Origin of the sequence: Sodalis sp. RH19, assembly GCF_047324215.1 — a bacterium.
In the GTDB taxonomy this organism is placed as follows: Bacteria; Pseudomonadota; Gammaproteobacteria; order Enterobacterales; family Enterobacteriaceae; genus Acerihabitans.
Genome location: NZ_CP178734.1, coordinates 3,915,245 through 3,972,427, shown reverse-complemented (window position 1 = coordinate 3,972,427; position 57,183 = coordinate 3,915,245). Strand labels below are relative to the sequence as shown.

General features: G+C 59.4%; 51 protein-coding genes (2 of these 51 only partly in view). 33 read left to right on the top strand and 18 right to left on the bottom strand.

Features of this window, described 5'->3' with window-relative positions:
- The 5 genes in view from ACL2XF_RS17985 to ACL2XF_RS17965 are tightly spaced (at most 49 nt apart) and all read left to right on the top strand, a layout consistent with a single transcriptional unit that may run on beyond the window.
- Positions 1 to 963, top strand: the 3' portion of a protein-coding gene (locus tag ACL2XF_RS17985; RefSeq protein ID WP_413727276.1) for a hydantoinase B/oxoprolinase family protein. 687 nt of this gene lie to the left of the window's left edge; 963 of the gene's 1,650 nt are visible here — the last part of the coding sequence; the start codon falls outside the window, past its left edge; the stop codon is at positions 961 to 963.
- A complete protein-coding gene (locus tag ACL2XF_RS17980) occupies positions 960 to 3,002 on the top strand; it encodes a hydantoinase/oxoprolinase family protein (protein WP_413727275.1) in 2,043 nt (680 codons plus the stop codon). Before ACL2XF_RS17985 ends, ACL2XF_RS17980 begins: the two co-directional genes overlap by 4 nt.
- Positions 3,003 to 3,027: 25 nt before the next feature.
- Complete coding sequence (locus tag ACL2XF_RS17975) at positions 3,028 to 3,807, top strand: substrate-binding periplasmic protein (protein ID WP_410012393.1); 780 nt, start codon at positions 3,028 to 3,030, stop codon at positions 3,805 to 3,807.
- Positions 3,808 to 3,849: 42 nt separating this feature from the next.
- Entirely contained in the window at positions 3,850 to 4,644 is a 795-nt protein-coding gene (locus ACL2XF_RS17970; RefSeq protein ID WP_413728831.1) for an amino acid ABC transporter ATP-binding protein, read from the top strand.
- A gap of 49 nt (positions 4,645 to 4,693) precedes the next feature.
- Entirely contained in the window at positions 4,694 to 5,383 is a 690-nt protein-coding gene (locus tag ACL2XF_RS17965) for an amino acid ABC transporter permease (RefSeq protein ID WP_410012392.1), read from the top strand.
- A gap of 4 nt (positions 5,384 to 5,387) precedes the next feature.
- Here the strand turns inward: ACL2XF_RS17965 and ACL2XF_RS17960 are convergent, their stop codons facing one another.
- On the bottom strand, positions 5,388 to 6,068 hold the full coding sequence (locus tag ACL2XF_RS17960; RefSeq protein WP_413727274.1) for a TetR/AcrR family transcriptional regulator: 681 nt from the start codon (positions 6,066 to 6,068) through the stop codon (positions 5,388 to 5,390).
- A gap of 297 nt (positions 6,069 to 6,365) precedes the next feature.
- On the opposite strand from ACL2XF_RS17960, the gene bhsA (ACL2XF_RS17955) reads away from it, so the two are divergent.
- On the top strand, positions 6,366 to 6,623 hold the full coding sequence (bhsA, locus tag ACL2XF_RS17955) for a multiple stress resistance protein BhsA (RefSeq protein WP_413721983.1): 258 nt from the start codon (positions 6,366 to 6,368) through the stop codon (positions 6,621 to 6,623).
- 119 nt (positions 6,624 to 6,742) lie between these two features.
- The gene (gene bhsA / locus ACL2XF_RS17950; RefSeq protein WP_410012389.1) at positions 6,743 to 7,000 is read left to right on the top strand and encodes a multiple stress resistance protein BhsA; all 258 of its coding nucleotides are present in this window, start codon (positions 6,743 to 6,745) and stop codon (positions 6,998 to 7,000) included.
- A gap of 151 nt (positions 7,001 to 7,151) precedes the next feature.
- Here bhsA (ACL2XF_RS17950) and ACL2XF_RS17945 read toward each other — a convergent pair whose 3' ends face one another.
- The 4 genes from ACL2XF_RS17945 to ACL2XF_RS17930 all read right to left on the bottom strand — a co-directional run bounded on the left by ACL2XF_RS17945 (position 7,152) and on the right by ACL2XF_RS17930 (position 10,900).
- Positions 7,152 to 7,679 carry a DUF1993 family protein gene (locus tag ACL2XF_RS17945; RefSeq protein ID WP_410012388.1) on the bottom strand — a complete coding sequence of 176 codons (528 nt, stop codon included), beginning with the start codon at positions 7,677 to 7,679 and terminating at the stop codon, positions 7,152 to 7,154.
- Between the two features lie 171 nt (positions 7,680 to 7,850).
- On the bottom strand, positions 7,851 to 9,038 hold the full coding sequence (locus ACL2XF_RS17940; RefSeq protein WP_410012387.1) for a DUF1615 domain-containing protein: 1,188 nt from the start codon (positions 9,036 to 9,038) through the stop codon (positions 7,851 to 7,853).
- A 10-nt stretch (positions 9,039 to 9,048) separates the two neighbouring features.
- Positions 9,049 to 10,320 (bottom strand): putative hydroxymethylpyrimidine transporter CytX, encoded by a 1,272-nt coding sequence (cytX, locus tag ACL2XF_RS17935; protein WP_410012386.1) that lies wholly within the window; start codon positions 10,318 to 10,320, stop codon positions 9,049 to 9,051.
- Between the two features lie 76 nt (positions 10,321 to 10,396).
- Entirely contained in the window at positions 10,397 to 10,900 is a 504-nt protein-coding gene (locus tag ACL2XF_RS17930) for a YgjP-like metallopeptidase domain-containing protein (RefSeq protein WP_410012385.1), read from the bottom strand.
- 275 nt (positions 10,901 to 11,175) lie between these two features.
- Between ACL2XF_RS17930 and dhaK the strand changes: the two genes are divergently transcribed.
- The 3 genes from dhaK to dhaM are packed head-to-tail and all read left to right on the top strand — an operon-like array spanning position 11,176 to position 14,434.
- Positions 11,176 to 12,246: a dihydroxyacetone kinase subunit DhaK gene (gene dhaK, locus ACL2XF_RS17925; RefSeq protein ID WP_410012384.1), complete on the top strand. Its 1,071-nt coding sequence runs from the start codon at positions 11,176 to 11,178 to the stop codon at positions 12,244 to 12,246.
- 15 nt (positions 12,247 to 12,261) lie between these two features.
- Entirely contained in the window at positions 12,262 to 12,894 is a 633-nt protein-coding gene (gene dhaL / locus ACL2XF_RS17920) for a dihydroxyacetone kinase subunit DhaL (RefSeq protein WP_410012383.1), read from the top strand.
- Positions 12,895 to 12,922: 28 nt separating this feature from the next.
- Complete coding sequence (gene dhaM, locus ACL2XF_RS17915) at positions 12,923 to 14,434, top strand: dihydroxyacetone kinase phosphoryl donor subunit DhaM (RefSeq protein ID WP_413727272.1); 1,512 nt, start codon at positions 12,923 to 12,925, stop codon at positions 14,432 to 14,434.
- A 66-nt stretch (positions 14,435 to 14,500) separates the two neighbouring features.
- Here dhaM and dhaR read toward each other — a convergent pair whose 3' ends face one another.
- The 3 genes from dhaR to ACL2XF_RS17900 form a co-directional block, all read right to left on the bottom strand.
- Positions 14,501 to 16,420: a dihydroxyacetone kinase operon transcriptional regulator DhaR gene (dhaR, locus tag ACL2XF_RS17910; RefSeq protein ID WP_413728830.1), complete on the bottom strand. Its 1,920-nt coding sequence runs from the start codon at positions 16,418 to 16,420 to the stop codon at positions 14,501 to 14,503.
- Positions 16,421 to 16,606: 186 nt separating this feature from the next.
- Complete coding sequence (gene surE / locus ACL2XF_RS17905) at positions 16,607 to 17,383, bottom strand: 5'/3'-nucleotidase SurE (RefSeq protein ID WP_410012381.1); 777 nt, start codon at positions 17,381 to 17,383, stop codon at positions 16,607 to 16,609.
- A 335-nt stretch (positions 17,384 to 17,718) separates the two neighbouring features.
- Complete coding sequence (locus ACL2XF_RS17900; protein WP_413727271.1) at positions 17,719 to 18,579, bottom strand: SDR family NAD(P)-dependent oxidoreductase; 861 nt, start codon at positions 18,577 to 18,579, stop codon at positions 17,719 to 17,721.
- A 416-nt stretch (positions 18,580 to 18,995) separates the two neighbouring features.
- Between ACL2XF_RS17900 and ACL2XF_RS17895 the strand changes: the two genes are divergently transcribed.
- The 4 genes from ACL2XF_RS17895 (at position 18,996) to ACL2XF_RS17880 (ending at position 23,000) form a co-directional block, all read left to right on the top strand.
- Positions 18,996 to 19,973, top strand: coding sequence for a TRAP transporter substrate-binding protein (locus ACL2XF_RS17895; RefSeq protein ID WP_413721988.1), 978 nt, complete (start codon positions 18,996 to 18,998; stop codon positions 19,971 to 19,973).
- 63 nt (positions 19,974 to 20,036) lie between these two features.
- Entirely contained in the window at positions 20,037 to 20,546 is a 510-nt protein-coding gene (locus ACL2XF_RS17890; protein ID WP_410012378.1) for a TRAP transporter small permease, read from the top strand.
- A 17-nt stretch (positions 20,547 to 20,563) separates the two neighbouring features.
- Positions 20,564 to 21,862, top strand: a complete 1,299-nt coding sequence (locus tag ACL2XF_RS17885; RefSeq protein ID WP_410012377.1) for a TRAP transporter large permease — start codon at positions 20,564 to 20,566, stop codon at positions 21,860 to 21,862.
- 115 nt (positions 21,863 to 21,977) lie between these two features.
- Complete coding sequence (locus ACL2XF_RS17880; RefSeq protein WP_410012376.1) at positions 21,978 to 23,000, top strand: isopenicillin N synthase family dioxygenase; 1,023 nt, start codon at positions 21,978 to 21,980, stop codon at positions 22,998 to 23,000.
- On the opposite strand, the gene ACL2XF_RS17875 is transcribed toward ACL2XF_RS17880, so the two are convergent.
- Together ACL2XF_RS17875 and ACL2XF_RS17870 are read right to left on the bottom strand one after the other, a co-directional pair.
- Complete coding sequence (locus ACL2XF_RS17875) at positions 22,995 to 24,146, bottom strand: trans-sulfuration enzyme family protein (protein WP_410012375.1); 1,152 nt, start codon at positions 24,144 to 24,146, stop codon at positions 22,995 to 22,997. The genes ACL2XF_RS17880 and ACL2XF_RS17875 overlap by 6 nt on opposite strands.
- 55 nt (positions 24,147 to 24,201) lie before the next feature.
- Positions 24,202 to 25,575, bottom strand: a complete 1,374-nt coding sequence (locus ACL2XF_RS17870; RefSeq protein WP_413727270.1) for a pyridoxal-phosphate dependent enzyme — start codon at positions 25,573 to 25,575, stop codon at positions 24,202 to 24,204.
- A gap of 352 nt (positions 25,576 to 25,927) precedes the next feature.
- On the opposite strand from ACL2XF_RS17870, the gene ACL2XF_RS17865 reads away from it, so the two are divergent.
- The 4 genes from ACL2XF_RS17865 (at position 25,928) to ACL2XF_RS17850 (ending at position 31,139) form a co-directional block, all read left to right on the top strand.
- A complete protein-coding gene (locus tag ACL2XF_RS17865; RefSeq protein WP_410012373.1) occupies positions 25,928 to 26,137 on the top strand; it encodes a hypothetical protein in 210 nt (69 codons plus the stop codon).
- 445 nt (positions 26,138 to 26,582) lie between these two features.
- On the top strand, positions 26,583 to 27,500 hold the full coding sequence (locus ACL2XF_RS17860; protein WP_413727269.1) for a dihydrodipicolinate synthase family protein: 918 nt from the start codon (positions 26,583 to 26,585) through the stop codon (positions 27,498 to 27,500).
- A gap of 80 nt (positions 27,501 to 27,580) precedes the next feature.
- Positions 27,581 to 29,560 (top strand): YjhG/YagF family D-xylonate dehydratase, encoded by a 1,980-nt coding sequence (locus ACL2XF_RS17855; RefSeq protein WP_413727268.1) that lies wholly within the window; start codon positions 27,581 to 27,583, stop codon positions 29,558 to 29,560.
- 232 nt (positions 29,561 to 29,792) lie between these two features.
- Positions 29,793 to 31,139, top strand: a complete 1,347-nt coding sequence (locus ACL2XF_RS17850) for a GntP family permease (RefSeq protein WP_413727267.1) — start codon at positions 29,793 to 29,795, stop codon at positions 31,137 to 31,139.
- A 59-nt stretch (positions 31,140 to 31,198) separates the two neighbouring features.
- Here the strand turns inward: ACL2XF_RS17850 and ACL2XF_RS17845 are convergent, their stop codons facing one another.
- Entirely contained in the window at positions 31,199 to 31,963 is a 765-nt protein-coding gene (locus ACL2XF_RS17845; protein WP_410012369.1) for an IclR family transcriptional regulator, read from the bottom strand.
- Positions 31,964 to 32,187: 224 nt separating this feature from the next.
- Between ACL2XF_RS17845 and ACL2XF_RS17840 the strand changes: the two genes are divergently transcribed.
- Positions 32,188 to 33,564 (top strand): hypothetical protein, encoded by a 1,377-nt coding sequence (locus tag ACL2XF_RS17840; protein ID WP_413727266.1) that lies wholly within the window; start codon positions 32,188 to 32,190, stop codon positions 33,562 to 33,564.
- Between the two features lies 1 nt (position 33,565).
- Here the strand turns inward: ACL2XF_RS17840 and ACL2XF_RS17835 are convergent, their stop codons facing one another.
- Entirely contained in the window at positions 33,566 to 34,522 is a 957-nt protein-coding gene (locus tag ACL2XF_RS17835) for a sugar-binding transcriptional regulator (protein ID WP_410012367.1), read from the bottom strand.
- A gap of 186 nt (positions 34,523 to 34,708) precedes the next feature.
- Here ACL2XF_RS17835 and dalD point away from each other — a divergent pair, with 186 nt between their 5' ends.
- The 5 genes from dalD to ACL2XF_RS17810 all read left to right on the top strand — a co-directional run bounded on the left by dalD (position 34,709) and on the right by ACL2XF_RS17810 (position 41,228).
- Entirely contained in the window at positions 34,709 to 36,109 is a 1,401-nt protein-coding gene (dalD, locus tag ACL2XF_RS17830) for a D-arabinitol 4-dehydrogenase (protein WP_410012366.1), read from the top strand.
- A 31-nt stretch (positions 36,110 to 36,140) separates the two neighbouring features.
- Entirely contained in the window at positions 36,141 to 37,610 is a 1,470-nt protein-coding gene (gene xylB / locus ACL2XF_RS17825) for a xylulokinase (protein WP_413727265.1), read from the top strand.
- A gap of 118 nt (positions 37,611 to 37,728) precedes the next feature.
- Positions 37,729 to 38,688 carry a substrate-binding domain-containing protein gene (locus ACL2XF_RS17820; protein WP_331122048.1) on the top strand — a complete coding sequence of 320 codons (960 nt, stop codon included), beginning with the start codon at positions 37,729 to 37,731 and terminating at the stop codon, positions 38,686 to 38,688.
- Between the two features lie 46 nt (positions 38,689 to 38,734).
- Positions 38,735 to 40,234, top strand: coding sequence for a sugar ABC transporter ATP-binding protein (locus ACL2XF_RS17815; protein ID WP_410012364.1), 1,500 nt, complete (start codon positions 38,735 to 38,737; stop codon positions 40,232 to 40,234).
- Positions 40,235 to 40,289: 55 nt separating this feature from the next.
- Entirely contained in the window at positions 40,290 to 41,228 is a 939-nt protein-coding gene (locus tag ACL2XF_RS17810; RefSeq protein WP_410016644.1) for an ABC transporter permease, read from the top strand.
- A gap of 116 nt (positions 41,229 to 41,344) precedes the next feature.
- Here ACL2XF_RS17810 and ACL2XF_RS17805 read toward each other — a convergent pair whose 3' ends face one another.
- From ACL2XF_RS17805 to ACL2XF_RS17795, 3 genes are read right to left on the bottom strand one after another with little or no spacing between them, the layout of a single operon-like run.
- Positions 41,345 to 42,859: an FGGY-family carbohydrate kinase gene (locus ACL2XF_RS17805; RefSeq protein WP_413721995.1), complete on the bottom strand. Its 1,515-nt coding sequence runs from the start codon at positions 42,857 to 42,859 to the stop codon at positions 41,345 to 41,347.
- A gap of 38 nt (positions 42,860 to 42,897) precedes the next feature.
- Positions 42,898 to 43,698: a BtpA/SgcQ family protein gene (locus tag ACL2XF_RS17800; protein ID WP_410012362.1), complete on the bottom strand. Its 801-nt coding sequence runs from the start codon at positions 43,696 to 43,698 to the stop codon at positions 42,898 to 42,900.
- Positions 43,699 to 43,747: 49 nt separating this feature from the next.
- Complete coding sequence (locus ACL2XF_RS17795; RefSeq protein WP_410012361.1) at positions 43,748 to 44,599, bottom strand: DeoR/GlpR family DNA-binding transcription regulator; 852 nt, start codon at positions 44,597 to 44,599, stop codon at positions 43,748 to 43,750.
- A gap of 155 nt (positions 44,600 to 44,754) precedes the next feature.
- On the opposite strand from ACL2XF_RS17795, the gene ACL2XF_RS17790 reads away from it, so the two are divergent.
- From ACL2XF_RS17790 to ACL2XF_RS17770, 5 genes are all read left to right on the top strand, one after another.
- Entirely contained in the window at positions 44,755 to 45,555 is an 801-nt protein-coding gene (locus tag ACL2XF_RS17790) for an SDR family NAD(P)-dependent oxidoreductase (RefSeq protein WP_410012360.1), read from the top strand.
- A gap of 150 nt (positions 45,556 to 45,705) precedes the next feature.
- Entirely contained in the window at positions 45,706 to 46,830 is a 1,125-nt protein-coding gene (locus tag ACL2XF_RS17785) for an ABC transporter ATP-binding protein (protein ID WP_410012359.1), read from the top strand.
- 19 nt (positions 46,831 to 46,849) lie between these two features.
- The gene (locus ACL2XF_RS17780; RefSeq protein ID WP_410012358.1) at positions 46,850 to 47,650 is read left to right on the top strand and encodes a carbohydrate ABC transporter permease; all 801 of its coding nucleotides are present in this window, start codon (positions 46,850 to 46,852) and stop codon (positions 47,648 to 47,650) included.
- Positions 47,651 to 47,778: 128 nt separating this feature from the next.
- Positions 47,779 to 49,011: an ABC transporter substrate-binding protein gene (locus ACL2XF_RS17775; protein WP_410012357.1), complete on the top strand. Its 1,233-nt coding sequence runs from the start codon at positions 47,779 to 47,781 to the stop codon at positions 49,009 to 49,011.
- Between the two features lie 9 nt (positions 49,012 to 49,020).
- On the top strand, positions 49,021 to 49,944 hold the full coding sequence (locus tag ACL2XF_RS17770) for a carbohydrate ABC transporter permease (protein WP_410012356.1): 924 nt from the start codon (positions 49,021 to 49,023) through the stop codon (positions 49,942 to 49,944).
- A gap of 154 nt (positions 49,945 to 50,098) precedes the next feature.
- On the opposite strand, the gene ACL2XF_RS17765 is transcribed toward ACL2XF_RS17770, so the two are convergent.
- A complete protein-coding gene (locus ACL2XF_RS17765; RefSeq protein ID WP_410012355.1) occupies positions 50,099 to 51,529 on the bottom strand; it encodes a sugar porter family MFS transporter in 1,431 nt (476 codons plus the stop codon).
- Between the two features lie 341 nt (positions 51,530 to 51,870).
- Here ACL2XF_RS17765 and cbpA point away from each other — a divergent pair, with 341 nt between their 5' ends.
- The 3 genes from cbpA to ACL2XF_RS17750 all read left to right on the top strand — a co-directional run bounded on the left by cbpA (position 51,871) and on the right by ACL2XF_RS17750 (position 54,327).
- Positions 51,871 to 52,809: a curved DNA-binding protein gene (cbpA, locus tag ACL2XF_RS17760; RefSeq protein ID WP_410012354.1), complete on the top strand. Its 939-nt coding sequence runs from the start codon at positions 51,871 to 51,873 to the stop codon at positions 52,807 to 52,809.
- 6 nt (positions 52,810 to 52,815) lie between these two features.
- A complete protein-coding gene (locus ACL2XF_RS17755) occupies positions 52,816 to 53,118 on the top strand; it encodes a chaperone modulator CbpM (protein ID WP_410012353.1) in 303 nt (100 codons plus the stop codon).
- 195 nt (positions 53,119 to 53,313) lie between these two features.
- Entirely contained in the window at positions 53,314 to 54,327 is a 1,014-nt protein-coding gene (locus tag ACL2XF_RS17750; protein ID WP_413727264.1) for a glycosyltransferase family 9 protein, read from the top strand.
- On the opposite strand, the gene ACL2XF_RS17745 is transcribed toward ACL2XF_RS17750, so the two are convergent.
- Complete coding sequence (locus tag ACL2XF_RS17745; RefSeq protein ID WP_410012350.1) at positions 54,324 to 54,680, bottom strand: DUF1493 family protein; 357 nt, start codon at positions 54,678 to 54,680, stop codon at positions 54,324 to 54,326. The genes ACL2XF_RS17750 and ACL2XF_RS17745 overlap by 4 nt on opposite strands.
- Positions 54,670 to 55,809 carry a glycosyltransferase family 9 protein gene (locus ACL2XF_RS17740; protein ID WP_410012349.1) on the bottom strand — a complete coding sequence of 380 codons (1,140 nt, stop codon included), beginning with the start codon at positions 55,807 to 55,809 and terminating at the stop codon, positions 54,670 to 54,672. The genes ACL2XF_RS17745 and ACL2XF_RS17740 overlap by 11 nt, the downstream gene beginning before the upstream one ends.
- Positions 55,810 to 56,422: 613 nt before the next feature.
- Here ACL2XF_RS17740 and gntU point away from each other — a divergent pair.
- On the top strand, positions 56,423 to 57,183 hold the 5' portion of the coding sequence (gntU, locus tag ACL2XF_RS17735; RefSeq protein ID WP_410012348.1) for a gluconate transporter. Its footprint extends 577 nt past the window's final position; the window shows 761 of its 1,338 coding nt (coding positions 1–761); the start codon lies at positions 56,423 to 56,425; its stop codon lies off the right edge, out of view.

The following is a 57,183-nucleotide window of genomic DNA, read 5'->3' as shown; positions in this document are numbered from 1 at the left end:
GCCTGTATCGCCGCGCTGCCCGACGAGATTTGGTACGGCGCGGCGGCGGCGGATTTCGGCGGCGAGATGATCCCGCTGCGGGTGGCGCTTTCCCATCAGGGCGATCGCCTGAAAATTGATTTCTCCGGCAGCGGCCCGCAGACCAACAGCCCGTTTAATTCCTGCCTGGCCAATACGCTGGCCTGCGTGTACATGGCCATCCGCATCACCCTGGCGCAGGGCATCCCGGCCAACGCCGGTATGTACCGCGCCCTTGAGATCGCCATTCCCGCGGGTTCCATTCTCAACCCCGTTTTCCCGGCGGCCATTTCCGCCGCCACCCAGGTGTCCTATCATACCTTTGAGGCGCTGATGGACGCGCTGTCCGCCTTTGCGCCGGAACGGGTGCTGGCCGGCACCGGCGGCGGCGGGGTGTTTTCTTTCGGCGGCATGAACCCGCTGACCGGCCGGCTTTTTGCCTATGGCGAGGCGCTGGGCGGCGGTTCGGGCGCCAGCAACGTGGCCGACGGCGAGAGCGGCATGATCCCGCCGGTGGCCAATTTGCACGACACGCCGGTGGAAGTGCTGGAAATGAGTTTGCCGGTGCGTATTTTACGTTATGAACTGGTGCCGGGTTCCGCAGGCGCCGGACGCCAGCGCGGCGGCTTTGGCCTGCGCCGGGAATTCCAGGTGCTGACGCCGGTGCGCTGCTCTTTCCAGGTCAGCATGCCCACGCACGGGCCGGGCGGCCTGCTGGGCGGCGGCGCCGGCGCGCCGACGCGCATTACCGTCACCGCACCGGACGCCGCGCCGTTGTCCATCACGGGTTTTAGCGAACTCTCCGCGGCGGCGGGCACGGTCATCCGGGTGGAAACGGCGGGCGGCGGCGGCTACGGCCCGCCGTGCGAACGCGCCGCGCCGGCGCGCGCGCAGGACCGGCTGTACGGCTATGGCGATATCCAGATCAGGGGGGCTCAGGCATGAGCGGATTACTGGCCGCCGTTGACGTCGGCGGCACCTTTATCGACGTGGTGGTGACCAATCCCGCCACCGGCGAAACCCGCATCGCCAAAGTCCTGCACCGCAAGGGCGATCAGGGCAATGACATCCTGGCGGCGCTGGACGGGCTGGCGCGGCAGATGAATGCCGGCGCCCCCGACATCGATGCCGCGGTGGTGGGCACCACCGTGGTGACCAATGCCTTGCTGGAAGGCGCGCTGGCCAAGACCGCCCTGGTGACCACGGCGGGCTTTCGCGATGTGCTGGAAATTGCCCGCATGACCCGGCCGTCCTCCTATGATTTGCACGCCCGGCGCGCGCCGGTGGTGGCGCCCCGGCATTTGCGCCTGGAGGTGCCGGAGCGCCTCGATCATCGTGGCGAGGTGTTGCTGCCCCTGGATGAGGCCGCGCTGGACCGCTGTATCGAACAGCTGCTTGAGGAAAAAGTGGAGGCGGTGGCGGTCAGCCTGCTGTTTTCCTTCGTCAATCCCGACCATGAGCGGCGTATCCTGGAAAAGCTGGCGGTGCTGGGGGTGCCGGTCTCGTTGTCCTCCGACGTGTTGCCGGTATTCCGCGAATACGAACGCACCGCCACCACGGTGCTGAACGCCGCCACCATGCCGGTGATGGCGCAGTTTTTAGCCGGCCTGCAAACCCTGAAAGACCAGGGACCGGCCCGGGCCTTTATCATGGGATCGGCCGGCGGCTGCCTGACCTTTGCCGAAGCCCGCCGTTTCCCGATAAAATGCGCCATGTCCGGCCCCGCCGGCGGGGCGGTGGGCGCGCTGGATCTCTGCGCCCGCCATGGCCTGGGGGAAGCGCTGACGCTGGATATCGGCGGCACCAGTTCGGATATCGCCCTGCTGCGCAACGGCGCCATCCCGGTGACCGACGAGCGGGCGATCGGCGGCTATCCGGTGGCGGTGGCCTCGGCGGAAATTGAAACCATCGGCGCCGGCGGCGGTTCGATAGCGTATCTGGACCGCGCCGGATCCCTGAAGGTCGGGCCGCGCAGCGCCGGCTCGACGCCGGGGCCGGTGAGCTACGGCCGCGGCGGCGAACTGCCCACCGTCACCGACGCGCATGTGGCGCTCAATCGCCTGGGGGTCGACAGCATGCTCGGCGGCGGATTCCCCCTCGACCGGGAGGCGGCCGTCGCCGCCATCGGACGGCATATCGCCGCGCCCCTGGGCGTCAGCTGGCAGCGGGCGGCGCACGGCATATTGCAAATCACCACCGCCAATATCGTGCGCGCCATCCGCGCCATGTCGGTGGAACGCGGTCACGATCCGCGCGCCATGACGCTTATCGCCTTCGGCGGCGCCGGCCCGCTGCACGCCGTCGACGTGGCGCGCGCGCTTGAGATTCCGCGCGTGCTGATTCCGTATTTTTCCGGCGTGTTTTCGGCCCACGGTATTTTGTCGGTGGATATCGCCTATGACGCCCAGCGCACCTGGCTGCGGGAGCTGTCCGCCATCGATGCCCACGCACTGGCGGAACTGACCGACGAGATGCTCGGCGCGCTGCTGGCCCGCGCCGCCGAAGACGGGTTTAGCGCCGGCGACCTGGCCATCGCCTGGTCGGCCGACCTGCGCTATCGCGGCCAGTCCCATGCGCTGACCGTGGCGCTGCCGTCGCCGGACGCGGCGGGCCTGGCCGTCAGCCGCTCGGCGTTTTTGGCCGAGCATCTGCTGCGCTACGGCCACGCCTCCGCCACTGCGGCGGTGGAGCTGCTCAACCTGCGGCTGAAAATCAGCCGGCCGCGCGGGGGCGGCGGCGAGGTCGGCGCTGCGCCCGCGACGGCGGCCGAACCGGCCGGTCAACGCGATATCTGGCTTGATGAGGCCGAATGCGTCGCCTGCCCGGTCTATCAGCGCGCCACGCTGCCGGACCACTGGCGCGCCACAGGCCCGCTGGTGATTGAACAGTTCGACGCCGTGACCGTACTCGGCCGCGGCGATATCGCCGAGGTCCTGCCCGGCACGCGCGCCTTATCGATTCGCATCCACCCACACACCGACTGAAACCATTCACCCGAAGGAGCACCCTATGAGATTTTCTGCTAAGCACGGCGCGGCGCTGATTGTACTGGCCGCCAGCCTGACCGTCGCCGCCCTATCGGCCCAGGCGCAGGGCCTGACCCAGCTGCGCGTTGGCGCCGATCCCAGCTACCGGCCGATATCCTTCGTCGATCCGTCGGGCAAGCTTATCGGTTTCGACGCCGATTTCGCCGCCGCCCTCGGCCAGCATATGGGGGTGCCGGTGTCCTATGAGGGCATGGCGTGGGACGGTATTATCCCGGCGCTCCAGGGCGGAAAAATAGACGCCATCACCAATCTGGTAATAAGCGACGAGCGCAAGAAAGTCGTGGCGTTTTCCCAGCCGATCATGACGCAAACGATTGTCGCGGTGGTGCGCGCCGACAGCCAGCATCCGCAGGCGACCGCCGCCGACCTGCCGGGGCTTAAGGTCGGGGTGATGGTCAACACTGCCGCCGCCACCGCGCTGCAGGGCATGAAGGGGGTAACGCCGGCCACCTATAACACCGTGGTGGACGCCTATAATGATCTGATGCTCGGGCGCATCGACGTGGTGGCGGTGGAAAGCGTTAATGGTACCTATATTGCCGCCAGCCAGTATGCCGGCAAGCTGAAAGTGGTGCCGAAGCCGCTCACCGACGATGTGAAGCTGAACGGCGTGGCGCTGCGCAAGCAGGATACCGACGGGCTGGCGCAGGTTAACGCCGCCATTGATAAAATGAAGTCGGACGGCACCCTGGCCGCCATCGCCACCAAGTGGTTCGGCAATACCCTGAATGTGCCACACTGATTGTACTGCCAACGTTACCCATGAGGTCAACAGATGCCGGAAATGACGGAAACGCCGTCGGTGGAGCCAGAGCCGCCGATCCTGCGGATTAGCCAGCTCTGCAAGTCGTTTAACGGCGTGCCTGTCCTGACCGATGTCAATCTTGATATCGCGCGCGGGGAAACCGTGGCGGTGATTGGCCCCAGCGGGGCCGGCAAGACCACGTTGCTGCGCTGCGTCAATTTTTTAAATACCTACGACAGCGGCAGCGTGACCCTGCGCGGCGAGCAAATCGGCTACCGGCAGTTGGGCAACCGCCGGGTGGAGGATAGCGACGCCAATATCAGCCGGATGCGCCGTAAAACCGGCATGGTGTTTCAGCGGTTTGCGCTGTTTCCGCACCTGAGCGTGCTGGAAAACCTGATTGAGGGACCGACGCGGGTGCTGGGACAATCCCATCGCGAGGCGGTGGCGCGCGCGACCGCGACGCTTGCGTCCGTGGGACTGGCGGATAAGGCCCATGCCTACCCGGCCCGGCTTTCCGGCGGCCAGCAGCAGCGGGTCGGCATTGCGCGCGCCCTGTGTATGGAACCGGACGTGCTGCTGTTTGACGAGGTGACCTCGGCGCTGGACCCGGAACTGGTGGGCGAGGTGCTGGCGGTGATGCGCCGCCTCAGCGAGGAGGGGCGTACCATGCTGATGGTCACCCACGAGCTGCGCTTTGCCCGCGATGTGGCCGATCGCATCGTGTTTATGGAGCAGGGACGCGTGGTGGCCGACCTGCCGGCCCGGCAGTTTTTTGCCGAGCCGCCCAACGAGCGTATCCGGGCGTTCCTGACGGCCAGCGAGGCAAAATAAGCGCGCCGGCGACGGCAATATTTAATCTTGATACAGGATGGCGCGGGTTATGATGGAATTTGTGGCGGCCTATTCGCCGCTGTATTTGCAGGGCGTGCTGGTCGGTCTTTCTTTAACCGTCTTCGCTATGGCGGGCGCCCTGGTCATCGGTTTGCTGGTGGCGCTCGGGCGTTTATCCCGGCGGATGCCGGTGCGGCTGTTTTGTCTGGCGTATGTCACTGTTTTTCGCGGCGTGCCGCCGCTGGTATTGCTGTATCTGGTGTATTTCGGCTTGCCGGCCTGGGCCAGCCAGGCCGGCAGCCCGCTGCTGATAAGCCTGCTCAGCCCGCTGGATAACCGGCTGCTGGCGGCGACCCTGGCGTTTGCGGTTAACGCCGGCGCCTATACCGCGGAAAGCATTCGCGCCAGCATTACCTCGATTCACAGCGAGCAGATGGAGGCCGCCCGCTCCATCGGCATGACCTATCCGCAGGCCATGCGGCGCATTATCCTGCCGCAGGCGCTGCGGGTGGCGTTTCCGCCGTTGTGTAATGAGTTTATCATCGTGCTTAAGGGAACGTCGCTGGCGTCGGTTATCGGCGTTACCGAGCTGATGCGCAATGCCCAGATGGTGGCGTCGGCCACTTTCCTTAATCTTCAGGCCTACCTGCTGGCCGCCGCGTTTTATGTGGTGCTGGTGATCCTGCTGCAAGTGCTCGCCAGCGCCGTCGAACGCCGACTGAGCCTGCCGAAAGGCTAAGGCGCTACGCTTTACTCTCCTTGCCCCTCATTCCCGCGTCAGGCTTGGGTACGGTCAGCGCCGGCCAAACCGCCATCCAGGTGGCCGCGATGGCGTGCAGATCATCCCGGCTGGCGCCTTCGCGCGCCTGTACCGACATGCCGTGCAGCGCGCAGACCAGATTCTTGGCCAGGCCTGCCGCGTCAATATCCGCCGCCAGCTCTCCCGTCGTCTGGCGCTGGCGGAAAAATGCCAGCAGCATATCCTCCTGCCGGTGATGGCGGGCGCGCAGCATCAGCGCCACGTCGTGCGAGGACGAAGACAGCGCCGCAGAGGTGCAGATTAAAAAGCAGCCCGGCGGCAGCGTCTCATTGGTAAACATCGCTGCGGCGTCGCGCAGGTAATCCCGCAGTACCTCATCCAGCGGGCGGCCCGCATCGGCCAGCAGGTTTTTACCCCGCTCGGCGTACAGCGCGATATAACGTTCGGCGGCGGCGCGGAACAGCCCCTCCTTATTACCGAACGCGCTATAAAGCGTCGGCGCCTTGGCGCCGGTGGCCGCCACCAGATCGGACATGGAAGTGGCTTCATAGCCATGGCGCCAGAACAGTTCCAGCGCTTTATCCAGCGCGCACTCCCGGCTGAACTGTTTTGGCCGGCCCGGTCCTTTGGCGGTTTTGACACACGCAGTCGGATGTGTGTCCATAAAATCCTCTCTTAATGATGGTGACGTATCAGCATATAATTAACGATCATTAAGAAAATTACAAGCACCACGTGGCAACGCAGGGAGGTGACGCATTGCCAGGGGGGTCGTAAAGGGGATAAAGACAAAAAATTTTCAACTTTAATCGTATTATTATCAGTTGCTTAACTATTAAATTAACGATCGATAATAAAAAGAAGTTGCGTGCCGCGCCGCGGGAGGATAGTATTTAGTTATCGAACGTTAAGAAATTAACGTCGCCAACTGAATCCTGACTAACTTTAGAGAGTACATATCATGAAAAACGTAAAATATGCCGTTGCCGCCATCGCCCTGAGCGTTGTTTCTTTCGGTAGTTTCGCCGCCGACCTGGTTAACGCCGCACCGGCCGACCAACAGCAGGTCGGGGTGATTTCCGCCACCGGCGGCAGCAACCTGTCCTCGCTGGAAAGCCAACTGGCCGATAAAGCCGCGCAGTCCGGCGCCAAGTCGTTCCAGATCACCTCGACTACCGGCCAGAATAACCTGCACGGCACCGCGGTGATTTATCAATAAGTGTGGCCGACCGCGGGGCCTATCCCCCGCGCCGCAGATAAATAACAAACCCACAATCGTTAATTATGCGCTTACCCGCGGATAATGATAATGTCATTTGAATACAGAGAGTCGCTATCATGAAAAACGTAAAATATGCCGTTGCCGCCATCGCCCTGAGCGCTATTTCCTTCGGTAGCTTCGCCGCCGACCTGGTTAATTCAGCGCCGGCCAACCAGCGCCAGGTCGGGGTGATTTCCGCCACCGGCGGCAGCAACCTGTCCTCGCTGGAAAGCCAGCTGGCCGATAAAGCCGCCCAGTCCGGCGCCAAGTCGTTCCAGATCACCTCGACCACCGGTCAGAATAACCTGCACGGCACCGCGGTTATTTATGAATAATATAAAAAGAACGGAAGCGCCGTTTAACCGGCCTTCCGTTCTTTTTTATTCGCTATTATTGCGCCGTCAGCGCGGCGTCTTAATAGTTTCTCCCGCCGTTAACCTCCCTGTTTATCCGCCGCGTTCGCGTGCTCATCGCTTGTCAAATCACTTATTCAAATGAACCCAGATAATCGCTTTTACCTATAGCCAGGCCCTGGTTACGCAGGATGTCATAGGCCGTGGTGATATGGAAAAACAGGTTCGGCAACGCCAGGCGGAATAAATAATCATAGCCGGTGAAGGTTTTCGCCGTACCGCGCATATTCATCACGATGGGCCTTTCGCCGCTATGGGCAAACTGATCCTGGGACAGGCTGTTGAGGTAGGTGATGGTTTTGGCGATACGCTCCTGCAACTGCTCAAAGGTGGTCTCGGTATCGGGAAAACTGGGAATGTCGCCGCCGGACAGGCGCGCCGCGCAGGATTTTGCCGCGTCGCTGGACGACTGCACCTGCCGGGCCAGGCTGAACATATCGGGGGCCAGACGGGCGTTGACCAGTTGGGATTCGTCGATGCCCTGCTCGGCGGCGTAAGCGACCGCTTTATGCAGCAGCGCGGACAGATTGTTCAGCGCCCGGATAAATACCGGGATCGAAGCCTGGTAGTAGGTCAGGTCATGTTGTGCCGGATTAGCCATTTTTCGTCTTCTCATCGTTATCGGACATCAGGATAGACAGCGGGCCGTTGATTCTGCCCGCCATCAACTTAGGGCGCGGCATCCGGCCCGTCAATGTTTTTTTAACGATCGCTATGAAATGTGATAACCCGGCGGCATTGGTTTCAGGTACGGCATACGCAGGCCAACGCCTCAGCCGGCCCGGTCGCGGGCCAGGCAGGCCAGGCGCCGTTCATCAACCCGCTTGGCGAACCAGGCGGTGGTCAGCTTGCGGGTTATTTTCGGGCTTTCCAGGGTAATGCCCGGCAGTATGGCGCGCGGCAACGGCTGGCCCTGGGTTTTATCGGCCAGGGCAAACACGCGCCGGTAAAGATCCGTTTCTTCAAAATCCAAACGTTCGCCCTTTTCCAGCGCCCGGCGGATGGCCGCGTCGCCGATATCCAGACGCTTGCCGATCGCCCGTACGGCCAGTTCCGTGGCGCTCGCCGCATCCGACCCATAGTTAACCAGATCGCCGTCAAGCGCCAGCTGCTTGCCGGAGAGGCGATTGACGGCATTCTGGAACGCGGCGTTGCGGCTGGCATACCAGCCGGCGTTGAAATCGGCGAAGCGGAAGATCTGCCGGGGATAATGGGTAGGGTAGCCGAGTAAATGCACAATGCCGAAATACATGCCGCCGCGCCGGCTGAACACTTCGTGGCGGATCGAGCCCTCGATGGGGTAGGGGTAGCCGTCGGCGTGTTCGGCGGCAAAGGCGATGCTGACCTGCATCGGCCCGCCGGTATGGACCGGGTTCAGGTTGCCGAACAGTTTTTGCCCCATCGGCACCATGCCGATAAAGTCCTCGAAAATGCCGCTCAGTTCCTTTTCATTGCGCACGTTGTCCAGGCGTTCGCTATAGGTCTTGCCGTTGGGCGAATTGATATGCAGCGCCGCATGGACCACGATCGCCGGGATATGCGCCTGCGCGGCGCGGCGGTCGATTTCATCCCAGGCTATCTTGCCCAGGCCCGCTACCGGCGCGTCGGCCTGCAGCCCTGATTCCTGCTGGGCTACCGCCAGTACCGAGCAGATATTCTCGCTATTGGGGTCGATATTGCGAACGGCGAACGCCGTATAGATATCCTTGGCCCAGCCCGCGCGATCGGCGGTATTGGCCGGCAGTAACCGGATGATATGCGCCTGGACGTCCGCCGGCTGCGGCTTGGCGGGCTGGCGCTGCTGGCTGCCGCAGCCGGCCAGCGCCAGCAGCAGGGCGATGCCCGCCCAGGGGCGGCAGGCGCGCGATAATGCCGCCGCCGGGCGGTTTCCCGCTTGGCCGCCGATCCTGTCGGCGACCTGGGCAACAGGTGAAAATGAGATAACGCGGTATAAAAGCATGGCTTTCCTGTTAAACCTGACGGGGACGGCGGGACAACGCACAATGCAGCAGCCCCGAGATAAGCAGCGCCGGCAGGGTGGCGCCCACCTGCGGCAACCAGTGCGACATGGCCTGGTAGACCGCGATGCCGCAGACCCAGGCCAGGAAGGCCCGCCATGACAAGGCGGCGCCCGGGGCCAGGTCATGGCGGCGGCGCACCAGGAAATGCTCCACCAGCACCACGCCGAACAGGGGCGCGAACACCGACCCGATCAGCAGCAGAAAGTTTTCATACTGCGACAGCGGCACCCGCCAGGCTATCAGCGTACAGGCCAGGCCGATAACCAGGGTCAGCGGTTTCACCCGCAGCGGCACCAGCAGCGCCGACGACAGCGCCGCCGAATGGATATCGGCAAAGGCGTTTTCATTTTCATCGATAAGGATAAGCAAAAGGGGAATGCCCATGGCGGCGCCCGATAACGCCACCAGCAGCGCGCTGGTATCGTTATTGCTGACGAACGCCAGGGCATAGGCGCCGCCCAGGGCCATGATCCACAGACTGCCGCACAGATAGCCGGCCAGGGTGCCGAAAAAGGTTTGCCGGGCGCTTTTGCCGAAACGGGTGTAATCCCCCACCAGCGGCAGCCAGGATAAAGCCATGGAAATCACGATATCGCAGCCCGCCGCAAACGGCAGCGTGCCGTCGCCGGCGCTGGCGGCCAGCGCGCCCATATCCGCCCGCCGCCATAACGACCAGCTCAGCCAGCCGCAGGCAATGATCAACAGCCAGATGCCGAAGCGCCGCAGCACCACCCGGATAAACGCCAGCGGCCCCGACAACGCCAGCGCCGTGGCGCACAGGCCGAACAGCCAGGTCCACAGAATGGGATTCGCCCACGGACTGCCGCCGCCCAGGGCGCGCGTCGCCAGCAGGCTGGCCGCGTCACGCATCATCACAATTTCAAACGCGCCCCAGCCGACCAACTGCAAAAAGTTGAGCAGCGCGGGTACCGACGCGCCGGTGTTACCCAGGCTGAAGGCCATGCCCGCCATGGACGATCGCCCGGTGTCATAACCGATAACGCCTGACAGCGCCAGCAGCACGCAGCCGGCCAGCGATCCGATGGCGATGGCGGACAGGGCGCCCAGCATGCCCAGGCCCGGCGTAAGAAGGGCGCCGGCCTGCAACACCGCCAGCCCCAGGCCTAAAGAGAACCATAAGGAAAAAAGGTCCCGCCAGCCCAATACGCGCCCGCCAGGGGCAATCAACCGGTCTGGGGCATAAGTATCACTGTTTTTCATGGGGTTATCTGTTCACACAAGGATAAGCGAGCATAGCATAGCCCGCGCGCGCCGTCGGCTAATCCCGGCGCCGGCGTCAATCCGGCTTGCCTTGCAGCGCGAGCTGCGTCAGCCACAGGCGGGTATCGAATTCCAACTGGTGATAGCGCGGCTCCATATGGCAGCAAAGCTGATAGAACGCCTTGTCATGCTCTTTCTCTTTCAGGTGGGCCAGCTCATGCACCACGATCATGCGCAGAAAATCCGCCGGCGCGGTTTTGAATACCGTGGCGATGCGGATCTCCGCCTTGGCTTTCAGCCTGCCGCCCTGCACGCGCGACACCGCGGTGTGCAAACCCAGCGCATTCTTCAGCACGTGGATTTTACTGTCCCAGGCGACTTTATTGATCGGGGCCGCGTTGCGCAGGTAGCGGTTTTTCAGCTCCAGCGTATATGCGTACAGCGCCTTGTCGCTGGCGACCTCATGCGCGGCGGGATAGCGCTGCGCCAGCACCGCCGCCAGCCGCTGCTCCGCGATAAGCGTGCGCACCTGGGCGAGGAGGTGCTCCGGGTAACCCTGCAAATAGATAAGTGGTGTCATAAGTGCCCTGTTGCGCGGCAAAAGATGCCGACCCGGCTAAGGGTAACGGATCCCGGGTGTAAAACCAACGGCCGCGGCCGCGTCGCCCCGGTGTTATCGCCGGCCCGTAATGTGCGTCAGTTCACCCTCTGCCGCGCTACGCCCGCCCGATGTTCCAAAATGAAACCTTATTCGCGCCGCAACGTTCCAAAACGGAACTATTTACGTCGTTATCCCGTCCGGCCAAAGCTGCCTTATAGTCATGATCTATTCCTATTCATCTGGCGGAGCAGCGTATGAAAAAATTAATCAATAGCGTTGAAACGGTGTTGCAGGAACAGCTCAACGGCCTGGTAGAGGCGCATCCCACACTGGCATTGCACCAGGAACCGCTGTTTATCACCCGCGCCGACGCGCCGGTGGCGGGGCGGGTGGCGCTGATGTCCGGCGGCGGCAGCGGCCATGAGCCGATGCACTGCGGTTATATCGGCCAGGGTATGCTGGCCGGCGCCTGCCCCGGGGAAATCTTCACCTCGCCCACGCCGGATCAGATGTATGAATGCGGACAGGCGATTGACGGCGGCCAGGGCGTATTGATGCTGATTAAAAACTATACCGGCGATATCCTTAATTTCGAGACGGCGGCGGAATTGCTGCACGCCAGCGGCACGGCGGTGGCGACCCTGGTGGTCGACGATGACGTGGCGGTAAAGGACAGCCTGTTTACCACCGGGCGGCGTGGCGTGGCCAATACCGTGTTGCTGGAAAAATTGCTGGGCGCGGCGGCGGCGCGCGGCGACTCGCTCGATGATTGCGCGGCGCTTGGGGAGCGCATCAACAACCAGGGGCATTCCCTGGGCATCGCCCTGGGCGCCTGCACCGTGCCCGCCGCCGGCAAACCGTCGTTTGCGCTGGCGGACAACGAGATGGAATTCGGCATCGGCATCCACGGCGAGCCGGGCATCGAGCGCCGTCCGTTTATCTCGCTTAACGACACGGTGGATACCCTGTTCGCCACCCTGATCGAAAACGGCGGCTACCAGCGCACCCTGCGGCACTGGGATCGCCAGGCGGGCGATTGGCGTGAAACCCGCCAGTCCAAGCAGCCGTTGGCAAAAGGCGATCGGGTTATTGCGCTGGTCAATAACCTGGGGTCGACGCCGCTGTCGGAGCTGTATGGCGTCTGGCATCGCCTGGCGGAGCGCTGCGCGGCGTTCGGCCTGCAGGTGGAACGTAAATTAATCGGTTCCTATTGCACTTCGCTGGATATGCAAGGCATGTCCATCACCCTGCTGAAGGTGGATGACGCGCTGCTGGAACTGTGGGATGCGCCGGTCAACACGCCGGCCCTGCGCTGGGGCTGTTAATTTATGGAGGCAATAATGGTTATTACCAGACAGCATATCGTCAGTTGGCTGCAACTGTGCGCCGAGGTGTTTACCGAACAGCGGGACTTCCTTACCCAACTGGATTCGGATATCGGCGACGGCGATCACGGTCTGAATATGAACCGCGGTTTTAATAAGGTACTGGAGAAATTGCCTTCAGTCGCGGACAAGGATATCGGCTTTATCCTCAAGAATACCGGCATGACGCTGTTGTCGAGCGTGGGCGGCGCCAGCGGCCCGTTGTTCGGCACCTTCTTTATCCGCGCCGCCCAAAGCGCCAACGCCAAACAAAGCCTCGATTTGCCGGCCCTGTGCCAGATGCTGAAGGAGGGCGTGGAAGGGGTGGTCATGCGCGGCAAGGCTGAACCCGGTGACAAGACCATGTGCGACGTCTGGGTGCCGGTGGTCGAGCAACTGGAACAGGACAGCCGGGACCACCTGGCGTTGCCCGACGCCCTGCGCCAGGCCGTCGAGCGGGCGCAGCGGGCGCTGGAGTCCACCATCACCATGCAGGCGCGTAAAGGACGGGCCAGCTATCTGGGCGCACGCAGCATCGGCCACCAGGATCCCGGCGCCACCTCGGCGATGCTGATGATCCAGGCGCTTTACCAGGTGACGACCCGTTAGTCGCAAGCCCGGGCGGGCAGGAGGAAAGATGGTCAATATCGTGGTAGTGTCCCATAGCCTTCTTCTGGCGCAGGGCGTAGCTGAGCTGGCTGAACAAATGATCCAGGGCGGCTGCCGGCTGGTTATCGCCGCCGGGGTGGACGACGGCGATCATCCCATCGGCACCGATGCGGTCAAGGTGATGGACGCCATTGAATCGGCGGACGATCCCTCCGGGGTGCTGGTGCTGATGGATCTCGGCAGCGCCCTGTTGAGCGCGGAAACCGCACTGGAACTGCTGGACCCCGCGCTGGCGCAGCGGGTAACGCTGTGCGCCGCGCCGCTGGTGGAAGGCACCCTGGCGGCGGTGGTGGCGGCGTCGGCGGGGGGTAGCCTGGCGCAGGTGAAGGCGGAGGCGCTGGGCGCGCTGGCGGCTAAGGCCCGCCAGCTTGGCGAGCCGGATGACGCCGGCGACGAGGGGCCGGGCAAGACGGTAATGCCCGCCGACAGCCAAAGCGTCAGCTGGACGGTGCTTAACCCGAACGGACTCCATGTCCGTCCGGCGGCGCGGCTGGCCGGGGTATTGGCGCCGTTTAAGGCGGACCTGCGTCTTGAAAAGGGCGGGCGCGGCGTCGACCCGCGCAGTCTTAACCAACTGGCGACGCTGCAAATCCGCCAGGGCGATACCCTGCGCCTGCTGGCCAGCGGACCGGAGGCGGGGGCGGCGCTGGACGCGTTTATCGCCCTGGCGCGCCGGGGTTTCGGCGAACAGGTCGACGTGCGCGCCGGCATGACGCTTACCGGCATACCGGTTCCCCCCGGCGGTATTCGCGCGCCGGTGCTGAAGCTGCGTCCGGCCCGTTATCATGCGCGGCCGGAGACGATTTCGCGCCAGCAGATAACCGGACAGCAGCAGCGGCTGCGTTCGGCGCTGGCGGCGACCCGCGGCGATCTGCGGCGGCTGGCGCATCGGGCCGGCGATGCCATGGGGCCGGATCAGGCGGCCATTTTCAGCGCCCACGCGCTGCTGATTGAGGATGCGGATCTGCTGCGGGCGCTGGATCAACGCATCGCAACGGAACTCTCCAGCGCCGAGGCGGCGGCGTCGCGGGAACTGATGGCCATGGTCGACGAGTACCGCGCGATGGAGGACCCCTACCTGCGCGCCAGGGAACTGGATATCCGCGATATCCTCAACCGGGTGCTGGGACATCTTGGCGCCGGGCCGGTGGCGCCGCCCGGCGTTGGCGACGGCGACGGCGTGCTGCTGGTGGCCGAGGAACTGATGCCTTCCGAGATGCTTGGCCTGGACCGGCAAAAGGTGAAAGGCATTTGCCTGAGCGCGGGGAATATCTGGTCGCATAGCGCCATCCTGGCGCGGGCGCTGGGCATACCGATGGTAGTGGGCGTGAGCGGATGTTTACAGGCCACCCGCAACGGCCAAACGGCGGCGCTGGACATGGCCGCCGGCACCCTCACCGTCGACAAGCCCGCCGGTGGTAAAAAAGCGGGGACGGAGGAGAGCGAAGACAAAAAGCCGCGCGGCGGCGCGCTGGTTTAACGCCTGGCGCTTTCGCAGCGATGTTTGACGCGAGTATTTTCCCGGCGCCGGCGGGCCCGCCGGCGCTTATTCCGCCTCGGCGCCCGTTTTGAACCGCGCCATTTCCAGGTGGTATTGCTTCACCTTGCGCCAAAGCGTGGTGCGGCCGATGCCCAGCAGCGGCGCCATTTCGTTTAGCTGACCCCGGCATACCAGCGCCGCGCGGATAATCGCCTGGCGCTCCAGGTCCGGAAACGACAGCACCGGCTGCGACGCGGGCGCGTCCGGTTCCACCAGCGCCCGTTCCTGCAGCAAATGCTCCGGCAGATCGTTAAGCTCGATACGATTGTTGCGGCAGGTCATGGCGGCGCGCTCCACCACGCTTTTCAGCTCCTGATCGTTGCCCGGCCAGGGGTACAGGCACAGCTGGCGAATGACGTCCCCGCCAATCTGATAGCGGCACTGGAAATGGCGGCCCAGCGCCTGCAGGCTGTCCTGCACCAGCACGGGAATATCCTGCGTCCGCAGGCGCAGCGGCGGGATATGCAGTTCAAAGGATTGCAGCGTGTAAAACAGCTGGCGGCGAAAACGGTTTTGCTTGACCAGCAGCGGCAGATCGGCGCCGGTGGCGGCGATGACCCGCACATTCACCGGGATCACCCGGTTCGAATTGACGCGCATCAGCATGCCGGTCTTGATGATTTGCAGCAGGGCTGACTGCATTTCCGGCGACAGATATTCCACCTGTTCCAGATACAGGGTGCCGCCGTTGGCGAGTTCGAATTTACTCGGCTGCCCGGCCTCGCCCTCGCTGGCATCGCTGCCCAGAAATTCCCGCGCCATCAAATCCTGCGGCAACGCCTGGCAGTTCAGGGCGATAAACGGACCCTGCGCGCGTTCGCCGCCGTTATGGATGGCCTGTCCCAGACGCTGCTTGCCCACGCCTTCCTCGCCGTGCAGCAGCATGGGATGGCTGCCTTTGGCCGCCTGTTTGCCATAACGCACCAGCCGCCGCATTTCCAGCGACGCCAGCGGCATATCCGCAAAGGTATAACTCACCCGGCCCAGCTGGTTATGCACCAACTGCTGCAGGAGTTCCTGCGGGTGAAGCAGGGCGATAAAACCGCAGCGATCGCCGTCGGGAATAGGCTTTAGCGTCAGCAGCGCCGGGATAAACTGCTGCCGGTTCTCAAACGTGACCTGGACATGGCTCAGCGGGCTGCGGTTATGCATGGCCTGGATCACCAGCGCCGGCAGCGTCAGCAGGGTCAGCACCGGCTTGCCGAGGCTCTCCGTTTCATCGAGGCGCAGCATGGCCGCCGCGCGCGCGTTAAGGTATTGCAGGCAACCGTGCTGATCCCAGGCCAGCACGCCGTCTTCCACGCCGTCGAGCAGGGCGTTGAGCGCGTTAAGGTGGCGGTTGGTTTCGGCCAGCAGGCTGTCGGCGTGCAGGTAATTGCCCACTTCGCGCGCCAGCACCAGCGTCAGCGACAGATCGCTGGCGGCCTTGTCCTCCACCAGGCTGGCCAGCACGATGACCGCCCGCTGGCGGCCGCCGTTGTCGTACACCGGGGCGGCGCAAAAGTGCCAGGGGTGCAGCGCCTGGCGGAAATGCTGTTCTCCCGCCAATTGCACCGGATAGCCCCCGGCGATGGCCAGCGCCGGCGCGTTGGTGCCGATCAGGCCTTCGGTCCAGTAACTGCCGGGGCCGATGCCCAGCGCCTCCAGCCGGGCCTGGGTAAACGGATGGCCGCACGCCCACAGGGTACAGCCGCTTTCATCCAGGATCAGCAACGCGCAGGGCCGCGACTCCATATACTCATACGCATCCTCCAGCGCCGCCTGTCCCAGCACCAGCAAATCGTCCTTACGCCGGCAAATGGAAGCGAAGGTCACGCCGGCGGCCCGGTGCGCGGGACGCCAGTCGGCGGGCTGCATCAGTTTGCGGCAGCGGCGCCGGGATTCCTCCAGGGCCGGAATGGCGCACGCCGGTTCCCGCTTGGGCAGGTCGTCGCGGCCAGGGTGGGGCAAGGCAGTTTTCAGCACCAAGGTATCGTCTCCCCGGATTAACGGCATCAAGGGAGGTATTACTCCAGAATCCCGGCGGGATTTCTGTTAAGCCTCAGGCAAATATCGCAGGCGGCGATAACGCGGGGGGAGCAACCGCACCGGCGGGGCGCGGTTAGGCAGGGGCTAAAAGTCCTGGCCGTACAGGCTGCCGAGACGTTGGAACTCTTTCATTTCAGTCCGCTCGAAGGTGAGCGGCGTCACCGAAATATAGCCTTCGTCATTCAGCTTCAGCTCGCTGTTCTCCGGGCGTTCAAGGCCGCCGTGCTGCACCCGGATCCAGAAATAGTCCTCGCCGTGGGGATCCTTGGCGGGAATGACCATCATGCCGTCCACATTGCCCATGCCCTGCTTGGTGACCCTGATGCCTTTCACCCGATCGGCGGGCATATCCGGGAAATTCACATTCAGGCACACCTGCCGGTCCCATGTCGCCTGCAACACATGCCGCAGGGTCGGTATCAGGTAGCGCGTGGCGCTATCCCAGTTTACCGGTTGATCGGGATCGCGGTTCTGGCTTAGCGCAATCGAGGGAATGCCCGACAGCATGCCGGTCATCGCCGCGCCCACCGTGCCTGAGAGCAGGGTTTCAAATCCCAGGTTGGAACCGTTGTTGACGCCGGAAAGCACCAGGTCGGGCGGGGAACCGAGCATCGCCTGGTGCACGGCGTAGGCCACGCAGTCGGCGGGCGTGCCATAGACGGCAAACCGCCGCGGACCTTTGTTGATCACCCGCACCGGCTCGCGCATGCTCAGGGAGTTGGCCACGCCGCTTTTGTCCTGGGCGGGGGCGACTATCCACACCTCTTCTGCAATCTCCTGGGCGGCCTTGGCCAGCAGCTCCAGACCGGGGGCGTCGATGCCGTCATCATTGGTCAATAAAACGCGATTCACTTTTTTCATCACAGGGTTGTTCTCCATGGGTCAGGCCAAAAATGAATGAATGTCGAGTTGATTTCGCCACGGGCTCTGCCTGACATCATAAGACAAAAATCACGTGCGCAGGGGATAAAATCTGCGCGGCCGCGCGGCTGCCCGCCCTGGGGCGGGTCAAAAAGCGCAGCGCAAGGGTAAAAAAAGGGGTTGAACCGCGGATGACAAAAATATGACAAATTAAAGAAATAAAGCGGTTACCCCAAGCGCACTACGTGTTTGCCATCAATACGCTAGTTCATTAAATTGAGGGAGGCCATAAGTCCCGGATTATTCCCGCCATCATCAACGACCTCTCATTGATATCACTGCGGGAAATCCGTCGCCAGCGACGCATCCTTCCACGCCGCCAGATCCAGCTTAACCTCGCCGAGTTTCTGATACGCCAGATCCCAGGCAAGATTGCCGGCAAACAGATGCAGCGGCGGTTTTTCCACGGACGCGATCCGGACGATAAGTGCGGCCAGCTTGTCGGGATCGCCGGCCTGGTTGCCCGCCAGGGTGTCCCTATGCAGATCCAGCGACGCCTGGGCAGCGGCGTAGTCGTCAATCTGGCGCTGCGCCACCGCCAGGGAGCCGGCCGAGAGAAAGTCGGTGCGCACCGGCCCGGGGTAGATCACGGTGGCATGGATGCCCAACTCCCGCGTTTCGGCCGCCAGCGATTCCGTCAGTCCGGCCAGGGCGAACTTGGCGGCGACATAACCGCCCCAGCCGGCATAGCCGCCCTGGAAACCGGCAACGGACGCGATATTGATAATGTGCCCTGCGCGCTGGCGGCGCAGCTGCGGCAAGGTCTTGCGCAGTACGTTTAGCGGCGCGAAGACATTGACGTCGAAATTACGGCGCAGTTCGGCGTCGGTCAGCGCTTCCACCGTGCCCTGCAGGCCATAACCGGCATTATTTACCACGACATCGATAACGCCGAACGCCTTTATAGTTTGCTCCACCGCCGCGCCGACGCTGTCCTCGTCGGTGAGATCGGCTTCCAGCGGCAGGAACAGCAGGAACTGGTCGGCGGTGGGCGCCACGGCGCGCTCCAGCGCCGCGCGGTTTCTCGAGGTGGCGGCCACGTTGTGGCCCTGCGCCAGCAGCAGGCGGGCCAGGGTCAGACCGAGGCCCCTGGAGGCGCCGGTAATAAACCAAGTCTTGGGTGGTAGGGTGCGCATAGCAGTTATTCCTCAGGATAATGAAACGGGCCGTCGGTCTGACGGGCGATCGGTTTGCCGACGTCGACGCCGTCCGGCTGGAGAATGACCATGCTATGGTACGGGGTTGTCCGCCGCGCGCGAATATACAGTCCTTTTGATTTGTTGCCTATTTCTCTTTAATTGCTCTTCAAAACGGTTTGCCGCAAAAATTGGCATTTAATTTCAATTTGTGACAGACATTAAAATTTCACATTTTGATAACCAAAAAATGTGACCCACTTCATTCTACTGATTGATGGTGTATTTTATAAAACACCGTTCCAGATATATTCATTTTGTTACTTTCCTTTTGCTTATACATTTTAGCGCCCAGCGGCGAGCTGCCCGTCCGCCCAGGCGTATGCGACCTCTGAAACCCGTCCGGAGTTAAAATAATGAAAACGAATAAATTATTGATTGCACTATCGATAACCCTGGCCACCGCATTGTCCGCCCCCATCGCCACGGCCAGGGTGCTTAAGGTCGCCGAGGTGCAGCCCGACGGCTATCCCACGGTGGTGGCGCTGCAGCATATGGGGGAAAAGCTGAAGCAGGCTACCGACGGGCGCCTGGAGATGAAGGTCTATTCCGGCGGCGTGCTGGGGGATGAAGAGCAGACGCTGCAGCAGGTACAAATCGGCGCGGTGGATATGATTCGCGTTTCGCTGGCGCCGATGACCACCATTGCCCCGGAAACCAGCGTGCTCACCCTGCCGTATATTTTTCGCGATGAAGATCATATGCATAAGGTGCTTGACGGCGAAGTGGGGCAGGAAATCGCCGCCAAGGTCAGTGCGGATCCCAAGGCTAAAATGGTCTTCCTCGGCTGGACCGACGCCGGCGTGCGCAATATGATCACCAAAAAACCGGTGGTGAAGCCGGAGGATCTGCACGGCATGAAGATCCGCGTACAGAATAGCCAGATTTCGCTGGCGACATTAAAAGCCATGGGCGCCAATCCGGTCGCCATGGGCGTAAGCGAAGTCTTCAGCGCCATGCAGACCGGCGTGGTGGACGGCACCGAAAATAATCCGCCGACCTTTGTTGCCCATAATTATATTCCGGTGGCCAAGTATTACACCCTGACCGGCCATTTTATCCAGCCGGAAATGATTTTGGTATCCTCGCTGGTGTGGAATAAATTATCCGCCGCGGATCAGCAGACCATGCTGAAATTGGGCAAGGAAGCGCAACTGGACGAGCGGCAATTATGGGCCACCTACAACCAGCAATCGCTGGATAAAATGAAAGCCGCCGGCGTGACGTTCCAGAATATCGATCATGATTATTTCATTAAGGCGACGCAGCCGGTAAGAGATCAGTTTGGCAAAGGACATGAAGAATTAATGAAACGTATTGCCGATGTGCATTAATCCTTATCCCTCCCTGCGGCGGGGATAACGTCCCGCCGCCTGCAACCTTTCAGGTGGAACATTATGCCTTTTAATTATTCCCGGTTAATGGACGGGTTGTATGCGATATGTCTGCTGATCGCCAGCATCGCGCTGATGATTATGGTCACCGTGATCCCCATCGGCATCGGCGCCCGTTATTTGTTTGATAACGCCCTGTCCTGGCCTGAGCCGGTGGCGATTGTCTGCATGATTATCTTTACCTTTATCGGCGCGCCGGTGGGGTATCGCGCCAACACCCATATTTCCGTCTCGATCATGACCGATCGGCTGTCCCCCGCCGGAAAGCGTCTCTGCGAGCTGGCCTGCGATATCCTGATGTGCGTGATCTGCCTGATCATGATCTGGTACAGCACCAGCCTGTGCGCCGCCATGTGGGACCAGATGATGGCCTCGCTGCCGGGCTTTTCGTACGGAGAAATGTACCTGCCCATCCCCGTAGGCTCGTTCCTGATGATGTTGTTTGTCATCGAACGCATGATATCCGGGCCCCAGGATCACCGTCCTTTGGTGATGCTGGGCAATTCCCATTAATAAAGCGGAGCGGTGCTATGGATGCGTTAATCTTGATAGGCAGCCTGGTGGTGCTTCTCGCCCTCGGGTTTCCCGTGGCCTTTGCCGTGGGCTTAAGCGCTTTTATCGGCGCGTGGTGGATTGATTTACCGCTGGAGGCGATTGTTATCCAGCTGACCAACGGCATTAACAAGTTTTCCCTGCTGACGATTCCGTTCTTTATTCTGGCCGGCGCCATTATGGCCGAAGGGGGCATAGCGCGGCGAATGGTGAACTTCGCGTACATCTTCGTCGGCTTTATCCGCGGCGGCCTGTCGCTGGTGAATATTGTGGCGTCGACCTTTTTCGGCGCGATTTCCGGCTCGTCGCTGGCGGATACCGCCTCCATCGGCTCGGTAATGATCCCGCAAATGGAGGCGCAGGGCTATCCGCGCGATTTCGCCGCCGCGGTGACCGCCAGCGGCTCGGTGCAGGCGGTGTTAACCCCGCCCAGCCATAATTCGGTGATTTATTCGCTGGCCACCGGCGGCACCGTAACCATTTCCTCCATGTTTATGGCGGGTATCTTTCCCGGCTTATTGCTGGGACTGTGCCTGGTTATCATGTGTATCGGCTTTGCGCGCAAGCGCAATTATCCCAAAGGCGAACTGGTGCCGTTCCGCCAGGCGTTGAAAATATTTATCGATGCGTTCTGGGGCCTGTTCACCATCGTGATTATACTCGGCGGTATTCTTTCCGGCGTGTTCACCGCCGCTGAATCCGCGGCTATCGCCTGTATCTGGGCTTTTTTTGTCACCATGTTCATTTACCGCGAATTCAGGTGGCGCGATCTGCACCTGCTGCTGTTCCGCACCATTAAAACCGTCACTATCGTCATGGTGCTGATCGCCTTTGCCGCCGCCTTTGGTTCGGTGATGACCTTTATGCAGCTGCCGACGATTATTACCGACTTTTTCCTGAGCATTTCAGAAAACAAATACGTTATCCTGATGTGCATTAATATCATGCTGCTGATTGTCGGCTGCCTGATGGATATGGCGCCGCTGATATTAATCCTGACCCCGGTGCTACTGCCGGTCACCACCTCGCTGGGTATCGACCCGGTGCATTTCGGCATGATTATGCTGGTCAATCTCGGCATCGGCCTGATCACTCCGCCGGTGGGCACCGTGCTGTTTGTCGCCAGCGCGGTCAGCCAGCAGAAAATGGAGGCGGTGGTAAAGGCGATGCTGCCGTTTTACTGCGTGCTGTTTATCGTGCTGTTGATCATTACCTATGTGCCGATTATCTCGCTATGGCTGCCCGCGGTCACCGGGGTGTATAACGGCAACGGTTGAAGGGTGCGCCGCGATTTCTTAGCAGTACCGGCAATAACTTAGAACCGATCAGTATTGGGCGACGTTTTAAAGATGATGCATGTTGGGCTCTGAGGTATGAACAACGGAGCAGCCTATGAGTACGGCAGTAGCGGCATCTTTACCCTTGCTCGATCTTTCCCGGCTTGATGGCGGCCAGGCGGAGCGTACGGTCTTTTTAACCGAGCTGCGTCTCGCGGCGCGGGATATCGGTTTTTTCTACCTGGCCGGCCATGGCGTGGATGCGCAGTTGCTTGACCAGGTGCAGCGGCTGTCGCGTGAATTTTTTGCGCTGTCCGACGCGCAAAAACAGGCGGTGGCGATGATCAACTCTCCCCATTTTCGCGGCTATAACCGCGCCGCGTCGGAATTGACCCGGGGACAACCCGACTGGCGCGAACAGTTCGATATTGGCGCCGAGCGCGCGCCGCTGCCGCAGACGGAGCGGACGCCGGCGTGGACCCGGTTGCAGGGGCCTAACCAGTGGCCGGCGGAACTGCCCGGGTTAAAACCGGCGCTGCTGCGCTGGCAGGCCGCAATGACCGCGATGTCCCTGCGCCTGCTGCGCGCCTTTGCCGAGGCGTTGTCGCTGCCGGCGGACGCGTTCGATCCCCTGTACGGCGATAAGCCCAATGAGCATATTAAGCTTATCCGTTATCCCGCCCGCAACCAGACCGGCAGCAGCCAGGGCGTCGGCGCCCATAAGGATTCCGGTTTTCTCAGTTTCCTGCTGCAGGATCGGCAAAAGGGCCTGCAGGTGGAAGTGGAAGAAGGTCATTGGACGGATGCCGCGCCGGTTGCCGGCACCTTTGTGGTCAATATCGGCGAACTGCTGGAACTGGCCACCAACGGCTACCTGCGCGCCACGGTGCACCGGGTGGTGTCGCCGCCCGCGGGCGCCGAACGCCTGTCCATCGCCTTTTTCCTTGGCGCCCGTCTGGACGCGGTGGTGCCGCTGTTTGAACTGCCGCCCGCGCTGGCCGCCCAGGCGCGCGGCCCCGCAAGCGATCCGCGCAATCCGCTGCTGCGCGACGTCGGCTGGAATTATCTGAAAGGACGGTTGCGCTCCCACCCCGATGTGGCGCAGCGCTATTACCCCGATATCCCGGCGTTATTATAACGCCGCCAGCCCGCGGGCCAGATCCGCCATCAAATCCCCGGCATCCTCAATGCCCACCGACAGCCGCACCAGCTGCGGCGTAATGCCGGTGGCCAGCCGTTGCTCCAGCGGAATGGACGCGTGGGTCATGGCGAAGGGCTGGCTTACCAGGCTTTCGACGCCGCCCAGGCTTTCGGCCAGAGTGAACAGGCTAAGCTGCCGGATAAAGCGATTGGCCGCCTGCGCATCGTCGCCGCGCAGGCGGATGGAAATCATGCCGCCCGCGCCGCGCATCTGGCGCCGCGCCAGCTCATGCTGCGGATGGCTCGCCAGGCCTGGGTAATAAACGTTCTCAATCTGCGGCTGCGTTTCCAGCCATGCGGCAATGCGCAACGCGCTTTCGCTGTGGCGGGCGATGCGCAGCGCCAGGGTGCGAATGCCGCGCAGGGTTAAAAAACTGCTGAACGGGTCGAGCACGCCGCCGATGGCGTTTTGCAAATAGGCCAGCCGCTCCGCCAGCGCGGGATTATCCCCCACCACCGCCAGCCCGGCCACCACGTCGGAATGGCCGTTAATGTATTTGGTCGCCGAATGCACCACGATATCGAACCCCAGCGTCAGCGGCTGCTGCAATACCGGCGAGGCAAAGGTGTTATCCGCCACGCTTATCAGGTTATGGCGGCGGGCGATAGCGGCAATCGCCGCCAGATCGGCAAGCTTAAGCAGCGGATTGGTGGGGGTCTCCACCCAAATCATTCGGGTATCGGGTTGAATGGCCCGCTCCAGCGCGTCCGCGTCCTGCGGCTTGACCCAGCTGACGCGCAGGCCGGCGGTGCGGGCGCGCACGTTTTCCAGTAGCCGGTAGGTGCCGCCGTACACGTCGTCCACCGCCACGATATGGCTACCCTGATCCAGCAATTCCAGCACCGTTGAGCAGGCCGCCAGCCCGGAGGCGAAGGCGAATCCCCGGGTGCCTTGCTCAAGCTGGGCGATGGCCTGTTCCAGCGCGTGGCGGGTGGGATTGCCGCTGCGCGAATATTCGTAGCCGCTGTGTTCGCCCGGCGCCGTTTGCGCAAAGGTGGAGGTGGCGTAAATCGGCGGCATTACCGCGCCGGTGGCGTCCGGGGTATAACCGCTGTGCACGGCAAGGGTGGCGATATGGGTCATGCTATTATCCTTATTATGATTATGGAGGTTGCGGTTGCGTCGGGTGTTCAGCACATCATGTTGAAGGCAGGCGGTTGCGCCACGTGTTCAGCACATCGGCGCGGGTGATGAGCCCCAGGAATTGCCCGCCATCCATTACCACCGCCACATGGCCTTGGGCGAAAGTACGCAATAGCGTCGCTTCGTCGGCTTCTTTCGCCAGGGTAATCACCTCCCGCGTCATGGCGGCGTCGACCGTCAGGGCGAACCGCCGGGCATCGGCCCGTACCTGGGTAAGAATATCCCATTCATCGATAAGCCCCACCAGCCGGCCGTTTTCCAGCACCGGCAGTTGTGAGATATCGTACAGGCGCATACGGGCGTGGGCGGTGGCCAGGGTATCCGCCGGCAGGGCGAACACGGTGGCGCCCTCATCGTGACGAAAAGCGATAAAATCGCGCAGATCGCCGGTAACCGGACGCGCCAGCAAACCCTGCTGGCGCAGCCAGTCGTCGTTGAACATTTTGGAGAGATATTTGTTGCCGCTGTCGCAGGCGAAGGTCACCACCCGTTTGGGCGTACGCTGCGCCCGGCAGTAGCGCAGCGCCGCCGTCAGCAGGGTGCCGGTGGACGACCCGGCCAGGATGCCCTCCTTATGCAACAGGGTACGGGCGGTGGCGAATGCCTCGCCGTCGGTAATGCGAAACGCCTGGCTCAGCCGCTCCACCTGGCTGAGCGGCGGCACAAAATCCTCGCCAATCCCCTCCACCAGCCAGCTGCCGGCCTCGGGCGCGGTGCCGTGCTCCACCACATCCGCCAGGATTGACCCCGCCGGATCGGCGAGGATAAATTCGGTTTTGGGCGATACCTCGTCAAAAAAGCGCCTGAGTCCGCCCAGGGTGCCGCCGGAGCCGACGCCGACCACGATGGCGTCGATATCCTGATCCATCTGCTGCCACAGTTCGGGCGCGGTGCCCTGGTAATGGGCCAGCGGGTTGGCGGGGTTGTTAAATTGATCGATATAAAAGGCGCCCGGGGTTTCCCCGGCCAGGCGACGGGCGTAGTCCTGATAATAATCGGGGTGTCCCTTGCCCACGTCGGAGCGGGTCAGCAGCACTTTCGCCCCCAGCGCCCGCAGATGGAATATTTTCTCGCGGCTCATTTTATCCGGCACCACCAATATCAGGCGATAGCCTTTTTGCGCGGCCACCAGCGCCAGGCCCAGGCCGGTATTGCCGGCCGTGGCCTCGATAATGGTGCCGCCGGGGGCCAGGATGCCCTGGCGCTCCGCCTGCTCGATCATGGCGAGCGCCACGCGATCCTTGATCGATCCCGCCGGGTTTTGGTTTTCCAGCTTAAGAAACAGCCGGCAGATGCCGCTGTCCAGCCGCGTAAGTTCCAGCATCGGGGTATGGCCTATCAGATCGAGAACGGAATCAGGTAATGGCATGGGCAATGTCCTTTAACGTGCCGGGGATGATTTGCGTGGATAATAGAGCTGAATCAAGCCGGTGTTTAAAGAACAAATAACTACTTTATATGCCATAAAGTAATATATTGCTCTGTTTAGACGTCGGGATGTACGGCCGTATAGCGGTAAGGAAAGATAAAATAAAACCTCTTCCGCGCCGGCGCTGGGTCCGGCGACGGCGGGTATCGCGTTCCGGTGCCGGCCCTGCGGCCCAATAGGCAAAAAATGCGTTAGCTTAAACAAAATAAGTATAAGTTGACGCCATACTGAAACACCGGCGTGGTATGAACTATGATCTCCATATCCGGACAGGTGCAACGCGGGGGGAGATATGCGTAAGCCACGTAATGACGATCGCGCCATCATCGAGATGCTGGGCGATGATCAGGAATTCGCCGTGGAATTTTTACATATGGTGTATGGCGGGCTGGACGAGGAAGAAGAGGAAGAGCTTTTCCTGACGGCGCTGCATGGGCTGAAGGCGTCCGCCGGCGATAACGCCCAGGCGCCGGAAACAGCGCCGGGACGCCAGGGCGGTTAACCGGCCGGCACCGATATAACCCTGATAAACCGGGCCGAAACCCGTTCCCGGTGTAGATTTTTGCGCCCGGCATCGCCGCCATTGCGCCGCCGCCGCCGCCGCACGCCACTTTCGCCGCGCCGGTGGCGACGACGGTCCCACCTTTGCGCCCGTCCGGCGGCCATTTCCCCCCCTGTTATTTCCCGCAAACGCTCCCGCGACGCAAGACCGGCCCGCCAGGATCAATCCGGCGGGTTTTTGTGATCCAAGATACAGAACGAACACGCATTCCCACGGTGGGTATTTACACCGCCAAAATGACGGTGCTAGTATCTCGTTAAGCATTATACAACCGTGTTCTATAATATAGAACAAATCCACTGACGATTGCCGGTAATGATCCTGATTTTTTGGCCGGTCCGCATAATGCGCCTTCCCACATTCCCGGTTGTAAAAGGTTACTATTATGATTGATAACAAGAAGTTTCGCGGGATTATTCCGCCGGTGTCCACCATCCTGACCCAGGAAGGTCAGCTTGATGAGGCGGGCATGGGCCTGACCATCGACCATCTGATCGCCGCCGGGGTCAACGGCCTGTTTTTCCTGGGGACCGGCGGCGAATTTTCGCAAATGTCGTGCGCCGAACGGCAGACCGTGGCCGAATTCGCCGTGCGCTATGTTAACCACCGGGTGCCGGTGCTGATTGGCACCGGCAGCACCAATACGCGCGAGGCCCTGACGCTGAGCCGCCATGCCCAGGCTATCGGCGCGGACGCCATCGTGGTGATCAATCCCTATTACTGGCATCTCACCGACGCCAACCTGTTGCGCTATTACGGCGACATTGCCGCAAGCGTCGATCTGCCGGTGATTTTATACAATTTCCCTTTCCTGACCGGGCAGGATCTGACGCCGGCCCTGGTCAAGCGCCTGGTCGATGCCCATGGCAATATCGTCGGCATCAAGGACACGATCGACTCCGTGGCCCATCTGCGTGAAATGATTATCACCCTGAAGGATGCCCATCCCGCTTTCTCGGTATTCTGCGGTTTTGACGATCATCTGCTTAATACCCTGTTGCTGGGCGGCGCCGGCGCGATTTCCGCCAGCGTCAATTTCGCCCCCCAGCTCTCCGTCGGCATTTATAACGCGGTACGCGCCGGCGATCTGGCCAGGGCCGCCGAATTAAACCAATCCTTGCTGATGCTGCCCGCGCTGTATGCCATCGACAGCCCGTTCGTCAATGTGGTCAAGGAGGCGATGCGGGTATGCGGACTGGCGGTATCCGATTATGTACTGCCGCCGGCGCAGCCGCTGGATAACGCGGGCAAAGCGGCCGTCAGGCGGGTACTGCAACGGGCCGGCGTCATTAACCAACAATGATGCGCCGCAACGATAATGTCGCCGCTACGCGGTATGTTGAATCACAGAGAATGAAGTCATAGCAGCAGGTGAGTAATATTATGTCTATCAATACTATTTTCACTGATGTCGATGCGTCGATATATGATATCCAGACGCACGCGGAAGGGCCCAGGGGGTCGCTGCCGCTGACGCCGGAAATGCTGATGGATTCCCCCAGCGGCAACATTTTCGGCCTGACCCTGAACGCCGGCATGGGCTGGGATCCTAATAAGCTATTGGGTACCGAAGTACTGATCCTGGGTACCCAGGGCGGGATTCGCGATCATGACGGCGCGCCCATCGCCCTGGGTTACCATACCGGCCACTGGGAAATCGGCCTGCAAATGAAAGCCGCGGCGGAGGAAATCAGCCGGCACGGCGGCGTTCCTTTCGCCGGTTACGTCAGCGACCCTTGTGACGGACGCTCGCAGGGCACCACCGGCATGTTTGATTCCTTGCCCTATCGCAACGACGCGGCCGTGGTATTCCGGCGCCTGATCCGCTCCCTGCCGACGCGCAAGGCGGTGATAGGCGTGGCGACCTGCGACAAAGGGCTGCCGGCGATGATGATCGCCCTGGCGGCGATGCACGACCTGCCGACGATTATCGTGCCCGGCGGCGCGACGCTGCCGCCCACCCAGGGTGAGGATGCGGGCAAGGTGCAAACCATCGGCGCCCGTTTCGCCAACCATGAGCTTACCCTTGAGGAAGCGGCGGAGCTGGGTTGCCGGGCCTGCGCATCACCCGGCGGCGGCTGCCAGTTCCTCGGCACCGCCGGCACTTCCCAGGTGGTGGCGGAAGGGCTGGGCCTGGCGTTGCCGCATTCGGCGCTGGCGCCGTCCGGCCAGGCCGTCTGGTTTGAAATTGCCCGCCAATCGGCCCGCGCCGCGCTGGTGATGGGGCGCAAGGGACTCGCCACCAAGGATATCATCACCGATAAAGCCATAGAAAACGCCATGGTCATCCATGCGGCTTTTGGCGGTTCGACCAACCTGCTGCTGCATATTCCCGCCATCGCGCACGCCGCCGGATGCCATATCCCCACCGTGGACGAATGGGCGGCGATAAACCGCCGCGTGCCCAGGCTGGTGAGCGTGTTGCCCAACGGCCCGGTATATCACCCCACGGTAAGGGCGTTCCTCGCCGGCGGCGTTCCCGAGGTGATGCTGCATCTGCGCCGGCTGGGTTTGCTGCATGAGGATGCGCTGACCGTGACCGGCGAAACCCTGGGCGCCAATCTGGACTGGTGGGAGGCGTCGCCGCGGCGCGCACTGTTCCGCGAACGTTTACAACAGCTTGACGGCGTGCATCCGGATGAGGTAATCATGTCGCCGCGCCAGGCAAAGGAACGCGGCCTGACCTCGACCATTACCTTCCCCACCGGTAATATCGCCCCCGAGGGGTCGGTCATCAAATCTACCGCCATCGACCCCTCGGTGGTCGGCGCCGACGGCGTTTACCGCCATACCGGCAAAGCCCGGGTATTTACCGCCGAGTCCGACGCCATCAAGGCCATCAAGCAGGGTCATATCCACGCCGGCGACATGATGGTGGTGATCGGCGGCGGCCCGTCGGGCACCGGCATGGAGGAGACCTATCAGTTAACCTCCGCGTTAAAGCATCTCTCCTACGGCAAGCATGTTTCCCTGCTGACGGATGCGCGTTTCTCCGGGGTATCCACCGGCGCCTGCGTCGGTCATATCGGGCCCGAAGCGCTGGTGGGCGGCCCGATAGGCAAACTGCGCGACGGCGATATTATTGAAATGATCGTCGACCGCGACCGGCTGGTGGGATCGATTAATTTTATCGGCACCGATTCCGCCACGCTGTCCCCCGGCGAAGGCGCCGCGGTATTGGCGCAGCGTCCCAGCCACCCCGGGCTGCGCCCGCATCCCCAATTGCCCGACGACACCCGGCTCTGGGCGGCGCTCCAGGCGGTCAGCGGTGGAACCTGGCGCGGCTGCGTCTACGACGCGGACCGTATTATCGCGGTGCTCGATGCGGGCGTGAAAGCCCTGGCGGAAAAAACGCATAATTAAATTACTATTCAGATCTATAACGACGAAGCTATTAATAGCTCACTGATATGAAGTGGCAATCTTATTAACAGGATTGCCACCTCTTTTTTCATATTGTTGTCATGATAGAACATATCTCTGCGCTGACTATAGCTCCAGTGATAATAACCGCAGCCTTATTTCTCTATATAAGGTTGGCGAAAGCGTGTGTCTTTTTTATTAATTGATAACACAATAAAACCGGAGTGAGAGAATGCCTTTAATTATTGTTTCTTTGGGAATAGTAACCCTCTTATTTTTAATCATGAAGTGTAAGCTTAATACTTTTGTTTCGCTGATTATTGTTTCATTCGGCGTGGCGTTGGCATTGGGCATACCGCTGAATAACGTGGTGAAATCCATCGAAGGCGGCCTGGGCGGCACGCTCGGTCATATCGCGCTGATATTCGGTATCGGCGCCATGCTGGGACGCCTTATTGCCGATGCCGGCGGCGCCCAGCGCATCGCCATTACCCTTATCGGCAAATTTGGCGAGAAAAATATCGAATGGGCGGTGGTGGTCGCGTCTTTTATCGTTGGCATCGCGCTGTTTTTTGAAGTGGGCCTGGTCTTGCTGATCCCGATAATCTTCACCATCGCCAAACAGCTGAAGGTGTCAATCCTGCATCTGGGGATTCCCATGGCCTCGGCGCTGCTGGTGACCCACGGCTTTTTACCGCCGCATCCGGGGCCGACGATGATCGCCGGGGAATATGGCGCCGATATCGGTTCAGTGCTGCTGTACGGCATTATTGTCGGCACGCCGACGGTGATCCTGGCCGGTCCGGTTTATAATAAACTGGCCAAAAAAATCGTGCCTGAGGGGTTTAACAAAATCGGCAATATCGATTCCCTTGGCGAATCAAAGCTGTTCAGGCTTGAGGATACCCCCGGTTTCGCCATCAGTATGCTGACCGCCATGCTGCCGGTGATATTGATGTCGTTAGCGACCATTATTACCATGATCCAGCAGGAAACGGGGCTGGCCGATAATACCGCGCTGGCCATTATCCGCCTGCTGGGCAACGCTTCTGTCGCCATGCTGCTTTCCCTGCTGTTCGCCATCTACAGCATGGGGCTGGCGCGCGATATCCCCATCAAAAACCTTATGGCCTCCTGTGGCTCGGCGGTGACCAGCATCGGCATGATGCTGCTGATTATCGGCGGCGGCGGGGCGTTTAAACAGGTGCTGATCGATGGCGGCGTCGGGCACTATGTGGCCGATTTATTCACCAGCACCGCCGCCTCGCCGATTATCCTGGCCTGGGTGGTCGCCGCGATCCTGCGTATTTCGCTGGGTTCCTCCACCGTGGCCGCTATCTCGACGGCGGGGCTGGTCATACCCACCCTGGCGCACAGCGATGCCAACCTGGCGCTGGTGACGCTGGCCACCGGCGCCGGCAGCGCCATCGCCTCGCATGTCAACGACGCCGGTTTTTGGATGATCAAGGAATACTTCGGCCTGACCATGAAAGAGACATTCGCCACCTGGACGGTACTGTCCACCATTGTCTCGGTGGCCGGGTTGGGGTTTATCTTATTACTGAGCCTGGTGGTATAACTCCCGGCGAGTGATGAATGACGATCTTGATGCCGGGAGCGCGGTAACCCTTGTCGCCGTCAGTTCCCGGCCGTATATCCTAATTGCTGTGATAATTCCTGCCCGGCCTGTTTTAATAATTGGATATAGTCATCGAATTCGTTATCGCTGACGCGGGAAATTAAGGTCGAGATACTGATGGCGGCGATAACCTTGCGTTCAACATTCCATATCGGCACGGAAATACATCTTACCCCCTGTTCATTTTCCTGGTTATCGAGGGCATATCCCCGGCTGCGCACCTCGGCCAGTTCCGCTAAAAACCGGCCTTCATCGGTAATGGATTGCGGCGTTTGCCGGGTATAGTCGTAATTCTCCAGCAACGCCTGGATATCCGCCGGTTTAAGAAAGGATAACAGCACTTTGCCGATGGCTGTGGCATGCACCGGCAGCCTGCGCCCGATGCGGGAATAAGAAATTACCGCCATCTTCCCTTCCACTTTATCGATATACACGCCTTCTTTACCGTCAAGAATACCCAAATGCGTGGTCTGGCCGGTTTTAATCGATAATTCAAGCAGGAAACTTCTGGCTTTTTGCCGGATATCAATGGAATTGACCACCAGGTTTCCCCGTTCGACCAATTTCATGCCCAGACGGTATTTGCCGTTTTCATGATTTTGATCGATATAACCCTGCACCTGCAGGGTTTTAAGCAAGGAGTGCAGGGTGCTTTTGTGCAGGCCCATTTTATTGCTGATTTCGGTGATTTTTAGTTCGGTGTCGTGTTCATCGAACAGGTCCAGAATATGCAGGGCTCGTTCAACGGATTGGATGATTGGCATGGCTGACCGCTTGGGAAAAGAATGATACATGTTATGGGCTTGACGGTACTACGTCCGGTCGGGAAAATCAATTTAACCCCATCCGCCGCGCGACGCGTCCGTTTATCGTCTTATGCGATCGCGAACACGGATTTTAAAAAAATAATTTCAAAATCATCTAAATTTGAAAGTTTTTTTGGCGGACGGTCGCTACCTTGTGGCGGTAAATCAGGGGAGAATTCGTTATGACGACAAACATCACTAACAACTCTTTTTACCGTCCCGAGGATAATAATGCGTTCAACACAGGCGTGAACAGAATGTCGGGCGCGCTGCGGTTAGATGATCGCAGCGAAGGAGCGTATGAACAGCCGGGCGTGCCGCAACATATCATCAAAGTCAGTAACCGGCCGGCGGGAAGCCCGTTAGCACCAAACGGCCATCGTGCGTCTGGATTCCTTCCTTTGCCGGTTCAGCCTATCAATCCGGGTGTTGCGGCAGCGCGCGCCGCGGCGGGTTCTTCCATGGCGGTAGCCCCCGGCACCGCACACAAGACCACCGCTATAAAGGCCATACCCGCTAACGCCGAAACCACGGCAAGCCAGCGCATTAAGATGTTCATTAAGTCGTTATTTACGGCTAAAAATATTAACAAGGCCATCAGAGTGGTGGGCGTGGCCATGACCGCTGCCGCGCTATTCTCCGCCGTGGCGACCTTAGTCGGTGTGGCGGGGGGACCTTTGCTTATCGTCGTCGCGGTAGGTTTTGCCATTGGCGCGCTGGTGAGTTTAACGGCCAAGGGTTTATCCCGCGCTTTCGCCAAGGCTGCGGTTCATGTGGTCAAAAATAAATCCGCCGAAACCCAGGCCAAAACCGGCGGCGCGGTGGCTCTGATGTCGGCATTTGGCCACAATGCCAGCACCCGTGGAATGCAAACCGCCGCCTACGTTGGCGGCATAGCCGGTTATTGCTGCGCCACAATCGGGAAACCTGAACTGACCAAGGTTTTGTTGGCGCCCATTGGCAAAGCCGTTGGCGTAATGGATACGATGATGTGTGGAACGGCTAATGTGGCTAAACAATGGGGCGCGGCCGTAGGCACCGCCGTGGCGGGCTGTTTGGCATGGTACAGTGATTTGGCGGAGCACGAACTTGGCAAAGTTGCCGATGGCGCCGCGTCTGGCAGCCAAACCGGGGCGTCAGTTGGCCGTTTAATCGATGATTTTATTTTTTCTCCCCTCGGGCTGGGTTTGATTCGCAATATACAAAATCAGTATATCAACACCGCTAAATCCTGGTATTTATTACCCTGGACATCGGAAGAACCCGCGGCCGGTCCCGCGGAATGGCTGGCGGCGATATCCGGGGGCACCCTGGGCGGCGTGACGCAGGTGGCCGATATTTACACCGGGGGGGAAATAACCCGCATAGGCCAGGCGGCCGATACCGCCCGGCGCACCGTATCCTTTGGCAAACTGCTGCGCGCGGCGGGTAATGCGCGGGATATACGGCCCGGCGGGACCCTCAACGCCTTGCATACCGCCTGGCAAACCGTTTCCTTCGGCAAGATGGTAAGCGCGGTAGGTAATTATTTCGAACTGCGTATTCCGCATCCGGCCTGAATCACGCCTCGGCGGCGGCCAGCAGTTTTACGGCGGTATCCTCATCCGTTACCAGGCCGTTAATCCAGCCGCCGCTGAGCACCGCCTGGATAGCCTGGAACTTTTCCCGGCCGCCGGCAAAGGCGATCACCGGTTTTTCGGGGCGTGTCTGGATAGCGACGCTGGTCAGGCGATCGTCCATTTCGCTTGCCACCCGCTGGCCGTTTGCGCCGATAAAATGGCCGACGATTTCCGCCACTACGCCCGCCTGCGTCAGCCGGTTGACTTCGTCGGTGGTGATAAAACCATCCTTATGCAACGGGCAAAGGTAGTTCATCTGGCCGATGCCGATAAAGGTGACATCCGCCTGCGCCGCCTTATCGGTCACCATGCGGTAGATACGGTGATTACACCACAGCTCTTTATCCGTCAGGTTATCGGCGAACAGCGGCGCCGGCAGGATAAAATATTTACCCTGGGTTTTTTCCGCCATCCATAACGGCACATCGTAACGGGTACAGGAGCCGTCGGAGGCGATGGCGCCGATAAGCGATACGCAGCTATGCTGCGGGCGATCGATGGGCGCCATTTCGTTAATGGTGGCGCGCAGCGCCCGGCCGGAGCCGACGGCGATGGTCCTGGGCTGCGGCTGATCGAGAAACTGCATCATCACCTCCGCGCCGGCCACCGCGATCATGCTGTTAATACTGCCGGTATCCATGCCTCCCGACGGCACCACCAGGCATACCGACAGGCCAAAACACCGGGCCAGCCGTTGGGAAAGCGCCGTGCATTCAGCCACCGGATGGGTGATATTCACCCTGACCAGGCCATTTTCCGACGCCAGCGCCACCAGGCGCTGCGCCGCCTGGCGCGACACCCCCAGCACATCGGCGATTTCATGCTGTGTTTTGCCCGCCACGTAATACATCCAGGCGGCCCGGGCGGCCTGATCCAATTTCCTGTCGATTTTACCCATTGATCATACTCAGCTTTTAGCAGTGGTGGAACTATACCCATCATTTATGGAGGGCGTAAATCGATCATGTGCGAACTGTGAGCTAAAGCTCATTTGATGGGCTATTATTCGATTAAGCTCTCCATCTAGGCAATTACTCATTTTGTGAGCTTATGCTCATCTCCCTTTCGCGAGGTACTATACATTATGACCACTTCACAACACTTTACCTGGATGCACATCGGCGCCGGTTCTTTCCACCGCGCGCACCAAGCCTGGTATCTGCACCGTCTGCTGATGCAGGGCGACGGACGCTGGTCGATTGCGCTGGGTAATATCCGCGACGACGCCAACCCACTGCTGGATATCCTGGCGGCACAGAAAGGGGAATATGCACTGGAAACCGTGACGCCCGCCGGGGAGCGCAGCTATGAAAAAATCACCTCCATCCGCAAAATCATCCCCTGGGACGAGCAACTGTCGGCGCTGGTCGGGCAGGGCGCGAGCGCCGATACCCGGGTTATCTCCTTTACCGTGACCGAAGGCGGTTATTACCTGGATACCCATTTTAAACTCGACCAATCCAACGCGGATCTGCAGGCCGACCTGAAGGGCGGCGCGCGCACGATTTACGGCACCATCGCGCGCATCCTGCAAACCCGCCGCAGCCAGGACACCGGCGGCGTCACCCTGCTCAGCTGCGACAATGTGCGCCATAACGGCGAACGGTTCCGTGACGGCCTGACCGAATTCCTGACCCTGCGCGGCGAGCAGGATCTGCTGGCCTGGTTCCAGGCCAATACTACCACGCCGAACACTATGGTTGATCGCATCACGCCCCGTCCGTCCGCTGATATTGCCGGCCGGGTCAAGGAAAATCTGGGCATGGACGACCGCGCGCCGGTGATGGGCGAGTCTTTCATCCAATGGGTGGTGGAAGACCATTTTATCGCCGGACGTCCGGCGCTGGAAAATGTCGGCGTCGAAATGGTGGATTCCGTGGTGCCTTATGAAGAAGCGAAAATCCGCATCCTCAACGCCAGCCACAGCTGCATTGCCTGGGCGGGCACGCTTATCGGCCAGTCTTATATCCATGAAAGTACCGGCACCGCGGATATCCGCCGCATGGCCTACGACTATGTCACTCAGGACGTGATCCCCTCGCTGACGCCAAGCCCGCTGGACCTGGCGCAATACCGCGATGTGGTGCTGGACCGCTTTAGCAATCCGTATATCCGCGACACCAATCAACGGGTCGCCGCCGATGGCTTCTCCAAGATCCCGGGCATGATCACCCCGACCCTGATTGAATGTTACCGCCGGGGACAGCCGCCCAAGGCCACGGCCGTGCTGCCGGCGCTGTTTTTTATCTTCATGCGCCGCTGGCATGACGGCGAACTGCCTTACGACTACCAGGACGGCATCCTGGACGCGGCGGCCACCCACGCCATGTTCAGCGCGGCCGACCCCGTCGCGCTCTTTGCCCGCGACGCCAAACTGTTCGGGCCGCTGGCCACCGACCAGGATTTTGAAAAATTACTGCGCGAGACCATCACCCGGCTTGACGCCTGGGCGCTGGCCAAGGCCCCGAAGGTCGCCGCTCAGTAACCGCATCAGCCAATAACGAAGGGGAGCGAATATGTATCTCGGTCTTGATTTAGGCACCTCGGAAATCAAAGTAGTGATTATCGATGACAAGGGACAACTGGTCGCCAGTGAAGGCGAACCGCTGACGGTGCAGCGCCCGCATCCGCAGTGGTCCGAGCAGGATCCCGCGCAGTGGTGGGCGGCCACCAACCGCGCCGTCGGCCGCCTGCGCGCGCGGCATACCGATCTTTGGGCGGGGATTCGCGCCATCGGCCTTTCCGGCCAGATGCATGGCGCGGTATTGCTCGACGCCCGGGATAACGTGCTGCGCCCGGCCATTCTGTGGAATGACACCCGCAGCGCGCAGGAGTGCGAACAGCTTACCCGGCTGGCGCCGGAGCTGCATCAAATAGCCGGTAACCTGGCGATGCCGGGGTTTACCGCGCCTAAGCTGCTGTGGGTGGCGAAACATGAGCCGGAGATCTTTGCCCGCGTCAAGACCGTACTGTTACCCAAAGATTACCTGCGCCTGATGATGAGCGGTGAAAAAGTGTCGGATATGTCCGACGCGGCGGGCACGCTGTGGCTGGATGTGGCGAAACGCGACTGGTCGGATTCCTTGCTCGGCGCCTGCGGCCTGACCCGGGATCATATGCCGGCGCTGGTGGAAGGCTCCGCGCCGTCCGCCACCCTGAAGACGGATGTCGCCCGGGAATGGGGCCTGCCGCCATCGGTGGTGATAGCCGGCGGCGGCGGCGACAATGCGGCCAGCGCCGTGGGCATCGGCGCGGTGAATACCGGCGATGCGTTTATCTCACTCGGCACCTCCGGGGTGATCTTTGCCGTTAACGAATGTTTCCGCCCCAACCCGCAGTCGGCGGTGCATGCGTTTTGCCATGCCCTGCCGGGCCGCTGGCATCAGATGAGCGTCATGCTCACCGCCGCCAGCGCGCTGCGGTGGTTATGCCAGATTCTGCATACCGACGAACCCACCCTGCTGGCGGAGGTGGCCGCGCTGAGTCTTGAGGAACAGCGGCGGGCGCCGATATTCCTGCCTTATCTTTCCGGCGAGCGTACCCCGCATAACGATCCCGTCGCCAGCGGGTCGTTCCATGGCTTGACGCATTCCACGGAGCGCGCGTCGCTGGGCTACGCGGTGCTGGAAGGCGTGGCGTTCGGTCTCGACGATGGCCTGGCGGTCATGAAACAGGCCGGCAGCCATATCGAACAATTTTCGCTGATCGGCGGCGGCGCCCGCAGCCCGTGGTGGGCGCAGCTGATAGCCGACGTGGTGGCCGTCCCGGTGGTAACCCATCGCGACGGCGCGGCCGGCGGCGCGCTTGGCGCGGCCAGGCTGGGCTGGCTGGCGGCGGGCGGCAACGAGGCGGACGTGTGCCGCAAACCGGCAATCCATACCCGTTTCACCGCCGGGACCGACCGCACCGAACAGCTGCAACACCGATTGGCGCTCTACCGGCTGTTCTATCGCCAGCAGGTGGACGCCAGGAAACTGGCGCTATGATCCCGGCCCGCCGGATCGGGCGCCGTATCCGGCGGGCCACCCCCATTCACGCACGCTGAACAGAACAATAAAGACGTTACCTCTACCCTAACGTAAACAAACAGAAGGAAGGATATCGATGAAAAAAGTATTAGCGGGTCTGTTGCTGGCCGTGGCCTCGGTGGCGATATCGGCCCATGCCGAAGATAAAATCAAAGTCGGTTTTGCCAACCGAACCCTCAATGGTGCCTTTTTCAACGGCCTGACAGAGTATATGAAAATCCATGCCAAGGAACGGGGCTATGATTTGATCACCACCGATGCGCGCGGGGATTTGAACAAGCAGATCTCCGATGTCGAGGATATGATTTCCCAAGGCATTAATTATCTGGTGCTCAATCCGCAGGATCCCGAAGCCGGCATGCGTATTACGCAAATCGCTAAACGCGCGGGTATTCCTACCGTTATCCTCGACAGCGATATTTCACTGGATGCGCCGGTGATCACCCGCGTGCAGGCCAATAACGCCAAGAACAATATCGCCATTGGCGAATTCGCGGTCGATCAGTTTGGCAATAAGCCGATGAACTGCGTCATTATCAGCGGCAACCAGGGCAACCTGGTGGGTGAAGCCAGGCGCACCAATTTTATTCGCGGCGTGATGGAAGCGCAACTGCGTAAATATAACCAAACCAACCTGACCATCGTCAGCCAGGGCTGGGGCAACTGGGATCAACAGGGCGGCCTGAAAGCCATGGAAGACATCATTGTCGCCCAGGGCAATAAGATCAACTGCGTCTACAGCGAAATGGACGATATGGCCCTGGGCGCCATTTTGTCGCTAAAAGGCGCCAATAAACTCCAGGACGTAAAAGTATTTGCCCACGACGGCTATAAAAAAGGCCTGGAAGCCATTGAACGCGGCGACCTGCAGGCGACGGCGGCCAATAACCCCAATACGCTGACCAATACCGTGCTGGATGTTATCGCCAAATACCAGGCGGGCAATAAAGACTTCCCGGATTATGTTTACACCCCCACCGTGCTCATTACCAAAGATAACGTGAAACAAGTCTACGATGCTAAATCGCTTTTCTAACGTCTTCCCCCCCTTGCCACAAGGGGGGCTGATATGAGGTATGTTCATGGACCAGTATGCAGTCGTTATCGAAAAGGTTAAAAAAAGCTTTGGCGGAGTCCATGCGCTAAAGAGTATTGATTTGAAGGTGAAGAAAGGAAGCATCCACGCCATCGTCGGTGAAAACGGCGCGGGTAAATCGACGCTGATGAAAATCCTCTCCGGTATCTATATCAAGGATAGCGGCACCATCTATATCAACGGTAAAGAGGTGCATTTCACCACGCCAAAACAAAGCCGGGAAAATAATATCGGCATTATCTACCAGGAACTGGCGCTGGCGCCGGATCTGACCGTGGCGGAAAATATTTTCCTCGGCGACCTGGGGTTCGGTGGCCAACTGGTGAACTGGAAAAAAATGAACCAGAAAGCCGGCCGGGTATTATCCAACCTGGGTTTCCATATACCGCCCACCGCGCGCCTGGGCACGCTGAGCGTCGCCTACCAGCAGATGGTGGAAATTGCCAAATCGCTGGCCAGGGACGTCAAGATATTGATTCTTGATGAACCCTCGGCGGTATTATCGAACCGGGAAATCGATATTTTATTCAGCCAGCTGAAATTACTGAAAGGGCAGGGGGTCACCATTTTGTATATCTCCCATCGCCTGGATGAAATATTCGCCATCGCCGACGCCATTACGGTTATCAAGGATGGCGAGACGGTGACCGATCTGGACCCCAAAACCTGCACGGAAGACGACATTATTTCCAGCATGGTGGGGCGTAAATTTGAAAACCTGTATCCGACCAAAAATATTCCCCAGGACGAAACGGTGCTGGAGGTGTACGGCATGTCCACCAAATCGCTGTTAAAGGATATCAGCCTGACCGCCAGGAAAGGGGAAATCGTCGGGCTGGCGGGATTGGTCGGATCCGGGCGCACGGAAATTTCCCGCTGCCTGTTCGGCCTGGACCGCATGACCAAGGGCCGGATTGTTAAAAACGGCAAGGACATCACCATTCGCCACCCGGCCGACGCCATGCGCCAGGGCATCGGCCTGGTGCCGGAAAGCCGCAAAGAGCAGGGCGCGATTTTAACCCGTCCTATTCGGGAAAATATGACGTTATCCAGTCTGAAACGCGTTTGTTATAGGTTTGGCATTATTAATTATCGCAGTGAGCGGGCGTTCAGCGAACAGTCGCGGCAACGGCTGGCGATCAAGCTGGGCTCCGTCGAGGACCCCATATCCAGCCTGAGCGGCGGCAATCAGCAAAAGGTGGTTATCGCCAAATGGCTGGCCACGGAATGCGATCTGCTGATCCTGGATGAGCCCACGCGCGGCGTCGACGTCGGCGCCAAGGTGGAAATTTACAACGTCATCCATGAACTGGCCGAGAAAGGCTACGCCATTATCGTTATCTCGTCGGAAATGATCGAGGTTATCTCCCTCTCCCACCGGGTGTATGTGATGAGCGAGGGATCGATAACCAAAGAGTTGCAGGGCTCCCAGATTACCGAGGAAAACATCATGAGATTCGCCATACCTAAACGTGCTTTAGTGTAGATGAGGAAAAATTATGGAAACGGTAAACAATCCCACTAAAACGACGGGCTTTGCCATGCGAGCCAAAGTGCTGAAATTTTTCGCCAACAACTCCACGTTACTGGTATTTTTCGTGATGTTGATTGTGGCCAATTTTTTATCCGATCGCTTCTATAGCCCGGAAAATATTACCAATGTGCTAAGGCAAAGCGTGCCGCTGGGCCTGGCGGCCATCGGCATGCTGTTTGTTATCCTCACCGGCGGCATTGATTTATCGGTGGGGTCGATCATGGCCCTGGTGTCGGTGGCCGTCGCGCTGCTCATCCCGGAAATCGGCGTGATGCCGGCCATCGTGGCGGGCGCGGGCATCGCCACGCTGGTGGGGGCCGCCGCCGGCTGCCTGGTGACTTTTTTTAATATCGCCCCCTTTATCGCCACGCTCGCCATGATGACCATTGCGCGCGGCCTGGCGCTGATTGCCGCCAAGGGGCAGCCGATTTTCATCGACGATGTATCTTATGTGAATTTCGGCACCGGCTATTTATTGGGACTGCCCCTGCCGGTCTATGTCTTTATCGCATTTGCCATCATTGCCCATTTTGTCTATCAGTACACCGTGTTCGGCCGGTTGGTGATTTCCATCGGGTCCAACGAAACGGCCACCCGTTTCGCCGGTGTGCGGGTCGACTGGTATAAGTTTGCCGTCTATGCCCTAAGCGGACTGGCCTGCGGCCTGGCGGGCGTGCTGGCCTCCACCCGTACCGGCGTCGGATCGCCGGTGATGTCCATCGGCTTCGAGCTGGATGTGATCGCGGCGGTGGTGGTGGGCGGCGCCAGCCTGGCGGGTGGCCGCGGCACGGTGGTCAATACCATTATCGGCGTGCTGATTCTCAGTATCATCTCCAATCTGATGAATTTAATGAATATCTCCGGCTATAACCAACAGGTGGTCAAAGGCGCCATCATTATCATCGCGGTGATGCTGGAAAGCTTTAAATCCCGGGCGCGGGCGTAAAGCCACTTCGGCGGGAAGAGCGGCCAAACCGATCGGGGCATGTGGTTTTGGTGGGCAAACCAGCGCTGGGTGCGGGCGTATGCAACGAGCGTGCATACGCCCGTTTTCGCCTAAAATTAACGCGTCTGCGCAGCGTCGGTCAAGGGGCGGCACTGCTGATAAAGCTCGCGAAAACGCGGGTACAGTTGGTGGTAAAAATCCCGTGCCGCGGCACTGGGCCGGATGACCTCGCCGAAACGCACAAACCGGCTGGCGCCGTTCCAGTCGTCGCTTAGACCCGCTCCAATGGCGGCGGTCCAGGCGGCGCCCAGGCAAGAGCCGGGATGTCCCTCCAGGCGCTGCAACGGCTCACCGAGCACGTCGGCGACAATTTGCATCCACAACCGGCTGCCGGAACCGCCGTCGGAAACGATATAACGACGGGTGGGATACCCGATATCATGTAGCGTGTCGATATGGTGCCTGATGGCAAAGGCGTAGGCTTCCAATAACGCGCGCCAGATATGACCCGCGTCGTGGGACAGCGTCAGGCCGAACAATACGCCGCGCGCCGCCGGATCGTGCAGCGGCGTCTTTTCGCCCAGGAAATAGGGCAGGCATATCACCCCGCCGGCCCCCGGCGGTTTCTGTTGCGCCAGGCTATCGATATATTGATGCAGTGAAAGGCCGGCCTGCGCCGCCGCCGGCCGGTGCTGGCCGGCAAAATTTTCCGCAAACCAGTTTAGTCCCGAGCCGCCGGTGGACATACAGCCGTTCGGCATATACATACCCGGCACCAGATGATAATCAAGAAAAAGGCGCGCATCCGGATTGACCGTGGCGGTGGCGGTCAATATATCCACCGACCCGCCGAATTTCAGCAACACGTCGCCCTCCCGGGTGACGCCTGCGCCCAGCGCGGAGGCAATAAAATCCGCCGCGCCGCCGATAACCGGCGTGCCCGCCGCCAGGCCGGTGAACTTAGTCGCCGCCGGCGATACCCTGCCCAGGATGTCATGGGATCGTACCAGGCGCGGCACCGCCAATCTTGGCAGATGGGCCAGGGCAATCTGTTCGTCGTCAAGCCTATGGGAGGCGATATCGATAAAACCCGCTTCCAGCGCCCAGTTCTGCTCGATGGCCTTTTCGCCGGTCAGCCGCCAGTTGATGAAGTCATAGGCGCCGAATACCGTGGCGATCCTTTGATAGATCGCGGGTTCATGGCGTTCGATCCAGCGGATCTTGGCGGCGACCAACTGCTGGTTGATGCCGTTGCCGCTACGGCGGATAAACGCCTGCTCATCCTGTTCGGCGCGAAGTTCGGCCACTTCCCTACCGCAACGGCCGTCGCTTTGCTGGATGCTGGGGCGCAATAGCCGATCCTCTCCATCCAGTAGCACCACGGCCGGTAACATGCCGGTGATGCCGATGCAGGCGATATCGGTGTTGGTTATGCCGCTACTCTCCAGCAGCTCGCGGCAAATTTCGCCGACGTTGCGCCACCATTGTTCAGGATCCTCCTCGGCCCATCCCGGCTGCGGCGAGGAGAGCCGCACCGGACGGGAAACCAAGCCCAATACGTCATCCGGGAGCCGGATCAGCATGCCGATGGTGGACGTGGTGCCTATATCAATACCCAGTAAGCAGTTCATGCGCCCTCCCGTCAGGCCGCCGTCGCGATGTCAGTTCATTAACGCAGGCTTTCCACCACATCCATAAAGCGCTTGACCCGATCACCGTCCACCGCGTTCCAGGTATAGCCGTCCACCTTGAAATGCGTGCCAATAACCACGCCGCTGGCCATGCTTAACACGTCGCGCACGTTATCGATGGTGGTGCCGGTGTTGGCGAATACCGGCACGTCGGAAACTGCTTCGCAGACTTTACGCAGATGGGATTTATCCGCCGCCTCGCCGGTTATCTGGCCGGAGACCAGAATGGCGTCGGCCAGAGAGGAGAATACCGCGCTGCGCGCGCGCAGCTCAATCGGCCGGCAGTCCAGGGAATGGGCGAATTCGGCGTTGATATTGAACAGCAGTTTCATATCGTCCCGGCCCAGATTATGGCGCAACCGGGATGCGGTGGCGCAGTCGGGCTGCCAGATGCCCATGTCCGAGGCGAACACGCCGGTAAAAATTTCCCGCACAAAACTGGCGCCGGTGACGGCGCCGATAGCGACGCTGGCATTCGGATCCCACAGGTAGTTGACGCCGAAGGGTACCCTAAGCGCCGGTTTAATGGCCTGCACCACCGCCGACATGGCGGCGACGCCTTCCAATGCCGCGTTAAACACATAAGGCCGATCATTTTCGTTGCCGAACATGATGGCGTCCACGCCGCCCGCCTGTAGCTTTTCCACATCGGCCAGCACATCGGCGATCAGTTTATCAATGCCGCCGCCGGCATCGTAGAGCGGGGACCCCGGCAGCGCGCCGATATGCGCCATGGCTATAACCGCTTTGGCTTTATTACCAAAAAAATCAAAAATCATAGGACACTCCAGACGATGTTATCGGGGACCGGTATCCCCGGGCCACATATCAGCAGCCTGCCGACAAAGGCGGAGCGATGACCACCTTAATCCTGGCTGCCTCGAGCGCCAGGGCAATTGCCGGTGGCGGCGAGCTCTCGGTAATCAGCATGTCCACACCCTCCAGCGGGGCGATGTTCACCAGCGACATGCGTTGGAATTTGGATGAATCGCACAGCACCACGGTATAACCCGATCGGTTTAGGTAAAGCCGTTTCAGGTCCACATCCTCAAAGGAGTAGTCATAAATGCCGTCGGCGGTAATGCCGGAAACACCGATAAAGGCGACATCAAACCACAGCTGTTCAAACTGGGCGATGGCGGCCGGGCCGCCCATGGCCATTTCATCGCCGCGCATATGCCCGCCCGCGAGATAAATATCCGGCGCCCCGCTGCTCATACGGTGGGCAATGCGCACGCTGTTGGTGAAAATTTTCATCCGCTGGCGCTCCAGTAGTCTTTCCGCCACCAAATAGGTGGTGGTGCCGACATCCAGCGCCACGGTGCGGTAACCGCAGGCGATATCCGCCGCCATCGCCGCAATGCGGGCCTTTGCCTCGCAATGCTTTACCAGGCGGGCGTCAAAACTGGGCTCTTCGCGATCTATCGCCACCGGCGTAATGTGGTCCGGCAGCACCGCCCCGCCGTGGATCCGCACCAGTTTCCCTTCCGACTCCAGCTCGAGGAGATCGCGTCTGATGGTCATATCTGAAACGTCCAATTCGGCGGCGATGCCGGTAACCGAAACGGATCCCTGCTGCGCCAAGGTCTCGATGATATGTAAATGGCGGTCTTGTGCCAGAAGCCTGGGGCGTTCCGGTTTCGCGTCATAGGCCGAAAACTGTTCTTTATTGGTGTTCATTCCGACATCCATTGCAGCTTAATGTTTGGGTTTGTCTGTCATCAAACAATAATTCACATAATACGGAGAATTATTTTTTTATCAAACATATTTATGTTTTGATTTGTTCGATATTTTGTTGTAGATAATAGTGGATAACTTAGAGGAGCAGCAACATGAGCTATGATATTGCCAGTCCCTATCAGTATCACGATCTGGCCGGAAAGGCCGCGGTAGTCACGGGCGGCGCCACCGGTATCGGCCGGGCCATCGCCGCCGCGCTGGCCGCGCAGCGTGTGCGCGTCGCCATTGGTGATATCGATGAGGTAAAGGCGAAACGCACCGCCGAGGAATTAGGCGGCGAGACGTTTGGTTTTCATCTTGACGTATGCTCCCGCGCATCGGTCACCGCCGGGTTTGCCCGGGTAAATGAGGTTTTTGGCGGTTTTGAGATTTTAGCGGCCAACGCCGGGGTTTCTACGATGCAGCATGCGTTAAAACTCACCGATGACGAATGGGATTTTAATTTTGACGTCAATGCGCGCGGGGTGTTTCTGACCAATCAGATCGCCGCCCGCCAGTTTGTCGGCCAGGGCCGGGGGGTGATAGTCAATACCGCTTCCCTGGCGGCGAAAGTTGGCGCGCCGCTTCTGGCGCACTACTCCGCCAGTAAATTCGCGGTACTGGGCTGGACCCAGGCGCTGGCCCGTGAACTGGCGGTACATGGCATTAGGGTGAATGCCGTGTGCCCCGGATTTGTTAAAACGGGGATGCAGTCGCGAGAGGTGGAATGGGAAGCGGAGCTGCGTTCCGTCGAGCCGGAACGGGTCATCGCCGATTATATCGCGCAGACGCCGTTGGGACGTCTGGAAACCCCCGATGATGTCGCCGATGTGGTGGCGTTTTTGTGCTCGGACGCCGCCCGCTTTATGACCGGTCAGGGTGTTAATGTCACCGGTGGCGTTTATACCGGCTGATAAATACAACAAAAAGAAACATTCTAATCAGATGCGGACAACACTTCTGCGGGATCCGATAGGCAACCGGCGAAAGCGCGCCACCGGTAAAAGCAATCGTTTGCCCCGATGATGGTCGGTTTTGCGTTAACGTCAAAGAGAGGGAATACCATGGCTTCTATTGAACTGCGGCGGGTTTCCAAGATCTATCAAAACAATCAGTACAGCGTACGTGACGTCGACCTGAAGATTCGCGATGGTGAGTTTGTGATCTTTCTCGGCCCGTCCGGCTGCGGCAAATCCACGACGCTGCGCATGATTGCCGGCCTGGAAAGCATTACCTCCGGAGAACTGCGCATCAATGACCAAAATGTTAACCATGTGGCGCCCCGCGATCGCAATATTGCCGTGGTATTTCAAAGTTACGCGCTCTACCCCCATATGACGGTGGCGGAAAACATGGGTTTCGGTTTGAAAATGCGCGGCACCGCGACCGGCGTTATCCGGCAAAAGGTCGCCGAAACCGCCGCCATGCTGGGACTGGACCAACTTCTGCATCGCAAACCGGGCGCCCTGTCCGGCGGCCAGCGGCAGCGGGTGGCGCTGGGGCGCGCTATCGTGCGGGAACCGCAGGCTTTTCTGCTGGATGAGCCCTTATCCAACCTGGATACGCAACTGCGCGCCGAAATGCGCACCGAACTGATAAAACTGCACCGCAGGTTGGGTAAAACGATGGTGTATGTCACCCACGACCAGATAGAGGCGATGACCATGGGTGATCGCATCTGCATCATGCGCGACGGATACCTGGTACAGAGCGGCACGCCGTTGGAGGTTTACGCCAACCCGGCCAATACCTTTGTGGCGCGTTTTCTTTCCTCACCGCCCATCAACCTGATCCCCTGCGTGGTGCGCGCGTGGGCCAAGGGAGTATCTCTTGAGCTGAACGCCACCTGCCGCCTGCGGGTGGCGGATTACGCGCGGGGGGATTACCGGCACTATGACGGACAGCCTGTGATCCTGGGAATCCGCCCGGAAGATTTCCATGCGCGGCAGCTTAACGCCAACTGGCAGCCGGTGATGTTAAAGGTGACGGCTGTGGAAGCCCTGGGGGCGGAGAACATCGTCATCGGCACCATTGCCGATGTCCGGTTCGTGGTGCGGCTTGACCGGCATACTCTGCCGTCGCCCGGGAGTACCATCACCCTCTATATGGACCCCGACCCACTGCATTTATTTGACAGCCTGACGGGGGATGTCCTGCCGCGCCGGGCCTCCCCTCCACTCGCCAGCTAGGCTACACCGAGGGCATGGTATGTTACGCAAAATTGCACTGCATCTTGGGCTGATACTTTCCTGCCTGCTGGTGATACTGCCGCCGTTATGGGCGCTGCGCACGAGTCTGGTACCCGAGCCTATGGCCTACAGCGCCGATTTGTTCCCAGGCTGGTCATGGGAAAATTACCAGGGACTGCTTGAGAAAAACAATTTTCTGGTTCATTACCGCAACAGTCTGATTGTCTCAATATGTTCGGTGATTCTGGCGATGCCGTTTGCCGCCGCCACCGGTTATGCGTTTGCCCGTTTCAGGACCGGCGGACGGGCGGCACGCTTTATTATGCTCGCAACCCAAATGCTGCCGGCGGTGGCGCTGGTATTGCCGGCGTTTGCCCTATTGCGCACGCTCGGGCTGACCAACTCGCTGGTCGGGTTGACGCTGGTGTACGCCGCGCTGAACCTGCCGTTCCTGACCTGGATCCTGATGGGTTTTTTCGAGGGTATACCGGTCGACCTGGAATGGGCGGCCATGACCGACGGCGCCACCGCCTGGGGCGCCTTCCGCCACGTGGTGCTGCCGGTTTCGCTGCCGGGCCTGGCCGCCGCCGCGGTGCTGGGGTTTATTCTTTCGTGGAACGAGTTTCTATTCGCCCTGGTGCTGAGCGGGCCGCAAACCTCGACTATTCCGGTGGCGCTGGCCGCGTTGCAAACGTCCAACGGCGTACAGATTGGCAAAGTGTCGGCGGGGGTGGTAATGGCCATTTTACCGCTGATTATCGCATCGCATTTTATCCAGCGTTTTATCGTCAAGGGCCTGACGTTCGGTAGCGTTAAATAATATAAGCGTTTAATAGTTAAAACCTCACGGCCCATTGTTCTTTTTCACCAGAGAAAATCATCAATCCGACGAAACAGGAGCCGGTCATGTTAATAAAGACAAAAATATTATTCTTATCAGGTTTGGTTATGTTGTCCACCGTTATGGCAGCGCAGGCAAAAGAGGTGGTATTGCGCGCCCTGATGGAAGATGTCCCTGAGACTCATATTATCGAGCAAATGCTGCCGCAATTCGAAAAAGAGAGCGGTATCAAGGTTGAGTTTGAAAAGATCGGCTACGGCGATATGCATGATAAGCTGGTAGCACAATTAATTGCTCCACAAAGTTATTACAATTTGCTGGAAGTGGATTTTCTATGGGCCGGTGAATTTCCCGCCGCGCAATGGCTAACCAATCTCACCCCGCTCATTAAAAAAGATAATTTTGATACGTCGGCGTTTATCCCATCCACCGTTTCACTGCTCAACCACGACAAAGATAAATTATTTATTTTGCCGATGTATAACTATTCCATGGGGCTGATATATCGCACTGATATTCTGGCGGATAAAACGCTACAGCAGCAATACCAGGCCAGCGCCAATAAGGCGTTGGTGCCACCGCAAACGCTTCAAGACTATGTCGCGTTAATTAAATATATTAAAGAAAAACAGGGTATTGCCGGGGCGGCCATGCAGGGGCAACGCGGGGATCCCAACAGCATGGAATTCTCCAACTATCTGTTTGCCGCCGGCGGCGATTACCTGGACCAGGATAATAAGGTGGTGCTCAATAGCCCGGCGGGTAAAAAGGCCCTGGCCTTATATGTCGATGCCATCCAGCATGGGGCCCAAGCTGGCGCGCTGTCCGCCACCCTCGACGATACCATGCGTTTGATGTGCGGCGGCAAGGCCTTCAGCATGATCACCTACTGGTGGATGCTGCCGCAACTGGACAACCAGCAGGCATGCCCGGCCGTGGCGGGTAAACTGGCGCTGACGACGATGCCGGGCGGCCATGGTGAAAGCGGCGGCTGGGGATGGGGCATTCCACATAATGTTTCACCTGAAGAAAAACAGGCCGCCTGGACCTTTATCCAATGGGTGCAAAGTAAAAAAACCGAAACCGAGCGCGCGCTGCAGGGCCATGCGCCGGTGCGCGCCGATGTCTACCAAGACCCGGCGGTGCTGGCTAAATTCCCCTATTACCAAACCGCGCAGCAGGTGGTCGCCAGCGGCAAATCTTTCCCTATCTTCACCTATTCCGCCCAGTATGAGGATGTGCTCGGCACCCAACTTTCCCAAGTGGCCGGCGGCAGCGGCACCGTTGACGGGGCGCTGGCGGAATCCGCCGCCCAGCTTGAAAAGCTGATGAAGAAGTAGAAGTCATTGATGATGCTATCTAAAACCTCCGCAGCTTCCCTGCGACAGACAAAACCCGACCGCGTCGGGTTTGACCGGTTTCGCCTGACCGGCTGGGCGTTTGCCTCACCGGGTTTGACCGCATTGGCTATCGTGCTGGGTTTCCCTGTGCTGTATGCCGTCGCCCTGGCTTTCTCTTCCTTTACCCTGATGCGGCCTGCCCTGGCGCCGTTTGCCGGCATCGACAACTTTGTCGCCGTGCTGAACGATGGGGCATTTTGGGCGGCTGCCTGGTTGACTATTAAATATTCGCTGATTACCGTCACCGGCGAGTTTTTGGCGGGGCTGGGCATTGCTCTGATGCTTAACCGGGTGGTCAGGACCCGGCCGCTTTATTTCGCGTTGCTGACCATCCCGATGGCGATGTCGCCGGTATGCGTTGCGCTGATTTGGCGTATGTTGCTGCAGCCCAACCTGGGTATTATCAACCATGTGTTCGAGTCCTGGGGACTACCGCGCATGGACTGGTTGGGCAATCCGACCCTGGCGTTCTGGAGCATGGCGTTTATTGATGTCTGGCAGCAAATGTCTTTTGTGGTGCTGATCCTGGCGGCCGGTCTTGCCGCGCTGCCACGTGAACCTTACGAGGCCGCTGAAATGGACGGCGCCAGGCAATGGCAGCAATTTTGGTATATTACCTTGCCGATGCTGCGCCCGGTGGCGGCCATCGCCGTGGTCATCCAGCTGATTAACGAGCTGCGAACCTATGATTTGCCTTATGTGCTGACCCGCGGCGGCCCCGGTACCGCCACCGAGGTACTGAGTTTTTTTGCCTACCGTCGGGCCTTCCTCGGCCTGTCGATTAACGAAGGCTCGGCCGCCGCACTGGTATTGCTGCTCATTGTGCTCGCCATGACGGTCATCTTTTTCGCCATGCTGGAGCGGCGTCGTTAATCGCCGGGGCAACCCGCTGTTCCTGATAACGTTACGCCAGCCCAGGGGATTGGCGCCCGGCACGTATGAAGGCAGGTGGCGGCTAATATCGGTATTGGCGCCGGCAACGACTGACGATAGCGGTATATTAGCCGCTATTAGCCGCTATTAGCCGCTACTGGCCGATATGCCGCAGCTTTTTACCCGCCAGCAGGTTGTGCTCTATTTTTTCCAGCGACATATTTTTGGTTTCCGGTATCAGGATAAAGGTGATCACCACAAAGACCACATTAAGCGCGCTGTAGAGCCAGAACGTGGCGGCGGCGCCAATATGTCCCATCAGGGTCAGGAAGGTGGCGCCGATAATCATATTGGCGACCCAGTTGGTGGTGGTGGAACAGGTAATGCCGAAGTCGCGGCTTTTCAGCGGCTGGATTTCAGAACACAGGATCCAGACCACCGGCGCGGCGCTCATGGCGTAACCGGCGATGCACATCATGGTCATGCCCACCGCCAGATAGGAAATGCCGGCGGAATGATTGCCGCTATCGATCAATTGCAGGCAAACCCCCAGCAGCAGCGTGCCGACGGCGATGACGCTAAAGCCGATTTTCAGTGCCGGCTTGCGCCCCGCCTTGTCCACCATGCCGATGGCGATAAACGTCGCCAGCACAAACGTCAGACCGACGATAACCGTCGCGATCATTTGTTGGCGGGTGGTGGTGAATCCCGCCAGGCTGAAAATTTTCGGCGCGTAATACATGATGATATTCATACCGGTAAATTGCTGCATTGCCTGCAACAACATGCCGAGAAACACCGCCCGGCGCACATTGCCGTTGGACTTGAATAATGCCCAGCCGTTTTGCTTGAGCTTCAGGCTTTCACGGATATCATTGAGCTCTTGCCGCGCCTTTTCCGAGGTGTCGCGCAGCATCCGCAGTACCTGTTCCGCCTCGATATGCCGTCCCTTGGATGCCAGCCAGCGGGGACTGTTGGGCAGAAAAAACACCGCCGCCAGCAAGACGATCGCCGGGATGCACAGCACGCCCAGCATGGCGCGCCAGTTGCCGCTAGCGCTAAAGGCGGTATCGGACAAAAAGGCCAGCAATATGCCCAGGGTCACCATCAGCTGATACATGGCGATAAGCTTGCCGCGTATGGATTCGGTGGCCATTTCGGACAAATAAAGCGGCGCGGTATAGGACGCGATGCCGATGGCAAAACCCAGCAGCACACGGCTGAGCAACAGGATTTCCGCCGACTGGGCCAGCGCCGAGCCAACAGAGCCGAAGATAAACAGCACGGCGCCGATCATCAGGCTGTATTTGCGTCCCAGACGGGAAGAGAACCAGCCGTTGGCCAGCGCCCCGATCGCCGCGCCCAGCATCATGCTGCTGACTATCCACTCCTGCAATTGATTGCTCAGGGAAAAATGCTCGGCGATAAGCGGCAGGGCGCCGGCAATCACGCCGATATCCAGCCCGAACAACAGGCCGGCCATGGCGGCGGAGAAGGAGATAAACGCATTCATAAAGCGCGCGTTACCGGCCAACGGAATGCCGGTAGCGGCGGCCGGGGAGGGGTATTCGCCAGAGTGTGACATGAAGTCTCCATACAAAGCATAACAACGGCGGTCAGCCGGACAGGTGCTTAACATGGAACCCATTGCCGTTCAGCGTGAGACTTGGTCGGCTAAAGATATAGAGAGTCCTGCTACTTATCTGGTATTTGTGATAGGTGTATCACATTTATCAGCTGGTTAATCCCTACAAAATGGATAAAACAGCTTTACGATTGCCCGCTTTTTTTATGCCGCGCGCCGGCGACCGGACAGACTTTTAATGCACTGGCCGAAGTGCTAAAGTTAATCAAATTGCAGGTATTTCCGTCAGCGGTGGGTTTAAACGCCGCAATTCACTACATCAAATATGGCGGTAGGGCTGTATGGATTTTAAAGATTATTATGCCGCTCTGGGTGTCGAACCCACGGCCGATATTAAAACGATCAAAACCGCGTATCGCCGGCTGGCGCGTAAATATCATCCCGACGTCAGCACCGAGCCCAATGCCGAAGCTAAATTCAAAGATATCGCCGAAGCCTATGAGGTGCTCAAGGACAGCGCCCGTCGCGCCGAATACGATGAACTGCGTAAATATGGTCAGGGCGGGCGCTTCGAGGCACCCCCCGGCTGGCAGCCCGGCGGGCGCGCCGGCGGCCAGGCGCAAAACGATTTCGAGCCGCGTGACTATTCCGATTTTTTTGAATCGGTGTTCGGCGGCCAGGCCCGTGGCGGACAGCGCGCCCGCGCGCCCAGGCGCGGCCAGGATGCTGAAATTGAGGTGGCGGTATTCCTGGAGGAAACCCTTGAGGAGCACCAGCGCACCATCAGTTATCAACTGTCGGCCCCGGTTGAGCGCGGGCGGCAGGGCGCGCCGATCGGCAAAACGCTGAAGGTGAAGATCCCCGCCGGCGTCAGCGACGGCGATCGCATCCGCATCAAAGGACAGGGGCCCGCGGGCAGCAACGGCGGCGACAATGGCGACCTTTATTTGGTTATCCGCATCGCCCCGCATCCGTTATTTGACATCGACGGCAACAACCTGCTGGTCACTTTGCCCCTGGCCCCTTGGGAAGCGGCGCTTGGCGCTAAAGTCACGGTGCCCACGCTCACCGGCAAGATTACCCTTACCGTGCCGGCCAACAGCCAGACCGGCCAGCACCTGCGCGTCAAGGGCAAGGGCCTGGTGAATAAGCAGGGAACCGGCGATTTATATGCTTTGATTAAAGTGGTGATGCCGCCGCAGGCCGACGATCGGGCCCGTGACCTGTGGACGCAGCTCGCCGCGCAATGTGCGTTTAATCCTCGTGCGGAATGGGAGTAAAAGGCCATGACCGATGTCAGGGTTACCCTGGAAATCACGGAAATTTGCCAAACAGCCAGTATTTCCCGGGACGAACTGTTAGAAGTGGTGGCGTTGGGCATTATTGCCCCGCAGGATAACTCAACCGACGACTGGCGTTTCGAGCCGGCGGCGTTGCGGGAGCTTAAGCGGGCGCAGCGCCTGCGCCAGGATTTGGAGCTGGACTGGGCGGGCATTGCGCTGGCGGTGAACCTGCTTGACGAAATCTCCCGCTTAAGAACGGAGAACCGGCGTTTGCATCAGCGCCTGGACCGCTTTCTGATGAAATAATTGGCCGGCGACCCGGCCGGTTACCCCCCTCTTTCAGCCCTGGTCCAGGGCTGATATCATTTATTGCCTTATCATTTATCTTCAAATGGTTGAACGTGTCTAATTCGCCGGTGTCCTATAACCGGTCATAAACCATCCTTATGTGGCCCGGTGGGGTTTTAACCTGACTGTTAATTCTATCAGCGGAGCAACGCCATGAGAGCCTTGGTGGTATGTCGGGATAATATCGGCGATACGTTGTTGACCACTCCGCTCATCCGCGCCCTGGCCAGGGAAGGCGGCTACCAGGTCGATGTCCTGGCAAACAGCTACAATGCCGGGGTGCTGGCGCGCAATCCCGATATCGGCAATATCTACGTCTATCAGAAAAGCCACCATCGCGGCGCGGGCGCATCCCGTCTCGGTATTCTCCTGCGCCGGATAAAAATCATGTGGCTTATCCGCCGTACGCATTACGATATTGCCGTGATTGCCAAAAGTCGCTGGGACCGGCGGGTATTAAAATGGGGCACATTGTCGGGGGCCGCCAGGATCCTGGCCCTGGGCGAACTTTCCCATCCGATGATTACCGATTTGGTCACGCCGCCGCCAGGGAGCCGGGAACATCTGGTGCAGCGATTTCACCGTATGCTGGCCCCCCTGGGGCTACGCTCGCCCGCCGGACCACTGGTGCTTAACGCAGATCCGGCCGCGGTCGACGCGCTGTCGGCACGTTACGGCATCGAGCCCGGCCAGCCGGTCATCGGGCTGCAAATCAGCGCCCGCAGAATTCTGCAGCGCTGGCCCGAGGCTCATTTTGTCGCCTTGGCAAGGCTCATCGCCGCCGCCGGTCCCGGCAGGATCATCCTGCTCTGGTCGCCGGGCGCGGCGGATAATCCCACGCATCCGGGTGATGACGCGTTGGCTGCGCGCATTGTGGCCGCCTGCCGTTTACCTGGTTTGATCCCTATCGCCACCCGATCGCTGGATGAGCTGACGGCGGCCATGCAGCTGTGCGACAGCGTGGTGACCAGCGACGGCGGGGCGATGCATATCGCGGCCGGATTGGGCAAAGGCATTGTCGCGTTATTCGGCGACAGCGATCCGGTATGCTGGGCCCCCTGGCGGGTGCCGCATATGGTTTTGCTGGCAGAGGATAACAATGTGGCGTCTCTGACACCCGAACGGGTGTATCAGGCGTTGCGGGGGCTCAGGCCGGAAGCGCGCTAGTTTTCCTGCCGCGGCCATCTGCCGGCGCGGGCGGCCGAGACCAGCATCGCCAGGGTTAATGGCCGCGGACCGTCTGGCGGCGCAGCACCGATGCTCAGGCCCAAATGCTGCATTATCCTGATGGGGATCGGGCGGTTGTTTTCCGGGAAATAGGCCAAATGGTCGTAGTGGCTGGCGTCGACCTGGAAAAGCAGAAAAAAGTCGTTCATCAGGTGATCGAATTCGTCTTGGGATAAATTCAGATCCTCGCGCAGGGAAAAGGCCGGGCACAGGGGCTTGCTCCGGCCCCAGATATCGGGCTGGCGAAACGGGCTGATAAAATCGAATACCTGCTGGCGCAAATCAGGTTCCATAATGGTATTCGCTCATTGCCAGATCCGGCGTGTTGTCCTGGCCGCGGCGGTAACTTCGGCGCACGGCGGCAAAAACTTCATCGACGGTAATGGCCGTCATCGGGAACGGGCTGTTGGCCAGGTCCGGCGCCAGCGTGTGCAGCGGTTTATAAAACACATGGTGCAGGTGCTGGTCCTGGTAGGGCCCGGTATACAAGGGATTGGCGGTCACGAACAAGCTTACGGTCCGCACCTGCTGCGCAATCGCCAGATGCAGTGGCCCGGTATCGCCGGTTACCAGCGTATCAAAAGTGGTTATCGCGGCGGCAAGTTCCAGCAGGCTGGTTTTACCCACCAGTGAAATTACCCGGCGCCGGTTATCAGCCGGTATCAGGGCCATAAAGTCATCGACCAGGGATAACTCGTTCTTGCCGCCGATAAGCACCACGTCAAGCGTTGAATCCTGATCCATCAGTTTGCGGCTTAACGCGGCGAAGCTCGCCGGCGGCCAGCGCCTGAAATCCCGCGAGGCGCCAAGCTGGAAGCCGACGCGAACCCTATCCAGGGGTTTTGCCTGATGCGGGATGACCACTGGAATCGCCATCCGCACCGCGGTCGTATCGCATCCCAGGGGTTGCAGCAGATTCAGCTTGCGTTGCACGGTATGTCCCTCGAATTTTTGCGAGTAGGCGGTGAGCCAGGGGTTGAGCGCCGGGCTTTCGCTGCCGTAATGATCGCGAAAGATGTAACGGCATCCGGCCAGTACCACGCTTAGGATATCGTAAGGAAAATAGGAGTGCAGGATCACCGCCAATTGCGGACGCAGGCGACGTAATTTATAGATAAAATAGATAATATTATTGAACTTATTGTTCCAGTATATGACCTCGTCAAACAGCGCGCTGTTATGTACCAGTTCCTTATTTTTCGGGCTGGACACCAGCACCAGCCTGGCATGGGGGAATTTTTTCCTGAGCGCATGAATTGCAGGGGTATTAAGAATTAAATCGCCTAGCGCAGTAGTGGAATAGATGACAATACAACTAATGTCATTATTGTTGCACTCGTCCGCCCGGCCTTTTTTATAGCCGCTAAAAAAAGTGTAGCAAGAGAGTATCTTGTTGATAATATTGATCTTATTTCTTTTCATAGCGTTATTTTATTAATAAGAGAATTAAAGGCATAATAACATAACCTGGCCAAAAAATATTCGCTATTATTGCCAGGAAATCGTTAAATTCGTAAATGCTGATGGCAAAACGGAGCGGCCAGAAGAACAGGGTATGCCATTTTTATCGCCAAGTTAAATTAAATAATTTTATATGTTACTTAAATGGCGTTTATACCAAATGCTCCATGAGCTTGTCCTTGGAGGGTTTTTATTTTGGTAAGTTCAATTAATTTTAATTTTAATAGTAACTCTGTCATAAATTAAATAGGGTTTGGCATATCTTGCAATAATATCTGCTTAAATCCATGAGTAACATTACATAATCTACCCGTGAGTTATTTATTCACCCTGTGACTCGACCCGGTCTGGGGCAAAGCAACATTCGTTACAAAAAAAATGTGATATAACCCCATTTTTTGGAGGTACATCACACTTTTAGTGTGATCTGCTTCTAAGTTCTTGCCTTTTTTATAGTCAGGAAGGACTATTGTTACCGGTAACATTTTTTCTTTAGGAGTCAGCGCGTGATCGCACAAAAAAGAACTACCGTCAGGACCGGCGGCGCCATGACCGGTATGGCGGATAAGGCAATATGAGTACCTTAACATTGATTATCACCGCCATCGGGTCGGTGCTTATCCTGCTGTTCCTGGTGATGAAAGCGCGTATGCACGCGTTTGTCGCCCTGCTGTTGGTTTCCGTGGGCACAGGTATCTTCTCCGGAATGCCGCTGGAAAAAATTGCCGATACCATGCAGGCGGGCATGGGCGGGACGCTGGGCTTCCTGGCCATCGTCGTCGCTCTGGGGTCGATGTTTGGCAAGGTTTTGCATGAGACCGGCGCGCTGGATCAAATCGCCGGTAAAATGGTGAAGTGCTTTGGCGAAAGCCGCGCCTTTTTGGCTATGGGCATCGTGGGATTAATTTGCGCGTTGCCGCTGTTTTTTGAAGTGGCGGTCATGCTGCTGATTGGCGTGGTTTTTGCCGTCGCCCGCCGTACCGACGGTAATTTGGTTAAGTTATTGGTGCCGTTATTTGCCGGCGTCGCGGCGGCGGCGGCATTTTTGCTGCCTGGTCCGACGCCAATGCTGCTCGCCTCGCAGATGCACGCGGATTTTGGCTGGATGATTGCCATCGGCCTGATGGCGGCAATCCCGGGCATGCTGTTGGCCGGTCCGGTATTCGGCAGCTTTATCAGCAAGTCTGTTTTTATCCCGGTGCCGGCGGATGTCGCTGAACCGCAGCTGAAAACGGGCGAGCTGCCGTCGTTTGGTTTTAGCGTCTCGCTGGTGCTGTTTCCGCTGATCCTGGTGGGGTTGAAAACCATCGGCGTGCGCTTTGTGGCCCAGGGCGG

Coding starts and splice junctions, on each gene's coding strand:
- ACL2XF_RS17980 (WP_413727275.1), top strand. CDS start 960: ATGAGCGGATTACTGGCCGCCGTTGACGTCGGCGGCACCTTTATCGAC.
- ACL2XF_RS17975 (WP_410012393.1), top strand. CDS start 3,028: ATGAGATTTTCTGCTAAGCACGGCGCGGCGCTGATTGTACTGGCCGCC.
- ACL2XF_RS17970 (WP_413728831.1), top strand. CDS start 3,850: ATGACGGAAACGCCGTCGGTGGAGCCAGAGCCGCCGATCCTGCGGATT.
- ACL2XF_RS17965 (WP_410012392.1), top strand. CDS start 4,694: ATGATGGAATTTGTGGCGGCCTATTCGCCGCTGTATTTGCAGGGCGTG.
- ACL2XF_RS17960 (WP_413727274.1), bottom strand. CDS start 6,068: ATGGACACACATCCGACTGCGTGTGTCAAAACCGCCAAAGGACCGGGC.
- bhsA (WP_413721983.1), top strand. CDS start 6,366: ATGAAAAACGTAAAATATGCCGTTGCCGCCATCGCCCTGAGCGTTGTT.
- bhsA (WP_410012389.1), top strand. CDS start 6,743: ATGAAAAACGTAAAATATGCCGTTGCCGCCATCGCCCTGAGCGCTATT.
- ACL2XF_RS17945 (WP_410012388.1), bottom strand. CDS start 7,679: ATGGCTAATCCGGCACAACATGACCTGACCTACTACCAGGCTTCGATC.
- ACL2XF_RS17940 (WP_410012387.1), bottom strand. CDS start 9,038: ATGCTTTTATACCGCGTTATCTCATTTTCACCTGTTGCCCAGGTCGCC.
- cytX (WP_410012386.1), bottom strand. CDS start 10,320: ATGAAAAACAGTGATACTTATGCCCCAGACCGGTTGATTGCCCCTGGC.
- ACL2XF_RS17930 (WP_410012385.1), bottom strand. CDS start 10,900: ATGACACCACTTATCTATTTGCAGGGTTACCCGGAGCACCTCCTCGCC.
- dhaK (WP_410012384.1), top strand. CDS start 11,176: ATGAAAAAATTAATCAATAGCGTTGAAACGGTGTTGCAGGAACAGCTC.
- dhaL (WP_410012383.1), top strand. CDS start 12,262: ATGGTTATTACCAGACAGCATATCGTCAGTTGGCTGCAACTGTGCGCC.
- dhaM (WP_413727272.1), top strand. CDS start 12,923: ATGGTCAATATCGTGGTAGTGTCCCATAGCCTTCTTCTGGCGCAGGGC.
- surE (WP_410012381.1), bottom strand. CDS start 17,383: ATGAAAAAAGTGAATCGCGTTTTATTGACCAATGATGACGGCATCGAC.
- ACL2XF_RS17900 (WP_413727271.1), bottom strand. CDS start 18,579: ATGCGCACCCTACCACCCAAGACTTGGTTTATTACCGGCGCCTCCAGG.
- ACL2XF_RS17895 (WP_413721988.1), top strand. CDS start 18,996: ATGAAAACGAATAAATTATTGATTGCACTATCGATAACCCTGGCCACC.
- ACL2XF_RS17890 (WP_410012378.1), top strand. CDS start 20,037: ATGCCTTTTAATTATTCCCGGTTAATGGACGGGTTGTATGCGATATGT.
- ACL2XF_RS17885 (WP_410012377.1), top strand. CDS start 20,564: ATGGATGCGTTAATCTTGATAGGCAGCCTGGTGGTGCTTCTCGCCCTC.
- ACL2XF_RS17880 (WP_410012376.1), top strand. CDS start 21,978: ATGAGTACGGCAGTAGCGGCATCTTTACCCTTGCTCGATCTTTCCCGG.
- ACL2XF_RS17875 (WP_410012375.1), bottom strand. CDS start 24,146: ATGACCCATATCGCCACCCTTGCCGTGCACAGCGGTTATACCCCGGAC.
- ACL2XF_RS17870 (WP_413727270.1), bottom strand. CDS start 25,575: ATGCCATTACCTGATTCCGTTCTCGATCTGATAGGCCATACCCCGATG.
- ACL2XF_RS17865 (WP_410012373.1), top strand. CDS start 25,928: ATGCGTAAGCCACGTAATGACGATCGCGCCATCATCGAGATGCTGGGC.
- ACL2XF_RS17860 (WP_413727269.1), top strand. CDS start 26,583: ATGATTGATAACAAGAAGTTTCGCGGGATTATTCCGCCGGTGTCCACC.
- ACL2XF_RS17855 (WP_413727268.1), top strand. CDS start 27,581: ATGTCTATCAATACTATTTTCACTGATGTCGATGCGTCGATATATGAT.
- ACL2XF_RS17850 (WP_413727267.1), top strand. CDS start 29,793: ATGCCTTTAATTATTGTTTCTTTGGGAATAGTAACCCTCTTATTTTTA.
- ACL2XF_RS17845 (WP_410012369.1), bottom strand. CDS start 31,963: ATGCCAATCATCCAATCCGTTGAACGAGCCCTGCATATTCTGGACCTG.
- ACL2XF_RS17840 (WP_413727266.1), top strand. CDS start 32,188: ATGACGACAAACATCACTAACAACTCTTTTTACCGTCCCGAGGATAAT.
- ACL2XF_RS17835 (WP_410012367.1), bottom strand. CDS start 34,522: ATGGGTAAAATCGACAGGAAATTGGATCAGGCCGCCCGGGCCGCCTGG.
- dalD (WP_410012366.1), top strand. CDS start 34,709: ATGACCACTTCACAACACTTTACCTGGATGCACATCGGCGCCGGTTCT.
- xylB (WP_413727265.1), top strand. CDS start 36,141: ATGTATCTCGGTCTTGATTTAGGCACCTCGGAAATCAAAGTAGTGATT.
- ACL2XF_RS17820 (WP_331122048.1), top strand. CDS start 37,729: ATGAAAAAAGTATTAGCGGGTCTGTTGCTGGCCGTGGCCTCGGTGGCG.
- ACL2XF_RS17815 (WP_410012364.1), top strand. CDS start 38,735: ATGGACCAGTATGCAGTCGTTATCGAAAAGGTTAAAAAAAGCTTTGGC.
- ACL2XF_RS17810 (WP_410016644.1), top strand. CDS start 40,290: ATGCGAGCCAAAGTGCTGAAATTTTTCGCCAACAACTCCACGTTACTG.
- ACL2XF_RS17805 (WP_413721995.1), bottom strand. CDS start 42,859: ATGAACTGCTTACTGGGTATTGATATAGGCACCACGTCCACCATCGGC.
- ACL2XF_RS17800 (WP_410012362.1), bottom strand. CDS start 43,698: ATGATTTTTGATTTTTTTGGTAATAAAGCCAAAGCGGTTATAGCCATG.
- ACL2XF_RS17795 (WP_410012361.1), bottom strand. CDS start 44,599: ATGAACACCAATAAAGAACAGTTTTCGGCCTATGACGCGAAACCGGAA.
- ACL2XF_RS17790 (WP_410012360.1), top strand. CDS start 44,755: ATGAGCTATGATATTGCCAGTCCCTATCAGTATCACGATCTGGCCGGA.
- ACL2XF_RS17785 (WP_410012359.1), top strand. CDS start 45,706: ATGGCTTCTATTGAACTGCGGCGGGTTTCCAAGATCTATCAAAACAAT.
- ACL2XF_RS17780 (WP_410012358.1), top strand. CDS start 46,850: ATGTTACGCAAAATTGCACTGCATCTTGGGCTGATACTTTCCTGCCTG.
- ACL2XF_RS17775 (WP_410012357.1), top strand. CDS start 47,779: ATGTTGTCCACCGTTATGGCAGCGCAGGCAAAAGAGGTGGTATTGCGC.
- ACL2XF_RS17770 (WP_410012356.1), top strand. CDS start 49,021: ATGATGCTATCTAAAACCTCCGCAGCTTCCCTGCGACAGACAAAACCC.
- ACL2XF_RS17765 (WP_410012355.1), bottom strand. CDS start 51,529: ATGTCACACTCTGGCGAATACCCCTCCCCGGCCGCCGCTACCGGCATT.
- cbpA (WP_410012354.1), top strand. CDS start 51,871: ATGGATTTTAAAGATTATTATGCCGCTCTGGGTGTCGAACCCACGGCC.
- ACL2XF_RS17755 (WP_410012353.1), top strand. CDS start 52,816: ATGACCGATGTCAGGGTTACCCTGGAAATCACGGAAATTTGCCAAACA.
- ACL2XF_RS17750 (WP_413727264.1), top strand. CDS start 53,314: ATGAGAGCCTTGGTGGTATGTCGGGATAATATCGGCGATACGTTGTTG.
- ACL2XF_RS17745 (WP_410012350.1), bottom strand. CDS start 54,680: ATGGAACCTGATTTGCGCCAGCAGGTATTCGATTTTATCAGCCCGTTT.
- ACL2XF_RS17740 (WP_410012349.1), bottom strand. CDS start 55,809: ATGAAAAGAAATAAGATCAATATTATCAACAAGATACTCTCTTGCTAC.